The organism is Paraburkholderia sp. J12 (assembly GCF_905220215.1).
Classification (GTDB): domain Bacteria; phylum Pseudomonadota; class Gammaproteobacteria; order Burkholderiales; family Burkholderiaceae; genus Paraburkholderia.
In genome coordinates this window covers 1-57,289 of sequence record NZ_CAJMZC010000017.1, presented here as the reverse complement: position 1 = coordinate 57,289, position 57,289 = coordinate 1, and the positions used below count along the sequence as shown (strand labels likewise).

The 57,289-nt window shown below is 66.2% G+C and carries 47 protein-coding genes and 1 tRNA gene (1 of these 48 cut by a window edge); 11 read left to right on the top strand and 37 right to left on the bottom strand.

Annotation, left to right across the window (positions count from 1 at the left end):
- Nucleotides 1-71 carry the end of a coniferyl aldehyde dehydrogenase gene (locus U5760_RS27280; RefSeq protein ID WP_322015417.1) on the top strand. It extends 1,381 nt beyond the left edge of the window, so the window shows 71 of its 1,452 coding nt (coding positions 1,382-1,452); its start codon lies off the left edge, out of view; its stop codon occupies nucleotides 69-71.
- A 55-nt stretch (nucleotides 72-126) separates the two neighbouring features.
- Here the strand turns inward: U5760_RS27280 and U5760_RS27275 are convergent, their stop codons facing one another.
- The 5 genes from U5760_RS27275 to U5760_RS27255 all read right to left on the bottom strand — a co-directional run bounded on the left by U5760_RS27275 (nucleotide 127) and on the right by U5760_RS27255 (nucleotide 7,123).
- On the bottom strand, nucleotides 127-1,797 hold the full coding sequence (locus tag U5760_RS27275) for an AMP-binding protein (protein ID WP_322015416.1): 1,671 nt from the start codon (nucleotides 1,795-1,797) through the stop codon (nucleotides 127-129).
- 17 nt (nucleotides 1,798-1,814) lie between these two features.
- On the bottom strand, nucleotides 1,815-3,635 hold the full coding sequence (locus U5760_RS27270; protein WP_322015415.1) for an alkyl sulfatase dimerization domain-containing protein: 1,821 nt from the start codon (nucleotides 3,633-3,635) through the stop codon (nucleotides 1,815-1,817).
- Nucleotides 3,632-5,248, bottom strand: coding sequence for a GMC family oxidoreductase (locus tag U5760_RS27265; RefSeq protein ID WP_322015414.1), 1,617 nt, complete (start codon nucleotides 5,246-5,248; stop codon nucleotides 3,632-3,634). The genes U5760_RS27270 and U5760_RS27265 overlap by 4 nt, the downstream gene beginning before the upstream one ends.
- A 117-nt stretch (nucleotides 5,249-5,365) precedes the next feature.
- Nucleotides 5,366-6,097, bottom strand: a complete 732-nt coding sequence (locus U5760_RS27260) for a TetR/AcrR family transcriptional regulator (RefSeq protein WP_322015413.1) — start codon at nucleotides 6,095-6,097, stop codon at nucleotides 5,366-5,368.
- 108 nt (nucleotides 6,098-6,205) lie between these two features.
- Nucleotides 6,206-7,123 (bottom strand): LysR family transcriptional regulator, encoded by a 918-nt coding sequence (locus U5760_RS27255; RefSeq protein WP_322015412.1) that lies wholly within the window; start codon nucleotides 7,121-7,123, stop codon nucleotides 6,206-6,208.
- A 260-nt stretch (nucleotides 7,124-7,383) separates the two neighbouring features.
- Between U5760_RS27255 and U5760_RS27250 the strand changes: the two genes are divergently transcribed.
- Complete coding sequence (locus tag U5760_RS27250) at nucleotides 7,384-8,700, top strand: MFS transporter (RefSeq protein WP_322015411.1); 1,317 nt, start codon at nucleotides 7,384-7,386, stop codon at nucleotides 8,698-8,700.
- A 73-nt stretch (nucleotides 8,701-8,773) separates the two neighbouring features.
- Here the strand turns inward: U5760_RS27250 and U5760_RS27245 are convergent, their stop codons facing one another.
- The 5 genes from U5760_RS27245 to U5760_RS27225 all read right to left on the bottom strand — a co-directional run bounded on the left by U5760_RS27245 (nucleotide 8,774) and on the right by U5760_RS27225 (nucleotide 14,113).
- Nucleotides 8,774-9,889, bottom strand: a complete 1,116-nt coding sequence (locus tag U5760_RS27245) for a porin (RefSeq protein ID WP_322015410.1) — start codon at nucleotides 9,887-9,889, stop codon at nucleotides 8,774-8,776.
- Between the two features lie 238 nt (nucleotides 9,890-10,127).
- Nucleotides 10,128-11,171, bottom strand: coding sequence for an ABC transporter substrate-binding protein (locus U5760_RS27240; protein WP_322015409.1), 1,044 nt, complete (start codon nucleotides 11,169-11,171; stop codon nucleotides 10,128-10,130).
- Nucleotides 11,172-11,238: 67 nt separating this feature from the next.
- Entirely contained in the window at nucleotides 11,239-12,060 is an 822-nt protein-coding gene (locus U5760_RS27235; RefSeq protein ID WP_322015408.1) for an ABC transporter ATP-binding protein, read from the bottom strand.
- On the bottom strand, nucleotides 12,054-13,094 hold the full coding sequence (locus tag U5760_RS27230; protein ID WP_322015407.1) for an ABC transporter permease: 1,041 nt from the start codon (nucleotides 13,092-13,094) through the stop codon (nucleotides 12,054-12,056). Before U5760_RS27230 ends, U5760_RS27235 begins: the two co-directional genes overlap by 7 nt.
- Before the next feature lie 23 nt (nucleotides 13,095-13,117).
- A complete protein-coding gene (locus U5760_RS27225; RefSeq protein WP_322015406.1) occupies nucleotides 13,118-14,113 on the bottom strand; it encodes an ABC transporter substrate-binding protein in 996 nt (331 codons plus the stop codon).
- Nucleotides 14,114-14,329: 216 nt separating this feature from the next.
- Here U5760_RS27225 and U5760_RS27220 point away from each other — a divergent pair.
- Both U5760_RS27220 and U5760_RS27215 read left to right on the top strand, forming a co-directional pair.
- Nucleotides 14,330-14,414, top strand: a tRNA-Leu gene (locus U5760_RS27220).
- A 402-nt stretch (nucleotides 14,415-14,816) separates the two neighbouring features.
- The gene (locus tag U5760_RS27215; protein WP_322015405.1) at nucleotides 14,817-15,437 is read left to right on the top strand and encodes a YceI family protein; all 621 of its coding nucleotides are present in this window, start codon (nucleotides 14,817-14,819) and stop codon (nucleotides 15,435-15,437) included.
- 113 nt (nucleotides 15,438-15,550) lie between these two features.
- Here the strand turns inward: U5760_RS27215 and U5760_RS27210 are convergent, their stop codons facing one another.
- From U5760_RS27210 to U5760_RS27165, 10 genes are all read right to left on the bottom strand, one after another.
- Nucleotides 15,551-15,895 (bottom strand): RcnB family protein, encoded by a 345-nt coding sequence (locus tag U5760_RS27210; RefSeq protein WP_322015404.1) that lies wholly within the window; start codon nucleotides 15,893-15,895, stop codon nucleotides 15,551-15,553.
- A gap of 147 nt (nucleotides 15,896-16,042) precedes the next feature.
- Nucleotides 16,043-17,587, bottom strand: a complete 1,545-nt coding sequence (locus U5760_RS27205) for a methyl-accepting chemotaxis protein (RefSeq protein ID WP_322015403.1) — start codon at nucleotides 17,585-17,587, stop codon at nucleotides 16,043-16,045.
- A gap of 436 nt (nucleotides 17,588-18,023) precedes the next feature.
- Nucleotides 18,024-18,656 (bottom strand): nucleotidyltransferase family protein, encoded by a 633-nt coding sequence (locus tag U5760_RS27200; protein ID WP_322015402.1) that lies wholly within the window; start codon nucleotides 18,654-18,656, stop codon nucleotides 18,024-18,026.
- Nucleotides 18,653-19,738, bottom strand: coding sequence for an XdhC family protein (locus U5760_RS27195; RefSeq protein ID WP_322015401.1), 1,086 nt, complete (start codon nucleotides 19,736-19,738; stop codon nucleotides 18,653-18,655). Before U5760_RS27195 ends, U5760_RS27200 begins: the two co-directional genes overlap by 4 nt.
- The gene (locus U5760_RS27190) at nucleotides 19,735-20,937 is read right to left on the bottom strand and encodes a vWA domain-containing protein (RefSeq protein ID WP_322015400.1); all 1,203 of its coding nucleotides are present in this window, start codon (nucleotides 20,935-20,937) and stop codon (nucleotides 19,735-19,737) included. The genes U5760_RS27195 and U5760_RS27190 overlap by 4 nt, the downstream gene beginning before the upstream one ends.
- Complete coding sequence (locus tag U5760_RS27185; RefSeq protein ID WP_322015399.1) at nucleotides 20,931-21,827, bottom strand: MoxR family ATPase; 897 nt, start codon at nucleotides 21,825-21,827, stop codon at nucleotides 20,931-20,933. The genes U5760_RS27190 and U5760_RS27185 overlap by 7 nt, the downstream gene beginning before the upstream one ends.
- 8 nt (nucleotides 21,828-21,835) lie before the next feature.
- Complete coding sequence (locus U5760_RS27180) at nucleotides 21,836-22,537, bottom strand: SRPBCC family protein (protein WP_322015398.1); 702 nt, start codon at nucleotides 22,535-22,537, stop codon at nucleotides 21,836-21,838.
- A gap of 21 nt (nucleotides 22,538-22,558) precedes the next feature.
- On the bottom strand, nucleotides 22,559-24,970 hold the full coding sequence (locus tag U5760_RS27175; RefSeq protein ID WP_322015397.1) for an aerobic carbon-monoxide dehydrogenase large subunit: 2,412 nt from the start codon (nucleotides 24,968-24,970) through the stop codon (nucleotides 22,559-22,561).
- A 17-nt stretch (nucleotides 24,971-24,987) separates the two neighbouring features.
- Complete coding sequence (locus tag U5760_RS27170; RefSeq protein WP_322015396.1) at nucleotides 24,988-25,518, bottom strand: (2Fe-2S)-binding protein; 531 nt, start codon at nucleotides 25,516-25,518, stop codon at nucleotides 24,988-24,990.
- 18 nt (nucleotides 25,519-25,536) lie between these two features.
- The gene (locus U5760_RS27165; protein ID WP_322015395.1) at nucleotides 25,537-26,415 is read right to left on the bottom strand and encodes a xanthine dehydrogenase family protein subunit M; all 879 of its coding nucleotides are present in this window, start codon (nucleotides 26,413-26,415) and stop codon (nucleotides 25,537-25,539) included.
- A gap of 201 nt (nucleotides 26,416-26,616) precedes the next feature.
- Between U5760_RS27165 and U5760_RS27160 the strand changes: the two genes are divergently transcribed.
- Nucleotides 26,617-27,420, top strand: a complete 804-nt coding sequence (locus U5760_RS27160) for a LytTR family DNA-binding domain-containing protein (protein WP_322015394.1) — start codon at nucleotides 26,617-26,619, stop codon at nucleotides 27,418-27,420.
- A gap of 30 nt (nucleotides 27,421-27,450) precedes the next feature.
- Here the strand turns inward: U5760_RS27160 and hutC are convergent, their stop codons facing one another.
- The 6 genes from hutC to U5760_RS27130 form a co-directional block, all read right to left on the bottom strand.
- On the bottom strand, nucleotides 27,451-28,194 hold the full coding sequence (hutC, locus tag U5760_RS27155; RefSeq protein WP_322015393.1) for a histidine utilization repressor: 744 nt from the start codon (nucleotides 28,192-28,194) through the stop codon (nucleotides 27,451-27,453).
- A 52-nt stretch (nucleotides 28,195-28,246) separates the two neighbouring features.
- Nucleotides 28,247-29,857 (bottom strand): histidine ammonia-lyase, encoded by a 1,611-nt coding sequence (locus tag U5760_RS27150; protein WP_322015392.1) that lies wholly within the window; start codon nucleotides 29,855-29,857, stop codon nucleotides 28,247-28,249.
- A gap of 19 nt (nucleotides 29,858-29,876) precedes the next feature.
- Nucleotides 29,877-30,668, bottom strand: a complete 792-nt coding sequence (locus U5760_RS27145) for an ABC transporter ATP-binding protein (protein WP_322015391.1) — start codon at nucleotides 30,666-30,668, stop codon at nucleotides 29,877-29,879.
- 25 nt (nucleotides 30,669-30,693) lie between these two features.
- Nucleotides 30,694-31,440 (bottom strand): ABC transporter permease subunit, encoded by a 747-nt coding sequence (locus U5760_RS27140; RefSeq protein WP_322015390.1) that lies wholly within the window; start codon nucleotides 31,438-31,440, stop codon nucleotides 30,694-30,696.
- 18 nt (nucleotides 31,441-31,458) lie between these two features.
- Entirely contained in the window at nucleotides 31,459-32,181 is a 723-nt protein-coding gene (locus U5760_RS27135; RefSeq protein WP_322015389.1) for an ABC transporter permease subunit, read from the bottom strand.
- A gap of 84 nt (nucleotides 32,182-32,265) precedes the next feature.
- On the bottom strand, nucleotides 32,266-33,120 hold the full coding sequence (locus tag U5760_RS27130; protein WP_322015388.1) for a transporter substrate-binding domain-containing protein: 855 nt from the start codon (nucleotides 33,118-33,120) through the stop codon (nucleotides 32,266-32,268).
- 489 nt (nucleotides 33,121-33,609) lie between these two features.
- Between U5760_RS27130 and U5760_RS27125 the strand changes: the two genes are divergently transcribed.
- On the top strand, nucleotides 33,610-34,695 hold the full coding sequence (locus U5760_RS27125; protein ID WP_322015387.1) for a PHB depolymerase family esterase: 1,086 nt from the start codon (nucleotides 33,610-33,612) through the stop codon (nucleotides 34,693-34,695).
- 188 nt (nucleotides 34,696-34,883) lie between these two features.
- On the opposite strand, the gene trpS is transcribed toward U5760_RS27125, so the two are convergent.
- A complete protein-coding gene (gene trpS / locus U5760_RS27120) occupies nucleotides 34,884-35,900 on the bottom strand; it encodes a tryptophan--tRNA ligase (RefSeq protein WP_322015385.1) in 1,017 nt (338 codons plus the stop codon).
- A 208-nt stretch (nucleotides 35,901-36,108) separates the two neighbouring features.
- Nucleotides 36,109-37,701, bottom strand: a complete 1,593-nt coding sequence (locus tag U5760_RS27115; protein ID WP_322015384.1) for a sensor domain-containing diguanylate cyclase — start codon at nucleotides 37,699-37,701, stop codon at nucleotides 36,109-36,111.
- 300 nt (nucleotides 37,702-38,001) lie between these two features.
- On the opposite strand from U5760_RS27115, the gene U5760_RS27110 reads away from it, so the two are divergent.
- Together U5760_RS27110 and U5760_RS27105 are read left to right on the top strand one after the other, a co-directional pair.
- Nucleotides 38,002-39,159 (top strand): metallophosphoesterase, encoded by a 1,158-nt coding sequence (locus tag U5760_RS27110; protein WP_322015383.1) that lies wholly within the window; start codon nucleotides 38,002-38,004, stop codon nucleotides 39,157-39,159.
- Between the two features lie 160 nt (nucleotides 39,160-39,319).
- Entirely contained in the window at nucleotides 39,320-40,420 is a 1,101-nt protein-coding gene (locus U5760_RS27105; protein WP_322015381.1) for an AI-2E family transporter, read from the top strand.
- On the opposite strand, the gene U5760_RS27100 is transcribed toward U5760_RS27105, so the two are convergent.
- The 6 genes from U5760_RS27100 to U5760_RS27075 form a co-directional block, all read right to left on the bottom strand.
- Nucleotides 40,417-41,856, bottom strand: coding sequence for a heavy metal sensor histidine kinase (locus U5760_RS27100; RefSeq protein WP_322015380.1), 1,440 nt, complete (start codon nucleotides 41,854-41,856; stop codon nucleotides 40,417-40,419). The genes U5760_RS27105 and U5760_RS27100 overlap by 4 nt on opposite strands.
- Nucleotides 41,853-42,542: a heavy metal response regulator transcription factor gene (locus U5760_RS27095; protein WP_322015379.1), complete on the bottom strand. Its 690-nt coding sequence runs from the start codon at nucleotides 42,540-42,542 to the stop codon at nucleotides 41,853-41,855. Before U5760_RS27095 ends, U5760_RS27100 begins: the two co-directional genes overlap by 4 nt.
- A gap of 91 nt (nucleotides 42,543-42,633) precedes the next feature.
- Nucleotides 42,634-44,253: an efflux transporter outer membrane subunit gene (locus tag U5760_RS27090; RefSeq protein WP_322015378.1), complete on the bottom strand. Its 1,620-nt coding sequence runs from the start codon at nucleotides 44,251-44,253 to the stop codon at nucleotides 42,634-42,636.
- A 2-nt stretch (nucleotides 44,254-44,255) separates the two neighbouring features.
- The gene (locus tag U5760_RS27085; RefSeq protein WP_322015377.1) at nucleotides 44,256-45,560 is read right to left on the bottom strand and encodes an efflux RND transporter periplasmic adaptor subunit; all 1,305 of its coding nucleotides are present in this window, start codon (nucleotides 45,558-45,560) and stop codon (nucleotides 44,256-44,258) included.
- A gap of 47 nt (nucleotides 45,561-45,607) precedes the next feature.
- A complete protein-coding gene (locus tag U5760_RS27080) occupies nucleotides 45,608-48,808 on the bottom strand; it encodes an efflux RND transporter permease subunit (RefSeq protein ID WP_322015376.1) in 3,201 nt (1,066 codons plus the stop codon).
- A gap of 338 nt (nucleotides 48,809-49,146) precedes the next feature.
- Nucleotides 49,147-50,190: a LysR family transcriptional regulator gene (locus tag U5760_RS27075; protein WP_322015375.1), complete on the bottom strand. Its 1,044-nt coding sequence runs from the start codon at nucleotides 50,188-50,190 to the stop codon at nucleotides 49,147-49,149.
- A gap of 229 nt (nucleotides 50,191-50,419) precedes the next feature.
- Here U5760_RS27075 and U5760_RS27070 point away from each other — a divergent pair, with 229 nt between their 5' ends.
- Both U5760_RS27070 and U5760_RS27065 read left to right on the top strand, forming a co-directional pair.
- Nucleotides 50,420-51,127 carry an MgtC/SapB family protein gene (locus U5760_RS27070; protein ID WP_322015374.1) on the top strand — a complete coding sequence of 236 codons (708 nt, stop codon included), beginning with the start codon at nucleotides 50,420-50,422 and terminating at the stop codon, nucleotides 51,125-51,127.
- A 180-nt stretch (nucleotides 51,128-51,307) separates the two neighbouring features.
- Nucleotides 51,308-51,559, top strand: a complete 252-nt coding sequence (locus tag U5760_RS27065) for a GlsB/YeaQ/YmgE family stress response membrane protein (protein WP_322015373.1) — start codon at nucleotides 51,308-51,310, stop codon at nucleotides 51,557-51,559.
- A gap of 92 nt (nucleotides 51,560-51,651) precedes the next feature.
- On the opposite strand, the gene U5760_RS27060 is transcribed toward U5760_RS27065, so the two are convergent.
- The 3 genes from U5760_RS27060 to U5760_RS27050 form a co-directional block, all read right to left on the bottom strand.
- Nucleotides 51,652-53,187: an acetyl-CoA hydrolase/transferase family protein gene (locus U5760_RS27060; protein ID WP_322015372.1), complete on the bottom strand. Its 1,536-nt coding sequence runs from the start codon at nucleotides 53,185-53,187 to the stop codon at nucleotides 51,652-51,654.
- Between the two features lie 203 nt (nucleotides 53,188-53,390).
- Entirely contained in the window at nucleotides 53,391-53,618 is a 228-nt protein-coding gene (locus U5760_RS27055; RefSeq protein WP_322015371.1) for a hypothetical protein, read from the bottom strand.
- Nucleotides 53,619-53,780: 162 nt separating this feature from the next.
- The gene (locus tag U5760_RS27050) at nucleotides 53,781-55,997 is read right to left on the bottom strand and encodes an FUSC family protein (RefSeq protein WP_322015370.1); all 2,217 of its coding nucleotides are present in this window, start codon (nucleotides 55,995-55,997) and stop codon (nucleotides 53,781-53,783) included.
- A gap of 191 nt (nucleotides 55,998-56,188) precedes the next feature.
- Between U5760_RS27050 and U5760_RS27045 the strand changes: the two genes are divergently transcribed.
- On the top strand, nucleotides 56,189-57,202 hold the full coding sequence (locus U5760_RS27045) for a LysR family transcriptional regulator (RefSeq protein ID WP_322015369.1): 1,014 nt from the start codon (nucleotides 56,189-56,191) through the stop codon (nucleotides 57,200-57,202).
- Nucleotides 57,203-57,289: the final 87 nt, after the last annotated feature.

The window sequence follows — 57,289 nt, the reverse complement described above, 5'->3', positions numbered from 1 at the left end:
GCCAGCGGCTCTTTATCGGCAAGCCGCGCGAAGCGGTCCCGGAGCCGGTGCGCGCAAGCAGGACGTCGTAATGGGCAACGGCGGCCCGTCTGGCAGGCCGCCCTTGCCGCGGCTCGCAGAGGCCGCCTATACCTCCCCGCTCTCCACCATGCGCGCGATCTCCTCGTCGCGCAAAGCGCGCCGCAAAATCTCGCCTGCCGTCGTCTTGCGCAATTCTGCGCGGAATTCGATGACCCCGGGACGCTTGTAACCCATCAGCTGCGTCCTGCAGTATGCGTAGAGATCCGTATCGGTCAGTGCGGGATCCTTCTTCACGACAAAGAGCTTCACGGTCTCGCCCGAAAGCGCATCCGGCACGCCCACGGCTGCCGCCTCGTACACGCCGGGATGACGCGTCACCACCGCCTCGATCTCGTTCGGATACACGTTGAAACCCGATACGAAAATCACGTCCTTCTTGCGGTCCATAATGGAGAGAAAGCCGTCTTCGTCCATCACGCCGATGTCGCCGGTTCTCAGGAATCCGTCGCGCATCAGCACCTGCGCCGTTTCGCCAGGCCGCTTCCAGTAGCCGGCCATGACCTGCGGGCCGCGCACGCACACCTCTCCAACATGCCCCGGCGGCAAGGCGCGGCCCGCTTCGTCGCGGATGGAGACTTCCGTGGAAGGCAACGGCAACCCCACTGTGCCGGTGAAATCCGCCGCATCGGGCAGGTTGGCCGCCACGCACGGCGCCGCCTCCGGGAGGCCGTAGCCCTCGGCAATGGGCACGCCGGTCACCGCGCGCCAGCGTTCGGCCACCGTGCGCTGGACCACGGCCCCGCCTCCGCTCGCGTGCACGAGTTGCGAGAAGTCGAGTTCCTCGAAATCCGGTTCGGCAAGCAAGGCCTTGTACACCGTATTGACACCCGCAAACGAATGGATGCGGTAGCCGCGCAGTGCCCGGACCATGCCGGGCACGTCGCGCGGGTCCGGGATCAGGATCCCGAGACCGCCGCAGCGCATCGTCAGCAGGCCGCACACCGTCAAGCCGAAGATGTGATGAAGCGGCAACGCGATGACCGTGACGGGCTGCTCGATATCGGACCTCGCGCGATAGACGGGTTCGCTCCATGCCTGCGACTGCAGCACGTTCGCGATGAGGTTGCGGTGCAGGAGCACCGCGCCCTTCGAAACACCCGTGGTGCCGCCCGTGTATTGCAGTGCAGCGATATCGCCGGGTGCGAGCCTGACCGGCGTAAATCCCGCAGCGGCGCCCAGCGCCGTTGCCGCGACGAAACTCACGCAGGTCAAACCCGCATTCTCGCCGCCCATGGCAGGCCCCCGCGCGCCGAGCATTTCGCCGATCGACGTCACCACAGCATGACGGAGCCCGGTGCCCGCACGTGCAGCGCGCAAGGTGGACAGGTGCGCGTCGAGCACGACGATCGCCTCCGCCCCGCTATCTGCCAGCTGATGCTGGAGTTCGTGCGCCGTGTACAGCGGATTGACGTTGACCACGACGTAACCCGCCCGCAGGATCGCAGCAACCGCCACGGGGTACTGCAAAACATTGGGCAGCATCACCGCAATGCGCGCGCCCCGTTCGAGTCCTTGTGCCTGAAACCAGCCCGCGAGATGCCGCGAGCGTGCATCGAGTTCGGCATACGACAGTTCGCGGCCCATGCAAACGAATGCGCAGGCATCCGCGTGCGCGCGAAAGCTTTGCTCCAGCAGCTGAGCTATCGATTCGTAGTACGTGGTATCGATTTCCGCCGGCATACCGGGCGGGTACGATCTCAGCCAGACTTTTTCCATTTTTCTCCCCTGGCGCCTCAGCGCGCCGCGAGAGCCGGCATGCGTCCGGTCGGACGCTCGAAACAGTCGAAGAAGGTGCGCAACTGGGCCGGCGTGCCGCATTCGAGTGCGATCCGGCCGTCGGCCAGCGCAATCGTCAGCCGCGCTGCCACGTCGCCCAGCAGCGCATAGAGGGTTTCGGTGTCAAGAGCGAGTTGCAGGTCGACGGTCGCCGGCGCGCCCTCGTGGATTTGCAGCACGCCACGCCGCACCTCGAGCGCATAACGCTCGCTTTTGTCCACGATTCTGAACAGCAGCGTCATCGTCACGTCGGCACAGCGTGACGGGTCGATACGCACGCTGAATCCCTGAAAGAGGTTGCGCAATGGTTGCGCACGCAAGATGTCCATCGAGGCGAACGAGGCCGCGCCCCGAAAGGGCAGTTCCTCATAAGCGTGTTCGAGTTCGTTCGCCGCGCTCAAATACCAGTTGCGCCAGTTGGTGTTTTCCGTGCGATAACCGAGTTCGCGCAAGGCCGTGGCCTTGATGCCGCGCGCGGACTCGTCCGCCGGGTCGATGCGCACGAGCAGCGCCGCCAGCTCGGCAGCCCAGCGCCAGTCGCCCGCTTCGAGCGCGGCCTGCGCCGCCCGGCACACTGCCGCTGCACCGCCCATCAGCGCTAACGTGCGGCGCGCGCGCTCGAGGCGCGGCAGCGGATCGAGCGTGGTCGGATCGCCGTCGAACCAGCCCAGTTGCCCGGCATAAACCTGGCGCACCGAGTGCTTGACCGTGCCGTAGTATTCGCCGAGCCACGGATGCGCCGCCAGATGCGGCGGCAGCGCCGGAATCGCATCCGCGAGTTCGTCGGGGGTGAGCCCGTGGTTCATGTGCCGGATGCTCTGGTCGTGGATGAACTGGATCGCGTCGCGATAGACCTGCAGCACCTCCTCCACCGCGGCCGCGCCCGACACCGGCCGTCCATGCGCCGGCACCATGTGCGCCGCGCCGAACTCGCGCATCATGTCGATGGTCTGATACCAGCGCACCGGATCGCGATAGCGCGTGCCGCGCAAGGTGTGAACGTTCGCGAGGCATTCGCCCTGGATTACCTCCGCGGAAAGCAGCACACCCAGATCGGGCAGCCACATCACGATCTCGTCGTCGGCTTCGGAGGGTGCGTGGCGAAATTCGAAGCGCACGCCGGCCAGCACGATATCGAGGCGATCGTCGAACACGCGAGTGGGCGCAAGAAACGTTGCCGGCTCCGACACCAGCACGGGCCCGATGCCGGCATTGACCTTGCCCGTCGCACCGGGCGGCAGCAGCGCGCCGAAGCTGTACGCGGAGCGCGTGCCGAGAATCGGCGCGACGAGGTTTGCGTTGTTCACTACCACGTCCATCAGCGAACGGTGCGCGATGATCTCGATGCGGCCTTCGGCCAGCGCGGCTTCGTCGGCGAATGCCCGCACGCCGCCCGTATGGTCCGTATGATTGTGCGTATAGACGATGGCCTTGATGGGCAGCTCGCGATGACGCGGATCGATTTCGCAGAAGTCCTCATAAATCTTCTGCGCCGGGGACACGGCCTCGGTCACGTCGATCACCACGATGCCGTCGTCACCCACCACGAAGATGATGTTCGCGAGCGCGTAACCCACGGCACAGTACACGCGCTCCGCCACGCGATAGATGCGCTGCGCCATGCGGCGCGAGTGTTCGGTCAGCTTCGGCGCCACCGTTGGCGCAGCGACGGCGAATGCCAGATTCACGCCCGCGTCGAACGCGACGTCGAGCGGGTCCCCCACATGCGGTGCGTCGAAAGCGGGTTGGCGGGAAAAGTCCGGGCAACAGCAGTTCATGCAGTGTCTCCTTGGCGAATCAGATCGGCTACCTTTTCGGCAATCATGATGGTGGGGGCGTTGGTGTTGCCGCCGATCAGCGTGGGCATGATCGAAGCATCCACCACGCGCAGGGCGGCTACGCCATGCACGCGCAGTTCGTCGTCCACGACGGCAAGCGGATCGTGGCCCATGCGGCACGTGCCGACGGGGTGATAGATCGAATCCGCGCGGCTCCTGACGAGCCGTTCAAGTTCGGCCTCGCCCTGCGGCGCGGGGTGCATGTCGCGCAGCCGGTAACGCGCGAACGCGGGCTGCCGCATGATGCGTTGCGTGATCCGGTAGCCGTCCATGAGCGTTTCCACGTCTGCCTGCGCGGCGAGGAAGTTGGGATCGATGATGGGTGCCAACAGCGGGTCGGAGCCCGCAAGCGTCAGGCGCCCTGCCGATTTCGGGCGCAGCACGCACACGTGGCAGCTCACGCCATAGCGGCCCAGGTAGCGGTGCCGCCCATGGTCGTCGGAGAAGCCCACGAGAAAATGGAACTGGATATCCGGCCGATCGAGGTCGGCGCGCGTGCGCGCAAAGCCGCCCGCTTCGGCGAAGTTGGTGGTCAACGGGCCGCGCCCTTCGCGCCGCCACGTGCGCACCATGCGAGGCGCGCGCAGCGCCTGCTTCAGCGTGAGACCGAACACCGAGTCGTCGTGCGTCTGGTAGAGCGAGATGTAATCGACGTGGTCCTGCAGATTGCGCCCTACGCCCTCCAGCGCCACGCGCATTTCGATGCCGTGGCGCTGCAGTTCGTCCGCGGGGCCGATACCCGAAAGCATCAGCAACTGAGGAGTCTGGAAAGCGCCTGCGCAAAGAATCACTTCACGGCGCGCGCCGATCGTGAACTCCCCCGATTCGCCGCGGCACCGCACGCCGCATGCACGCCGGCCCTCCAGCACGAGATTCAGCACCTGCGTATTGGCCCACACCGTGAGGTTGCGGCGCGACATGGCCGGGCGCAGATACGCGCGCCCTGTGCTGTGCCGCACGCCGTTGCGCTGCGTGACGTGATAGAGGCCGAAGCCTTCCTGATGCTCGCCGTTGAAATCGTCGTTGCGGGCATAACCCGCCTCCTGTGCCGCTGCGGCAAAAGCCAGCGCAGCCGGATTCGGATCGCGCAGCGCTGCGACGTTCAGCGGGCCGTCCGTGCCGTGCCATGCATCGGCGCCGCCCTCGAAGTGCTCGGCGCGGCGGAAGTACGGCAGCACGTCGTCGTAACCCCAGCCTCGATTGCCGAGCGCGGCCCAGTCGTCGTAGTCAGTGCGGTGTCCGCGGGCGTAGATCATGCCGTTGATCAGGCTCGACCCGCCGAGCCCCCGCCCGCGCGGCTGATATCCGCGGCGCCCGAGCAGACCGGGCTGGGGCACCGTCTCGAACGCCCAGTTGTACTTGCCGCGCCGCGGCACCACGGCGGCCATCCCCGCCGGGCAGTTCACCAGGGCGCTCTCGCCGGGCGGCCCGCTCTCGATCAGGCACACCTGCACGTCGCCGCGCTCGGCGAGCCGCGCAGCGAGCACGCTGCCGGCCGAGCCGGCGCCGACGATCACATAGTCGAACTGGATTGCGTTGCCGATCGTATCCATCGCTCCTCTTTCGCTCCTGTTTTTGTTCATGTTCACTGCCTATGTGTCTACGGCCAGCGCTCCCAATATCGAAACAGGAATTTCTATTCCGATTTATGGGAAAAAAATTTTTGGGCTTCAGGTGGTCTCGGGCAACCGCAGGCAGCGACGCAACTGTGTCCGCAGATGCGGCCTCAGCCGGCGGCTCGAAAGCGACAGCGGCCCCGGATCGTGCAGCACGCAGTTAACGAGCAACCCGATGATCAGTTGCATGGCTGCGCGCACCTCGAACTCGATCGCGGTTTCGCGGGCCTTGCCGCGCTGCGCCTCGAACATCGCCGCAACAAGACGCGGCACGACCAGCCCCAGCACCTCGTTGCTCGTTTCCTTGACGGCGTCCCAGCTGTCCTTGTGCTGCGAAGAGCGCAGCAGCGAGGCATGATAGAGACCGCGGTTGCGGCGGAATGCCTGCACATAGAGATCGACCATGGCGTCGGCCAGCGCGCAGGCATCCTTCGATTGCCAGACCGCGCGATTGGCCACTTCGTCATGAACGTACTCGAGGCTCTCCGTCATGACCCGGTCCTGCACGACCTGAAAGAATACGTCCTTGTTCTCGAAACGGCGGTAGAACGCGCCGATGGACGTGTCCGCACGCTCCACGATGTCGCTGATCGACAGGTCGTCGAGATTGCCGCCGGCTTCGATGAGATCCCGGCCCGCTTCGAGCATGCGGGTCAGGCCCTCCTGGCTGCGGAGCTGGCGCGGCGCCGTCACGGTCCCGCGGCTGCGTTTGCGGCCCGGCTTGTTGGCGGCCTTGCTGGCGGACTTGTTACCGGGTTGGCTGCCGCGTGTTTCGCTGGTCGTCATCGGTCTTGAAGGGCGTACCTTGAAGCAGATTTCCGTGGAAACGGAATTTCGATTCCGGTATCCTGAGCGACTGGCTCGCGCTTGTCAAGTCTCGCTTGTCTACCTCCGTCACCCCGCCGCTGCATCCATCAGTGTGCCGGCAAGCTCCATGGCCACAGCCGCGGCAGGAGATGGCGTGCGCTCGGTCAGATGCACGAGTACGAAGTCGAGAGTGAGGCGCGGTGGGCTCGCAAGCGGAATCGTTGCGAGCCGCCGCTCGTCGAGATCGCTCTGCACCGAGGAGGCTGTGGCAAAGAAAACCGCATCGCTTTCGGCCACGACGGCCTTCAGCACGCCAACGTCGTTGCACACGGCCTGCAGCGGAATCTGCTCGTGTGCGCGAATCTTCAGCAGCCGGTGCAGCGCATCCTTCATGAACGCGGGCAGCGGCACGGAAACGAGGGGAAATTCGCGCAGCGCGGAAAGGGGAACCTCGCCGCGCGCAACGAGGGGGTGGCCTGGCCGCGCGAACCACGCTCCGGCGTGGCGCGCCAGCCGATGCAGCGTCACATCCGGGGCCACGGCCTGCAGGCGGCGGTCCGCCACCAGCAGGTCCACCTGTTCGGCGCGCAGCTTGCCGAGCATCGCATCGGCCTCGCCCACCTCCACCGAGATCTTCACCTTGGGAAAACGCCGTGAGAACCCGACGATCAGCTTCGGCAGCAAAATCGCCGCCACGTAAGGCCCCACGCCAATGCGCACCTCTCCGAACTCGTGCGCCTTGAGCAGCTCCAGGTCGCGAAAGAGGCAGCGCGTTTCGAACAGCACGCGGCGCGCGCGGCCGACCATGAGGTTGCCGGCCGCAGTCATGGCCACGCCGCGCGCCGCCCTGTCGAAGAGCTTGATGCCCAGGTCGTCTTCGAGCGCCTGGATGCTGCGGCTGAACGCCGACTGGGAGAGATGCGCACGCGCGGCAGCGCGCGCGAAGCTGCCCTCTTCGGCCAGCGCCACGAGGTGCATCAGCCGGCGAGAATTGATGTCATGCATGTTTTGCAAGCTTCCTTTGCATCGTTTGCACTTGAATGTGCGCGAGGTCACGCGTCAAATACCCCGTGCTTTTCAGTTCGTACGCAATTTGCACGCAGTGGGCACACAGCGGGCCCGCAGTGGGCATACTGGGCACGCGCTTCGGACCGCCAGCCTGGCACAACCGGTGTGCGGCGCCACGATCCGGCACGCTCAATCGCAATCGTACCCAGATCGTGACTGACTTGCCGTTTCGTTACAGATTCGCTTAGGAGTGTCCAATGGTCGAAACCGAAGGCTCCGCGCTCGCCGCGGCATCGCCGGCTACCCCGAGAACCGGCGCGGTCGGCCGCCGCTGGGGCGTGGTCGCCACGCTCTTTCTGTTCATGGCGATCAACTTTGCCGACAAGGCCGTGCTCGGTCTCGTGGCGGTGCCCGTGATGCACGACATGCAGCTCACGCCCGCCCAGTTCGGCCTCGTGGGCAGCGCGTTCTTTCTCCTGTTCTCCCTTTCCGGCGTCGTCACGGGTCTCGTGGCCGACCGCTGCAACCTCAAGTGGCTCATGGCGGTGCTCGCGCTCGTCTGGGCCGCCGCCCAGTTGCCGCTCGGCTGGCAGACCACGTTTGCGGTATTGCTCGTCTGCCGTATCCTGCTGGGCGCAGGCGAAGGTCCGGCTTCGCCGCTCGCGCTGCACGTGGTCTATACCTGGTTCGACGACCGCGAGCGCAACCTGCCCACGACCATCGTGCAGCAGGGCGCCACCGTGGGCGTGATCGTCTCGGGGCCGCTGCTCACGTTCCTCGCCCAGCGCTGGAACTGGCATGCGCCGTTCGTGGCGCTGGGGTTCGCCAGCCTCGTCTGGATGGCGCTCTGGCTCTGCGTGGGCGGCAGTGGACAGCACCGGCGGCCGACCAGCAAGGCCACCGCGCCGGCACTGCGCACGCGCGCGCGTTGGCGCGACTTCGGCCGCCTGCTCGCCGACCGTACCGTGATCGGCGTGATGCTGCAGTCGTTCGTGGGCTACGCCATCATTTCCATCGGCTTCACCTGGTCCCCCGCCTATCTGCGGCTCGCGCTTGGCTTTCCAGCCCTCCAGGTAGGCTGGATCTTCGCGTTTCTGGTGGGCGCCCAGATTCCCGTGGGCATCGCCCTCGCCGTGTTCTCGCACCGGCTGCTGGCCCGCGGCCTGCCGTCCCGCTTCGCGCGCGGCGCCATGGTCAGCAGCGCGTGCGTGGTAAGCGGGCTGGCGTATAGCCTGCTGTATCTCGGCGTCTCTCCGCTCGTGAAGGTCTCGTTGCTCGCGCTCGCCGGCTCGCTCGCCATCCAGACGTTCTCGTTCGGCCCCCTGCTCGTTGCGGAAGTGGTGCCCGCGGAGCGACGCGGCGCAATGCTCGCGATCACCAACTCGATCGTCACGCTCGCAGGTCTGCTCGGACCGTTCGCCATGGGCCGGGTGATTGGCTCCGGCCACGGCGCACAGGGCTATGAACTCGGTTTTGCCTTTGTGGGCACCCTGCTTTTCGCGACCGGCTGCGCCGGTTTCTTTCTCCTCAATCCGCAACGCCCGGCACGGCGCATCGGCCAGCCGGCCGGCTAAAAACCGGCGATCCAAAGCCAACGGCGGGGCCGCTCTCGCGATCCCCCCCGTCGTCTCGTCCTTCCTTGCCGCTTCAGAAAGCGTGCCGCAGACCCACCGACACGCCGAGCTGCGTTCCCTTCTGCGCCGTCCCGATGCTCTGGATTCCTTGCAACTGCGCGCCGATCAGGTCGCCTCGATATTGCCCGTAATCCGCTTCGGCATAGATGCTGGTCCGCACCGAAAGACCATAGTCGGCGACGAGCTGGTATTGCCACGCCGAACCGTCCTTCGCGGGCGTTCTGCCGTCCTGCAGCGTACGCCATACGTTGGCTGCGAAATGCCATGCGTAGCCCACTTCCTGCGTGATGCCTCCGAGGATCATGCGACGCTTCGCGAAGTCGGTGTACTTCGTGGCGACGAACCCCGCCGCCGTGAACGGTCCGTTGGCGAAGTTCGAAAACCCGGGCGCGTTGCTGTCTTCGATATAGCCGAGCGCAAAGCGCGTCTTGTCCCACGTGTACGAGCCGCCAAACGTCCAGGCCCTCGCGGGTGCGCCGTCGACCGAATCCCGCGACTCCTCGTACGCGCCGCCGAACTTCACGGGGCCGTTCTGCGGCGACCACGCGGCGGCAAAGCCGACCTGGCTGCCATAGCCAAAGTGGCCCGCATCGCCGCCGAACGCATAGCCGGCGGAGAACATGATGTCGTGCACATGTATCTGGTATTGCGCCTGGTTGCTCGTCCAGATGCCGCCGGTGAGCGTGACTTCGGGCTGGAACGTGAAGTCGTAGGGAATCCACGGATTGCTGCCGTAGCCACCGATGGTGATCCCTTCGATCATCACGTTGTACTGACGACCCAGAATGACCTGCCCATATGAAGTGGAGCGAATGCCCACTTGCGCCTCGTTGAAGAACGGCAGCGAGGCGTCGCTTTGCCCGCTGTTCAGATAGAACCGGTTCTCCAGCTTGAAGAACGTGGACCATCCATCGCCGAGCTGCTCGACGCCTTGCAGGCCCCAGCGGCTTTCCGTCATGCCGCCATTGGCCATCTGGAGTTTCGAATCGCCTGCCGCCGTGGTGTTCGTCATATAACGAATGCTCTCGTCGACGATACCGTAGAGCGTGACACTGGATTGCGCCTGTGCCTCGTGAGAACACAGCAACGCCAGCGGCACCACGAAACCCCATTTTTTCGGCTTCCACATACTGCTGTCTCCTCCATCTGGTTTTAAGTTTGAACGCGCCGGATGTGTGGGCCCGTTCAGGGCACGAGCCACGTCATGCAATATGCGGCAGCGATGGACGGGAGAGACAGTGCATTCTTTGCACACTGAAATTGCAAAGAACGAGGGAACGTCTGGGGATTTTCAGAGGGGAAAGAAGAATGCCCGACATGGCGCCGGGCTTCGATCGAGGATGAAGATACGTGCGGGTGAGCCGGGCTCAGACAAGCACGTCGGCAAACACGCGCGAGGCGAAGCGGTTCGAATCCGTGCCCGAGTTGACCACACCCACGGTCTTGAGGTCGTCGGCATAAAGCGCGATTTCCTTGCGGAACGCGTCGCCCACCGGATGATGATGGTCCGTGTGGCTCCTCAGCATGGCGGCAAGCTGGCCCACGTCGGCGTTCGGCGCGTAAGCCGAGAACACCTTCGCGGCCTCGTCCGGATGATTCGCAGTCCATTCGGTCGCTTCGAGCAGCGCCTGAGTCAGTGCCTGCGCCGTCGCGCGATCCTTGCGGATCAGCGAGCCGCGCACGCCCAGCACGCAGCACACGCGGTTCGCGTATTCGCCGCACAAATTGTTCGACACTTCATACAGGTGGTCCGATTCGCGCAGCGTCCAGATGGTCGGATCGCCGTCGGCAATCGCCTGCACCTCGCCTTTCTTCAGCGCCTCGCCCAGCAGGTTGGCCGGGTACTGGCGCCAGCGCACATCGCTATCCGGATCGATGCCCTGCTTCTTGAGCGTGATCGCGAAGAAGTTCTTCGCCGGACTCGCCATGTCGCTCACGCCCACCGTGCGCCCCTTCAGCCCGGCGATATCGACGATGCCCGAGTTCTTCGTCGCGAGCAGACGCATGCAGCCGCCATGGATGCCGGCGGTGAGCTTCACGTCGAACCCCTGCTCCAGCGGCTTGATCCAGCGCAGCGCCATGCCGACGCCCGCATCCGACTTGCCCGTGGCGATCGCCTCCAGCAACTGGTCCGTCGAGCCCGCGAAGTTGACGAGCTCGATGTCGAGCCCGCGCTTGCGGAAAAAGCCCTGCGTGAGCGCCACGGGCACCGGCGCCGTGCAGATGGCGCCCGCGTTCCAGGAGAGCTTGAGCGACTTCGCGCCTTCGTCGGCCAGCGCGCGCGTGGCCGGCAAACCGAAGGAAAAACCGCCGAGCGCGGCGGCCCCCGCCGTCAACGCCGTTTTGCGCAGCCAGGCGCGGCGGCCCGGATGGGCGGCACAGAGAGTGTCGGGAGCGTCGGTCGAATTCATCGGTGTATCGGTTCCGTGGTGGGATGGGAGAAAGAAGCCGGGAAAAAGCGTGGGAAAAACGCGTGGCTCAGGCTTCGAGGCCAAGTTGCGCGAGCACATCGCGACGCAATTCGACCAGCGCCGGATCGTCGCGATGGCGCGGATACGGCGCGTCGTTGCGGACCTCGGCGATAATGCGCGCCGGCCGCCCGCTGAAGACGATCACCCGGTTAGCCATGACAAGCGCCTCCTCCACGTCGTGCGTGACGAACAGCACCGAAAAGCGGGCGCGCTGCCAGAGCGCAACCAGTTCGCCCTGCATGCGGATGCGAGTGAGCGAATCGAGCTTGCCGAACGGTTCGTCGAGCGCGAGCAGCGCAGGATCGTTGACGAGACCGCGCGCCAGCGCCGCCCGCTGCGCCATGCCGCCCGAAAGCTGATGCGGCCAGGCCTTGGCAAATTGCGTGAGGCCGACGAGTTCGAGCGCCGCGTCGATGCGCGCCTGCACCTGCGCCGCCGTGGCCGCCCCGCGCCGCCTGCCCTGCGCCTGCGGCCCGATCGCCACGTTCTCGCGCACCGTGCGCCAGGGAAACAGCGTGGGATCCTGAAACACCAGCACGCGTGAAGGATCGGGACCGGCAATTGCCGCACCATCGGCCGCAACGGTTCCCGCGCGCGGCGTATCGAGCCCGGCAACGAGCCGCAGCAGCGTCGATTTTCCGCAGCCGCTCGGCCCCAGCAGCGCGACGAACTCGCCGGGCTGCACGGTGAGGCTCACGTCGTCGAGCACCGGCAGCGTGTTGCCGCGCAGCGCGAAACCGTGGCTCACATGGCGGATATCGATGCGCGCGCCCGTGCGGGCAGCCCCATCCGGCGATGCATTCGCGTATGCAACGTTGCCCGTTACCATTTGAGCAATCCTTTTTGCCAGCCCAGCAGGCGGTCGCGCACGCGAAACAGCAGCGTGATGAGGCCCGAGCACATCAGCGCCATCACGAGGAGTCCTGCGTACATATTCGAGTAGGCGGCCCATCCCTGGGCCCATTGGAGATACCAGCCGAGACCCGCCTTCACGCCCATCATTTCCGCCACGATGAGCACGGAGAACGAAGCGCCGAGCCCCATGAACAGACCGACGAACACCGAAGGCAGCGCAGCCGGAATGGCCACGCGCAGGATCAGGAAACCGGGGCGCGCGCCGAGCGTGCGGGCCACGTCGTAGAACGCCGGGTTCACGCCCGCCACGCCCGACCAGGTGAGCACCGCCACCGGAAACGCCGAAGCGAGCGCGATGAGAAAGACGCTCGCACTGAAACTCGACGGAAAGAAGAAAAACGCCAGCGGCAGCCACGCCACGGCGGGCAGCGGTCCGATGAGGCGCAGCACAGGATGCAGCCAGTAGCCGACCGCGCGCGACCAGCCTATGCTCACCCCTACGACGAAGCCGGCCACCGCGCCGATCGTGTAGCCAAATGAAAGCAGTCCGAACGAATGAGCGACGCTGGAGGCAAGCCTCGCGTAGTCGTCGAAGAAAACGGCGATCAAGGCCTCCGGCGGCGCAAAGAACGGCCGCGGCAGCCACTCTAGTTTGGCGGTGACGATCTCCCAGCCGCTCACGCCGACGGCGAGGGCAATGAGCCAGGGCGACGCCGCCAGCCAGCCGCCGCCACTGGCGCGCAATTCGGGGGCATCCGCGCTTCGCGTGGCGAAACGGCGCACGCGCCACGCGATGACGATGGACAGCAACGCAAGCAGCAGCTCAAGCTCGAACAACGTGTCGGCATGCGGCCAGTCGTCGAGGCTCGGCCACGCGCGCGTGACCGTGGCGGCGCCCAGCCAGGCGAGCGCGGCCAGTGCGCCCGTCAAGCCGCTGCGACCGGCACTGCGCCGTTCGGGCACGGCCTGCGCCTCGGGAAGCTCCAGCGTTGGGACTTGGGTAGACATTGCTACGTTCTCCCTACTTGATTTCAGGCGTTGCCGATTGTGGTATCGGTCAGCGCGCGCACGTCGAGACGATGCGGCAGGATGCCGTCGCGCAAGGCCACGTCGGCGACGTTCTGCAAGACGTCGATATCCGCGCCGGACACGAAGCGCAGTTTCAGCGACGAACGCTGCGTGATCGTGAGCGCCGTGTCGGGCGGCGTGCGCGTGAGCTTTGCATACACCTCGGCATATTCCTGCGGGTGCGCCTGCGCCCATTCGCCCGCGCGCTGCAGCCGCCGCAGATAGTCGGCAATGGCGGCGCGCTTGAGCGGATTCGCATGCGCCTCGCCCGAGGCCGTGATGAAACCGAGCCCGCTGTTGATGCCGGTGCCGTCGCGCAGCACGCGTGCGCCGCGCGATGCCGCGATCCCGTAGTAAGGATCGAATGTCGCCCAGGCTTCGAGGGAACCGGACGTGAAAGCGGCAAACGCATCGACCGGCAGGATGTAGCGGATCTGGACATCGGTGCGCGAGAGTCCGGCTTCGGCCAGTGCGCCGTCGAGCTGGTACTCGGAGATGCTGCCCCGCGCCGAGGAGACGAACACCGTCCGTCCCTTGAGCTGCGCCACGCTGCGTATCGCGGAACGCTCCGGCACGAGGATGCCGAGCTGCGTGGGCGCGCCCGCGCGCGTGGCGACGATCCGCAGCGAAGGGTCGCCCGTTGCGGCCGCCAGCACCGGCAGGTCGCCGGCGGGCGCGGTATCGACGGCACCCGCACGCTGCGCCTCGAAGAGCGGCGCGGCGCCCTGGAAGTTCGCCCAGCGCAAGGCGTAGGGCGCGCCGTCCAGGGCATGCGCGGCCTCGACGAGCGCGCGCGTGCCGCCGGCCTGATCGCCCAGCACGAGCGTCACGGAAGCGAGATCGGCGGCACGCGCCTGGCTGGCCGGCCACGCACCGGCCAGCGCGGCCGTGGGCGCCGCCGCGAACGCGCGCAACAGGCGCCTGCGCAGCAGAAACGATGTGGAAACGGAGGCTGACATGAGGTCCTCGCTAGCGATATTCGCGAAGCGTAGCGACGAACCTGGAGGCTGAGAATTATTCTATTTATATATGTTTATATCGGCACATCATTTATACATTGCATCTTGTCGGACACACGAACGGCGGCTCATTCATGGGGTGCGCGCGGTCCGTCCGCTGCAATGCAAGGAAGCATTCACAAAACGGAAATTAGTCGATACAATTGCGCCCCTCTTGCCCAGGTGGCGAAATTGGTAGACGCACTATCTTGAGGGGGTAGCGCCGCGAGGCGTGTGGGTTCGAGTCCCGCCCTGGGCACCAACGGATATTCCGGCGAGAGCCGCTACAGTCCAAAAACTCTGCAAGCCGCTGGTTCTGCGGGGTTTTCTTTCCTATACGATCCTGCCTGGCCTGTGGACAGACGGAGCGGCTCACAGGCTCATAGTCGCCCGAGCCCGCACTCGTTGCTGCCCAGGATCTCTACAGCAGTTCATCCGCTAACAAGTCGGTCAAGAACGTTAGCCATTCTCTCTTCCGTTTTTTTCAGTCCCACCTGCGGAATAAACGCGGTACGCGGAACGTTTTGCTCCATGTCCTCTGTGCGTCGAGGGCCAGAATCAAGGGCCAGAGTCGGCTTCGAAGCGACAGCCCAGTTGGCCGTCGATCGGTGGGCAATGAACTCCATCACCCATTAGCACGCCCGTTTATCGACAAGGTGCAGCCATGGGTCGTATCAGTACATGTGCAACGGCAATCGTCGCATTCCTCTGCGCGGCCTGCCCGGCCGTCGGCAGGAGTGCCGATCCGGTCGACCCGTCGGCACCGCAAGGGTTGTATCGGCTCGATCCGCATCGTTCTGCCGTGGTATTCGATATCGCGAACGTCTGGCGTCCCGCTCTCACCATGCGCTTTAGCCGCGTGCGCGCCCAACTCGACGGATTTGACGATCGCGCCGCCGGCCACGTCATGGTGACCATCGATGCCACGAGCCTTGAATCAAGCACGCCGTTCGTGGCCGGCGTAGTCGAAGGCAACAATATGCTGGACGTCGTGCATTATCCCGTCATCCGCTTCGTCGGCACGCACTTCGTGCGCACCGGGGCCCTGACTGGCCTTTTGACCGGAGATCTGACGATCCGCGAGACAACGCATGCTGTCGCACTGGCGGTAACGGTCGAAGAAGACCCGCGCGATCCGCCGGACGCTCCGCGTACGCGGGTCTTCTCCGCAGACGGCCATTTCAGCCGCGCCGCATTTGGGCTGTCGAAATGGCCCTCCGTTGTGGGGGACGACGTGCACATGAAGATCCGTGCGGAGTTTGTCGGGGAGAGGCCGGATCCGTGAAGCATTCCGGCGCGTTAGCACTCTCCCCTGACCGGCTCCGGCAATCCCGGCATCGCGATCACAAACGCACTGTCGACAAGGTTGTACCAGGCACGTCGACGTAACAACAAAGCCTAATGCGAAGCGAGCACACTGGCGATCACCCCGGTCGCCACGGCGGCCAGCACGTAATCGCCATTCACGCCGACCCAGTGATAGCCGCGCGGCGGAGCCGACAGGCCATGCTCGCGCCAGTCGTCCACCTCGTAGTTGCGGTCACGGTACTCGGCCGGAATGCGCTCGCCCTTGTGCCAGTCCTGATGCGGAATCGGACCGCCCGGGCGACCGAGCGAAGCATCGTGCATCGGCTGGCGCGGACCGTGCGCCCCGGCACCGTCGTGCCGCTGCTGTGCAAACGCCGCTCCAGAAGCCGTCAACACCGAGACCATCAGCAGCGAAGCCATTACCTTTGAACGCATTGTTTTCTCCCTTGAAAGAAGCGAATTGCGGCGGTGAAGCACCGCCTGCCCGACATACTGACTGCCAAATATAACAGGTATGCTACAAGCGTCTGCGCCATGCCGCCTCCGGTACCGGCCAGCGCCCTTTTCCGGCAATCGGCGCGGTCAGCGGAATACGCTCACGGCTTCGACCAGCTTCGTGGCCTGCTGCCGGAGGCTGTCCGATGCAGCCGTGCTTTGCTCCACCAAAGCGGCATTCTGCTGGGTGATGTTGTCGAGATCGCTCACGGCCTGATCGATCTGGGTCACGCCGCTGCTTTGCTCCTCCGTGGCCGAGCGTATTTCCGCAATCAGGTCGGTGACGCGCCGCACCTGGGCCACGATATCGTCCATGGTTTTGCCGGCCTCATCAACGAGGCTCGACCCGGTCTCGACTTTCTCGACGCTGGTCGAAATGAGGTGCTTGATCTCCTTGGCTGCGTTGGCGCTGCGCTGGGCCAGTGCGCGAACCTCCCCGGCCACCACCGCGAAGCCCCGGCCCTGATCGCCGGCGCGGGCGGCTTCGACTGCGGCATTCAAGGCAAGAATGTTGGTCTGAAACGCGATGCCGTCGATCACGCCGATGATGTCCGCAATCTTGTGCGAACTCGCGGTGATTTCGTTCATTGTACTAACCACTTCGGATACCGCCTGGCCGCCCTTCGCAGCCGCGTGGCTCGCGGAGCCGGCCAGCGTGTTCGCCTGCAGCGCGATTTCGGCGTTGCTCTTCACGGTCGCCGTCATCTGCGTCATCGACGACGCGGTCTGCTGGACGTTCGAAGCGGCCTGCTCCGTTCGTTGGCTCAGGTCGTTGTTGCCTTGTGCGATTTCGTTGATGGCGCGCTGAACCGTGATGACCTGTTCGCTCACGTCGTCGATGAGCCACCGGAACATCAGGCCAAGCTGGCTGATCGTGCGCAGGGTCATGCCGATCTCGTCGACCCGGTCGATGTGCACCGCTTTCTGGCTCTCGCCTGTCGCGACGCGCAAGGCCTGACCCAGCATCTGTTCGAGCGGCCGGGATATCTGCCGTTCGAGCCAGAATGAAACGAGAAGCAAACCGCACGAGGCGCCCGCCGCGAATGCCGCCAACGGCACGCCCTTCACCCCGGCAAGCCACGCCCCGGCAACGACGAGCGGCGCAGCCACGAGCAACGCGGACCGGATACGCCAGCGCACCGGCATGGTCTTGAGCTTCGAAGCCCACCCCATCAGGCCGGTGCGCACGATCAGCCCCTTGTGGAAGCGGCGCTTGCCCGCCTTGTGTTCGCGGAACTGGCGATAAAGCTTTTCCGCGGCTTCGACTTCATCGCGCGAAGGCTTGGTCCGCACCGACATGTAGCCGGACGTCCGACCGTTTCGCACCACGGGAATGGCGTTGGCCCGCACCCAGTAGTGGTCGCCGTTCTTGCGGCGGTTCTTGACAAGCGCGGTCCACGGCTCGCCGCCCTTGAGCGTGGCCCACATGTCGGCAAACGCTTCCTGCGGCATGTCCGGGTGCCGGACGATGTTATGGGGCTGGCCCTGGATTTCGTCCTGAGAGAAGCCGCTTGCATGAATGAACGCGGCGTTGGCGTAGTTGATGTGGCTCTGGGTATCCGTTGTCGACATCAATGTCGCATTGTCCGGAATCTCGAACTCGTGCTGCGTGACTGGCTGATTATTGCGCATGACCTTCCCCCCAAAAGATAGATGCGTGCCGCATTGGCGATCTTTGCTGAAAGTCCTGAGAGACGTGAACGACGTCCCATTGCGATCCAGTTGCGTGTTATATCGTCCTTGATTCAGCGTTCTTTAGCGCGATGTGGGTTTACCCCTTCCTGTATGGTTCGATTTAATTAAGGAAACCTTATTATATTGATCGCGTCATGATTCGCGGGAGGGATGACTGCCTGAGTCAACGATCCGGCCACACGACACCGGCCCGCGCCCCACGGCCAGTGAATACGATTACCAGACCATGATAATGCAATGATGTGGCAGTGTGAATGGCATTTGCGCGGGAACCACGATGCGAACGGACGATGCAACGAGCATATCGAGAGGGTCCCGACCACCGGGCAGCGAGGCCGGGCGAGCGCTTTTGCGTCGAGCTTGCGGAATCGGCTTACGCGTCTTTAACGTGGATGCCCACCCGCTCAATTCGGGCCACGATGCTCGAATAATCGGCGGGCGTGTCCATGTCGGCGCAAAACCGGTCGTGCGCCGCGTCATGGAGAAAGACTTCGTCGCCATGCTCGGCGATCAGCTTGCGGCATCCCGGGTTCACGTGGCCGCTCACGACCTCTGGCGCGTAACTCGCCGCGAACAAGACCGGATTGCCGCGCGCGCCGTTGAACGTCGGCACCAGAATCGATCCGCGCGGCATCGACGCATAGGCGTCGATCAGCTCGCGATAATCGGCGGCCTCCAGCAGCACCTGGTCGGCCAGGCAAATCATCACGGCGTCGCACGGGGCATGCAGCGCGGCAACGCCGGCCGCGACCGAGGTCATCTGGCCTTCCCGGTAGCGTGGGTTGCTCTGGAAGCGCACGTCGAGCCCGTCGAGCGCTTCGAAGACGGCGCGTCCGTTGAATCCGGTCACCACGACCACCTCCTCCGGCCGCGCGGCGACGATGGCGCGCACCACGCGCCGCACGGCGGGCTCGCCGCCCACCGGCAGCAGCAGCTTGTGGCGCCCTTCCATGCGCGTCGAGAGGCCTGCCGCGAGCACGACAGCCGAAAACCTCACCGTGTTCATCGCTCCTCCGCCCGGTTCTCTCCGGCGCGGGTCTCGTGGTCCGGCTCAGCCGCCAGATAGCGCGCCGGTGCGCGCTCGAACTCGGCCTTGCAGCAGTCGCAGCAGAAGTACACCTTGCGGCCGCCATAGACGACGACATGTTTCGCCGTTGCGATCTCGACGCTCATGCCGCACACCGGATTCACATAGCGTCCCGCCTCGGCCGCCGGCGCTTCGGGCATCTCGCACGGTGCCAGCGGCGGCACGGCCTCCGTGGCGACGGTGGCCTGCGGCACGGCCGCCTGCGCGGCCGCCGCCGCTTCTTCCCGCTCGTGCCGCAAGGCAACGAGTCCCGCGACCGCACCCAGCGCGATTTCCTGCGGCGTATGCGCGTGGATCGCCGGTCCCGCCGGTGCATGCAGCGCCGCGAGCCGGCTATCGGCGATGCCGCGCGCGCGCATCGTTTCGCGCAGCCGCTCGGCCTTGCGGCGGCTCGCGATCAGAAGCACGGCTCCGACGCGGCTGCGCAGCGCCGCTTCGAGTGCGTCCTCGTCGCCGTCGCCTTGCGTCGCGATCAGCGCGAACGATGCGCCAGCATCGTCCAGCACGGCAGCGTCGAAGCGCGGGCCTCCGGCGCGCGCGGTGTCGGCCGCCGGCGACGCGCGCAGACCCATGCGCCGCGCCAGCACGCAGGCTTCGTGAGCCGTCGGCGTCGCGCCGAACACGACCACGAGCGGCGGCGGCACGGTCGGCTGGATGAAGAGCTCCATCGCGCCATTGCTCGCGCACGGCATGGCGTGGGCCTCGACTTCGGGATCGGGCGGCGCGGGTTCGTTGCTGATGCGCACGCGCCGCGGCTGGCCCAGCCGGATCGCCTGGCGCGCGGCCTCGATCACGATGGCCTGCGAGCACCCTCCGCCGATCCAGCCATGCAGCGTGCCGTCGCTCTCCACGAGCGCCTGCGCGCCCACATGGGTCGAGGCCGGCGGCGCAACGCGGATCACGGTCGCAACGGCAAACGGCACACCCGCGTCGATCAATTGCTGTTCGAGTTGCAGCAGGCCGATCGTGGCCGGTACGGTATCGACGGTTTCGGCATTCATTGCAGCGCACCGAGAATTTGTGGAAACAGGCGCTCGAGGCTCGCGAGATCGCGTGCCCCGGCGAACAGGTCGAGGTGCGGCAGCGCGGCCTGCATGCCCGCGCTGACCGGCGCGAATCCCGGCCGCCCGACGAGCGGATTGAGCCAGACGAGCGAATGGCAGCGCCGCCGGATCGCAGCCAGCGCCTCGCCCAGTTGCGCCGGATCGCCGGCGTCGTAGCCGTCGCTGACGATCACCACCGCGGTACGCGAGTGCAGGAGGCTCGATGCGTAGTACTGATTGAATCCGGCCAGACTTTCGCCGATGCGCGTGCCGCCCGCCCAGCCTTCCGAGATCAGATGCAGGCGCTCCTGGGCACGGCGCGGATCGGGATCGCGCAGCGCCTCGTCGACGCAAACGAGGCGCGTATGGAAGACGAAGCTGTGCACGTCGTGCAGTCGCGCGCCGAGCACGCGCGCGAGACGCAGCAAAAAGAAACTGTAGAGGTTCATCGAACGGCTCACGTCGAGCATCAGCACGATGCGCGGCCGCTGCCGCCGCTTGCGCAGCCAGCCGAGCTCGACCGGCAGGCCGCCGCGCGACACGCTGCGGCGCAGGGTCCAGCGCAGATCGATGGCCCGTCCCTGACTCGCGCGCTGCTCGCGGCGCGTTTCGATGCCGCGCAGGCGCTGGGCGAAGCGGCGGATCGCGGCGTCGATGGCGAAGAGTTCGGTGCGATCGTTGAGATGGCGGAAGTCCGCGAAAGCCAGCGAGGCGGCTTCGGTCGCACCCTCGTCGGCCGTCGCGCCCTCGCCGGGCGCCCCGGCGCCGCGGCCCGCGAGCGACACGGGCATGCCTTCGCTCGCATCGGGCAGCCCCTCGCCTGCCTCGTCGCGCGTAAGCGGGCCGGCGCCGCCTGCCCGGGTCTCCACCAGCTCGCGCCGGTTCGGCGCCATGAAATAAGCGTCGAACAGATCGTCGAAACGCCGCCAGTCTTCCGCGCGCGAGCACAGCAGCGCACGCAGGCTCCAGCGCAGCAGATCGCTGTCGAACTGGCCCATGCGCCTTGCGACCTCCATCGACGTCGCAACGTCCGCGCTCGTCACGCAGAACGCGTTGGCACGCAGCCAGCCCGCAAAACCGGCGTAGCGCGCGACGAGTCGTTCGGCGAGGTCGGGCGCGTCAGCCTGCGCGGCAACGCTTGCGGTTCCGGTCAGCATGACGCCACCAGCTTTTCGACCACCGGCTGCGTGAGCGCGGCCTGATCCTCGCGCGTCTTCACGAGCGCCGCGAGCGAATCCATGACACGCTCGATGCCGCCTTCGTCAAGTGCGCTCACGCCAAGGCGCAGCAGCGCGGCGGCCCAGTCGAGCGTTTCCGCGAGACCGGGCTTGCGGCGCAGCGCCATCTGCCGCACCGCGTGCGTGAATTCGACCACCTGGCGCGCGAGCGCTTCGGGCACGTCCGGCACCTGGGTCCGCACGATCAGCAGTTCGCGCTGGAACGACGGATAGTCGACGTACTGATAGAGGCAGCGCCGGCGCAAGGCGTCCGAGATCTCGCGCGTGCCGTTCGAAGTGAGGATGACGTAAGGCCGTTCGGTGGCGCGAATCACGCCCAGTTCGGGAATCGAGATCTGGAAGTCCGAAAGGACTTCGAGCAGATAGGCTTCGAACGCTTCGTCGGTGCGGTCCACCTCGTCGATCAGCAGCACGGGCGCGGGCGTCGTCGTGATGGCTTCGAGCAGCGGGCGCTTGAGCAGGTAGCGTTCGGAGAAGATATCCTGCTCCTTGTCGCGCAGCGGCCGCGCATCCTGCTCGAACAGCTTGATCGCCAGCAGTTGATGCGCGTAATTCCACTCGTAGAGCGCCGTGTGCGCATCGAGCCCCTCGTAGCATTGCAGCCGGATCAGCGGCACATCGAGCAGGCGCGCCAGCGCCTTCGCCACCTCGGTCTTGCCAACTCCGGCCTCGCCCTCCAGCAGCAGCGGACGGCGCATTTCCAGCGTCAACAACAGTGCCGCCGCGAAGCTGCGCTCGGCAATGTAGCCGTGGCTCGCCAGTTTCGCCTGCAACGCGACGACGTCGGGCATGCGGTCGGTGGGCGTCATGACAGGCCTCAGCGGCCATGGGCCTTGTGGGAGAAGAGTCCGCGCAGCCAGTCGCGGAAAATCGCCCAGGCAAACGAGAGGCCGTTCAGCTCGGCGGGCGGCGCTACGGGGGCTACGAGGGCTACAGGCACTACGGGCGCTGCCGTCGCCGTGTTCGTCGACCCGGGCGACGATGCACTCGTGCTATCCGCAGCCGAAGGCGCGTCGCCGCTGGCTTCGGTCGGCGTGGACGCTACCTGCTGCACCGCCTGCGCGTTCATCGCGTCGAGCCGCGCCGCGAAGTTCGCGACGAACTGCTTGAGCATCTGCTCCGAGACCGGCCCCATCAAACGGCCGCCAATCGCGGCGGCCTTGCCGCTCATCGTCACCTCGCTGCGGCCCGTCAGCTCGCTGGCCTCGCCGCTGGCCCGCACGGCGGCCACCAGATCCATCGCCGCCGCCGAGCCGCCTGTCGAGTCCGTGCCCTTGCCGGCGAGATGCAGGCTGCGTGCCGCCGCGTCGAGCGCGAGCACCTCGATGTCGCCCTTGAACGCCATCGTGGCGGGCCCGAGCTTCACCGTGATCGTTCCTTTGTAGTGCGTAGCATCGATGCGCTCCGTAATCTTCGCGCCCGGCATGCAACCCGCCACCGCTTCGATATCCTGCATGAGCTGCCACGCGCGCCCAGCGCTCGCGGCGAGTGGAAACACCTTGTCGAGTACGACTTTCATCGCGCGCTCCTCCCGCAATGCCTAAGCCCGCGTCAAGCCAAGCGCGCGGCATTGCTGCCACACGCGATACGCGTTGTGCGGCATGTTCATGTGCGTGACGCCGAGATGCGAGAACGCATCGACGACGGCCGACGTGAAGCACGGAATCGAACCCACGTGCGGCGATTCGGCCACCCCCTTCGCCCCGATGGGATGATGCGGCGACGGCGTCACGGTGAAGTCGGTGTCCCAGTGCGGCGTTTCCACGGCGGTCGGCACGAAGTAATCGAGCAGCGTCGCGCCAAGCAGGTTGCCCGACTCGTCATAGGGCATCTCCTGGCCGAGCGCCACCGCAAAGCCTTCGGTCAATCCGCCGTGAATCTGCCCCTCGATGATCATCGGGTTGATCCGCGTGCCGCAGTCGTCGAGCGCATAGAAGCGCCGCACGCGGATCTCGCCGGTGTAGCGGTTCACGTCGAGCACGCACACGTAGGCGCCGAACGGAAACGTGAAGTTCGGCGGATCGTAGTAGTCGACGGCTTCGAGGCCCATTTCCAGCCCCTCCGGCACGTTGTTGTAGGCCGCCCAGGCCACTTCCTTCACCGTCTTGAACTGGTCCGGCGAGCCCTTCAGCACGAAGCGGTCGAGATCGAACTCCACGTCGTCGGGGCTCGCTTCGAGCAGGTGCGCCGCGATCCTGCGCGCTTTTTCGCGGATCTTGCGCGAGGCGCGGGCAACCGCCGCCCCCGCCACCGGCGTAGAGCGCGAGCCGTAGGTGCCGAGCCCGTATGGCGCGGTCGACGTATCGCCCTCCTCAACGGCAATCTGCGACGCGGGGATACCGGCTTCGGACGCGATGATCTGCGCGTAGGTGGTCTGGTGCCCCTGGCCCTGCGTGATGGTGCCCATGCGCGCAATCGCCGAGCCGTCCGGATGCACGCGGATCTCGCACGAGTCGAACATGCCCACGCCCAGGATATCGCACATCTTCGACGGGCCGGCCCCGACGATTTCCGTGAAGTTCACCACGCCGATGCCCATGAGCCACTCGGCTTGCGGATCGGCGCGGCGCTGCGCCTGCTCCGCGCGCAGCGCGTCGTAATCGACCGCCGCGAGTACCTTGCGCAGCGCCGTGTCGTAGTCGCCCGAATCGTATTCGAGGCCAAGCGGCGTCGTGTACGGAAACTGGTCGCGGCGGATGAAGTTGCGCAGACGAATCTCGGCTTTGTCGATGCCCAGCTTCTGCGCCAGCACGTCCACCATCCGCTCGATCAGATACACCGCCTCGGTCACGCGGAACGAGCAGCGATACGCGACGCCGCCCGGGAACTTGTTCGTATAGACGCCGTCGACCGAAACGAACGCATTGGGAATCGCGTAGGAGCCCGTACAGACATGGAACATGCCGGCAGGCCACTTCGTCGGGTCGGCGCACGCGTCGAACGCGCCGTGGTCGGCAACCACGTTCACCCGCAGCGCCTTGATGCGGCCGTCCTTGTCGGCCGCCAGCTCGCCGGTCATGTGATAGTCGCGCGCGAACGCGGTGCTGGAAAGGTTCTCGCTGCGCGACTCGATCCACTTCACGGGGCGACCCAGCACGATCGACGCGACGATCGAGGTCACGTAGCCCGGATACACCCCGACCTTGTTGCCGAACCCGCCGCCGATATCGGGCGAAACGATGCGGATCTTCGATTCCGGAATCGAGGACAGCAGCCCAACCACGGTACGCACGACGTGCGGCGCCTGCGACGTGATGTAGACGGTGAGATCGCCGCGCACCTTGTCGAACGACGCGACGCAGCCACAGGTTTCGAGCGGGCACGGATGCACGCGCGGATACAGGATGTCCTGCTTCACGGTGACTTCGGCCGTCTCGAACATGCGGTCGGTCTTGTCCCGGTCGCCCATCGTCCACGTGAAAATATGGTTAGGATGCCTGCGCGCACCGTGCGCGCCGGTGTCCTTGCTGGCGATGTCCTCGCGGATCACCGGCGCATCCGGTTCCAGCGCCTTCAGCGGGTCGACGAGCGCGGGCAGCTCCTCGTACTCCACCTCCACGAGTTCGGCGGCATCGGCGGCGACATAGCGGTCATCGGCCACGACGAAGGCCACCTCCTGATTCTGGAAGCAGACCTTTTCGTCGGCAAGCACCGCCTGGACGTCGCCCGCCAGCGTCGGCATCCAGTGCAGCTTGAGCGGCTTGAGATCGTCCGCGGTGAGCACGGCGTGCACGCCGGGATGCGCCAGCGCGCGCGACTTGTCGATGCGTTTTACGCGCGCATGCGCATAGGGACTGCGCACCATCACGCCGAACAGCATGCCCGGCATCTTGATGTCGTCCACATAGGTGCCCTTGCCCTGGATGAAGCGCGGATCCTCGCGGCGCTTGCGCGAGCAGCCCATGCCTTCGAGCGCGGCAACGCGTTCGAGATTGGCGTCGAGATGGCCCATGACTTGTCTCCCGGCGCTCAGTGCGCGTGCGCCGCGTCCGCCTCGATGAGCGGATGCGACGTTTCGACCGCTTCGCCGCGCAGCTTGCGCGCAGCGTATTGCACGGCCTTCACGATGTTCTGATAGCCCGTGCAGCGGCACAGGTTCCCCGCCATCCAGTAGCGGATCTCCGCTTCGGTGGGATCAGGGTTCTCCTGCAGCAGGCGGTACGCGCGCATCAGCATGCCCGGCGTGCAAAAGCCGCACTGCAAGCCATGCTCCTGCATGAAACCTTCCTGCAGCGCGTGCAACGTGCCGCCCTCGGCGAGCCCTTCGACGGTGCGGACTTCCGCGCCTTGCGCCTGCACCGTCAACAGCGTGCACGACTTGACCGACATGCCGTCGAAGTCGACCGTGCAGGCGCCGCAATGCGACGTCTCGCAGCCGATATGCGGCCCGGTGTGCTGGCATTTTTCGCGCAGCGTGTGAATCAGCAGTTCGCGCGGCTCGACGACGACATCCACTTCGCCGCCGTTGAGCCGGAACGACACCATCGTTTTGCTGGCCATGTTGGGTTCTCCCCGCCTTTATGGGTGGGCCGGATTGACCGCCCGTTCGTATGCCGTATCAAGCGCCCTGCGCGTCATCTCGCCCGCCATCGCACGTTTGTAATCGGCGTCGCCGCGCAGATCCGGCACCGGACTGCACGCCGCCATCGCAAGCCGCGCCGCCTCGTCCAGCGCGCGTGCATCGAAGGGCTGGCCGGCCAGCGCCTGCTCGGCGTCGACGGCGCGGATCACGGTGTCGCCGACATTCGTCAGAGCAATGCGGACGTGCTCGACATGGCCGCCGGCAAGCCGCATCGTGACGGCGGCCGCCGCCGTCGCGAAGTCGCCCGTCTTGCGCTTGAGCTTCGCATAGCAATATCCGGTGCCCGGGGCCGGCACCGGAATGCGGATCGCGGTCAGGATCTCGCCGGGCGCGAGCAACGTCTCGTAGGTGCCGACGAAAAAACCGTCGGCCGCCACCGTGCGCTCGCCGGCTGCGCCTTGCAGCACGAATGCCGCATCGAGTGCGATCATCAGCGCCGGGTGATCGTTGCCGGGATCGCCATGCGAAAGGTCGCCGCCCAGCGTGCCGCGATAGCGCACCTGCGGATCGGCGATCTGCCGCGCGCCCTCGACGAGGAGCGGGCAGCGCGTTTGCAGCAGCGTCGACCAGATCAGTTCGTTTTCGGTCGTCATCGCGCCGATCCACAGCGTGTCGTTATCCTCGCGGATCCCCTTGAGTTCGGTTAGCCTGCCCAGATCGATCAGGTGGTCGGGCTGCGCGAAGCGCAGCTTCATCATCGGCAGCAGGCTGTGGCCGCCCGCGAGGACTTTCGCCGTCTCGCCGTACTCGCCGAGCAGCGCGACGGCCTCGGGCAGCGTCTGCGGCGCGTGGTATTCGAAGGGTCGGGGAATCACGCCGGTCTCCTTGTTGTCATCCTCCACTTAATTAGCATTTCACAATGCAATGCAGCAATTCAACGCGATTTCGCCAATGGCGGCGTGGCTGCACCGGCAGCAGGAAAACTTGCGCGAACGTGGGAATGGACTTAAAACAGAGGCACCGCGCCGGCATTGAACATGCCGTACACACCACGGGCGCCTCGGGGAGAACCCTGGATGAAACCGTTCGAGCACGTCACGCCGGCCACCGACGCACGCCGCGCCGAAACCTTCCAGCACCGGCTGGAGCAGTTCAATCCGGGCGTGGTCTGGCTAGATGCGCAGGGACACGTCAGCGCGTTCAACGACGTCGCTCTGCAGATTCTCGGGCCGGCCGGCGAGCAGTCGCTCGGGGTTCCGCAGGACAGGCTTTTCGGCATCGACGTCGTCCAGCTGCACCCCGCGAAAAGCCGCGACAAACTGCGCTTCCTGCTGCAGTCGCGCGACGCGGGAGGCTGCCCGGTGAAGTCGCCGCCGCCCGTCGCGATGATGATCAACATTCCTGACCGGATTCTCATGATCAAGGTGTCGAGCATGTCGGACATGAACGGCGCGTGCGGCACCTGCATGATCTTCTACGACCTGACCGACATCACGACCGAGCCGTCCTCCGAAACGCTCGCCGGCACCCCCGCGCCGCCACGCCGGCTCTTCAAGATTCCGGTGTACCGCAAGAACCGCGTGATCCTGATCGACCTGAAGGACATCGTGCGCTTCCAGGGCGACGGCCACTACACGACGATCGTCACGAAGGACGACCGCTATCTCTCGAACCTGTCGCTCGCGGATCTGGAGCAGCGCCTCGAGAGCGGCACATTCCTGCGCGTGCATCGCAGCCACATCGTGAGCCTGCAGTACGCGATCGAGCTCGTCAAAGCCGAGGACAGCGTGAACCTCGTGATGGACGACAGCGAGCGCAGCGTCGTGCCGGTAAGCCGGTCGCGCGCCGCGCAGCTGAAGGAGTTGCTTGGCGTGATGTGAAGACAGCCGGCGTTGCCGGGATCGTCGCCCTTACACGGTCCCGGCGAGGTGAAAGCGCGAGGCGGGGTGCCAGACGTGCACCGCGGTCGCGACCGCTTCGCCCACCCAGGTGCGCCTCCACACAACGAGGCAGGGCTCGCCGATCTCCATCGCCAGATGATGGCGGATCTGCGCATCGGGCTTGCGCGCATAGATGCGAAACTCCGCGCGCTGGATGGGTGCGAGTCGCACCATATAGCGATTCGGCGTCTCGCGCGTGAAGTCCTGCTCGAGATAGTGCGGAAAGACCTGCGGATTCACGTAGCGGTCCTCGTACTGAATCGGCTCCCCCTCCTCCATGTGCACCACGGCGGAGTAAAAAACCGGGCCGCCCGCAAGGCCCAGTTCGTCGATCGCAGTCGGCGCATCGCGACTCTCGAGCCGGATCACGCGCGCATCGTGACGATGTCCACGCGCTGCGATCTCATCGGCGATGTTGCGGATCTCGAGCACCGTCGATTCGTATTCGCGCGGCGCGACGTAGGTGCCCGAGCCTTGAATGCGCGTGAGCACGCGTTCGGCCATCAGTTCGCGCAAGGCGCGCGAGACGGTCATGCGCGCCACGCCGAACTCCTTGACGAACACGGTCTCGGAAGGAATCGCGTCGCCGGGTTTCCAGGTGCCGTCGGCAATGCGCTCGACGACATAACGTTTGATCTGCTCGTAGGGGGGCGCGGCTCTTCGCTGCACCCGATCCCGTTCCTGGGTTTCCTGCGCCTGCCCGGTGGCTCTCATTGTTATCACGCTCCCGCTCGATCGCTGGCGTTCGGCCGAAGACCCGGCATGCTCAGACATGGGCTGCGCGGGGCGACGTCTCATTGGCGGGCGAGCCGAACTCACCCGAAACGGGCCCGATGAATACGGCAGGCCGATGTTCCGCTCCGGGCTGCCCTGCCGATGGACCCGGCAACGGCGGCGGCGGTTCGTCGGCGATCATGTGCCAGGCCGCCGACATGTCGTCCGCGAGCGGCCGGTCGTCGCGGTAGATCGGCAATACGCGGCGCACCTGGGCGTGCAGCGCCTCCGTGTACGGCGCGCGCAAGGCACTGCCCGGCTGCAGATCGTACGCCTGCACCGCGGCCAGCAGTTCGATGCCCAGAATGCGGCAGCTGTTTTCGATGACGGCGAGCGCCTTGAGGGCAGCCGGGGTCGCGTGACAGAGATGGTCTTCCTGCAGCCCGGAGGTCACGCCGCCGTCCAGGCTCGCCGGCGCGGCCTCGCGCCGGTTCTGCGCCACCAGCGACGCCGCCGTGTACTGCGCGATCATGAAGCCGGAGCGCGTGCCGCCAGCATCGGCGAGAAACGCGGGCAAACCGCTCACGAGCGGATTCACGAGACGGTCGAGACGCCGTTCGGCCATCGCACCGACTTGCGCAACCGCGGCAGCGAGGCTGTCCATGGCGAGCGCAATCGAGGCGCCTACTGCGTGGGCCTGCGAGAACACCCGGGGCTCGTCGGGCGTGCCCGCGACAATCGGATTGTCGGTCGTCGACGCCAGTTCGCGGTTCACCACTTCCGCCGTCGCGGCCAGCACGTCGCGCGCCGCGCCATGAACGTGGGGAATGGTGCGCATGCTGAGCGGGTCCTGCGTGCGGCGCCCGAACGACGCCGACAGCAGGCCGCTGCCCGCCAGCGCCGCCCGCATGCGCGCTCCGACCTGCGCGAGCCCGGGCGAAACCCGAAAGGCCAGCGATTCGGCGTCGAAGGCAGCCATCTGGCCGCCGAGATTCTCGAAGCTCATGGCCGACACCACATCGGCCCAGTCGAGCAGCCGCTCCGCGCGCTGCAATGCGAGCGCCGCGAGCCCGGTCACGCAGGGCGTGCCGTTCACGAGGCTCAATCCCTCCTTCGCCTGAAGTTCGAGCGGATCGAGCCCCAGCCGCCGCAACGCCTCGCCGCCGCTCATGCGCTGGCCGCGCCAGCTCACGCGGCCAGCGCCTACGCACACGAGCGCAATATGCGCCATGTGGCTCAGATAGCCCACCGAGCCGAACGCGGGCACCTCGGGCAAGCAATCCTCCCTGAGCAGCGTGGCCAGTCGTTCGACCAGTTCGACCCGCACGCCCGAATGCCCGTGCGCGTAGTTGTTGATCGCCGCGGCCATGATCGCGCGCGTTTCTTCGGCGCCGAGCGGCTCGCCCACGCCCACCGCATGGCTCATCAGGATGTTGTGCGAAAGCGCGTGCTGCTGCGCGGGCGATACCACGACGTCGCACAGCGCGCCGACCCCGGTATTCACCCCATAAGCGCGGATGCCGCGGGCAATGATCTGCTCGACGAGGGTACGTGCGGCGCCGATGCGCTCGCGCGCTTCAGCGGAGATTTCGAGCGGTGCGCCCGCTGCGACGGCGCAGACTTCGCGCCAGTTCAAGGCGCGGGTGGAGCGGATGACTGACATGCTGAACTCTGCGGAAAGATCAATGCGAATTGCGGTCCTGATGGCTCGAAACGAATTGACGGAAACGCTCCGACTTCGAATCGCCGAACACCTCCTGCGGCGTGCCGTCCGAATCGACCTGGCCCTGGTGCAAGAACAGCACCCGATTGGAGACGTGCTTCGCAAAACCCATCTCGTGCGTGACGACGAGCATCGTGCGGCCTTCATCGGCGAGCGAGCGCATCACGCGCAGCACTTCGCCCACGAGCTCGGGGTCGAGTGCCGAAGTCGGTTCGTCGAACAGCATGACCTTCGGGTGCATCGCCAGCGCGCGGGCGATCGCCACGCGCTGCTGCTGGCCCCCCGAGAGATGCGCGGGATAATGCGTGCGCTTGTCGGCCAGCCCGACTTTCGCGAGCAGCGCCTCCGCTTCTTCGACGGCTTGCGCGCGGCTGCGCTTGAGCACGCGCATCGGCCCTTCGATCAGGTTCTCGATGACCGTCATGTGCGACCACAAGTTGAAGTTCTGAAACACCATGCCGAGCTGCGAGCGCACCCGGTCCACCTGGCGGCGGTCGTCGGGTTGCAGCTTGCCGTCGCGGCGGCGCTTCATCTTCAGCTCTTCGCCCGCGAGCGCCACCGAGCCGTCGTCGGGGATCTCGAGCAGGTTCAGGCAGCGCAGGAACGTGCTCTTGCCCGAGCCGCTCGCGCCGAGAATCGAAATCACGTCGCCCTCGTGCGCATCGAGCGAAATGCCCTTGAGGACATGGTGGTCGCCGAACGACTTGTGAATGTTCTTCACGGACAGGGCAACCGGTGCAATGGCATTCATACGTTTCTCCGGATAGGGTGCCGCGTCACGAAGCTGCGCGACGGGTATCGAGGTTGGCGGCCGGACGACGGGCGACAGCCGGCACACCGCGCAGGTGACGCGACAGACGATGCTCGACGAAGCCGATGATCCGCACGACGACAAAGTTCAGGAACAGATAGATGAGCGCAGCGCAGGCGAAGACCTCGGTAGTACGGTAGGTCTGCTGAATGATCTGCTGCGCGACGCCGGTCACTTCCCACACGGTCACGAGGCTCGCGAGCGCCGTCGATTTGACGAGCAGCACCGCCTCCGTGGAATACGCCGGCAGGCACTGGCGCAGGGCGATGGGACCGATCACGCGACGCAGCAGCGCGAAACCCGAAAGCCCGATCGAGTAGCCTGCTTCGATCTGCCCCACGGGAACGGCCATCAGCCCCCCGCGAATGATCTCGGCGGTATAACCCGCCGTGCACAGCGCGAGCGAAAGGATCGCGCAGATATACGGCTCGCGCAGCACGGGCCACAGAAAACTCTCGCGTATCACGCCGAACTGCCCCATCCCGTAGTACACGAGAAACATCTGGATCAGGAGCGGCGAGCCGCGAAACACGAGGATATACGCGCGCGCAAAGCGGTTGGGCAACCAGTGCGGCGACACGCGCATCGTGACGATCACGAGCGAGAGCAGGCCGCCCAGCACCAGCGAGGCGAAGAACAGGCCAAGCGTGGTGGGCACGGCTGCGATCAACTGGCGCATCGTGTCGAGAAGAAAGTCGAAATCGATATGCATGATGGGGCCGCCCAGAGGTCAGTTGCGTGCGAAGTTGCGCTTGAAGGACCGGCCGACGATCGCTTCCGCACGGCCGAACACGCGGTTCGACACGCCCGTCATGACGAGGTACAGCGCGCCGCCTGCGACGAAGAAAAGAAAATACTGATGCGTCGATCCCGCCGCCACCTGGCTTGCGCGCAGCAGTTCGACGAGCCCCGTGACCGAGATCAGCGCCGAATCCTTGAGACTCAGTTGCCAAACGTTGCCGATGCCCGGCAACGCGAAGCGCAGGACCTGCGGGATGAGGATGCGGCGCGCCATGGTGAGCGTGGGCATGCCGATCGCCCGCGCCGCCTCCAGTTCGCCGCGCGAGACCGCCAGCACGGCGGCACGATAGACCTCCGCCTGATAGGCGCCGGAGATCATGCCGACCGCAAACGCGCCGATGACGAACGGCGGCACGCCAATGAAGCCATCGGCGCCGAACCACTGGCCGATCGAAGACACGAGCGTCGAACCGCCGAAGTAAAACAGATAGATGACGAGCAGTTCGGGCACGCCCCGAAAAACCGTCGTATAGCAGTCGCCCAGCACGCGCGCGGAGCGAAAACGCGACAGCTTCGCCGCGGCCACGATGGCGCCGAACACCGCGCCGATCGCGAGCGACGCGAGCGTCAGCACCACGGTCATCAGCGCGCCGAGCAGCAGGACGCTACCCCACCCTTCCGATCCAAAGCCGAGCACTTCGAAGAGATGCATGACACTACCCCACTCAAGCCTGCAAGAAAGACCGCGTGCCACCCCGTAAGCGAGGGCGGCGCGCGGCCATGTGCCACGTCACGCTCAGGGCGTCACGTCGGTCTTGAACCACTTCTCCGAAAGCTTCTTCACGGTGCCGTCGGCGAGCGCCGCCGTGATGGCCGCGTCGAACTTCGCCTTGAGGTCGGCGTCCTGCTTGCGGAAGGCCAGACCTTCGCCCGGCCCCCAGATCGGACCGCCGATCTGCGGACCCGCCGTCACGGTGGGCACCGCTTCTTTCTTGTCGGCGTTGGCCGCGTAATAGGTCACGTCGTCGAACGATGCGTCGATCCGGCCGTTGGAGAGGTCGAGATCACGCTCCTGCGAGGTCTTGTAGACGCGAATCGACGCCACGTCCTTGAAGTTCTCGTTGATGAAGCGCGTATAGACCGTGCCGGACTGAATGCCGATGGTCTTGCCCTTGAGCGCCGTCCGCAGCGCCTGCACCGCGGGCGCGCTCGAACGCGCGTCGTTGTCGAGCTTCAGCGGGGGCGAGGTTTTCGCAATGATCTTCGTATCGGTGACGGCGAACGTGGCCGGCGTCGCGGCATAGGGCTTCGAGAACGCGATGACCTTTTCCCGGTCGGGCGTGATGGAGATGGCATCCATCAGGACATCGAACTTTCCGGCCTGCAACCCGGGAATCATGCCATCCCAATCCTGCGCAACCAGGTTGCACTTGAGCTGCGCCCGCGCACACAGGTTAGTCACCAGTTCCGGTTCGAATCCCCCCATCTTGCCGCCCGGCAGGGTCATGTTCCAGGGAGCGTAATCGCCCTCCAGAGCAATGGTCACCGTGGTCCAGTCCTTCGCTTGCGCGAGGCCGGCTGCGGAAATTGCGGCACCGATCACAACGGCGCCCATCACCTTCTTCGTCACCCAGTTGCACTTCGACTGCATCTCGACACTCCTTCGATTGTGGAATCCCGGGCCGCCTGCGCGACCATTCGCCTAACCATGTTGTCTAGACAAGATCAGGGAACAATAAAAGAGATGCAAGAGAAATTTGGATAATCGGCGAATACCCAGGGAAAGACCTCAGTCGCTCGCAGGCTTGCTGAAAGAAAATGCCCTGGAAAGGGGCGTGCGCCCCCTTATGCAGCAAGGCGTTGCGGTCAAATTGGGCATGGCTTGCCGTACCGGGAAGTAAATTGCGTCCACCGTCGAATCCTCTCCGTAACACTGCGGGCGGATTGCTGCGGCCCCAAAGTTACCTAGACGAGTCGGCGGCAGATGCTGGGGGACCGGGACGTGGCAACAATCGATGAGGGGCGCCTGGGCCAAGCGCTAAGATGCACATAGACGCACATAGCGGTCTGCATCAAACGCACCCTGGTTATCTCGTGTCGTCAAATCGGCAACGCTCCCCCATTCCGCTCTGGCTCGCCCATGCCCGGTAAAAAGACCAGTCTCTGGCTTAAAGGCTTCGACCTGCTCTCTAGCTTGACGAGCCCACGGCCGAAGCGGAAAAAGGCCGGCCCGCGCAAGGCTGCGGCGGTCAAGACCGCTCGCAAGGTCGCTCCGAAGCGCACGGGCGTTTCAAGCGTGGCCCGGCCGCCTGCCACGCGAACCCCGGGCCGATGGACACGCTCGTTTCACTCGGCGCCGGCGCGGGCAGGTCATCTCGTCAATCACCTCGCGTATGCGTTGTATCTGCCCGCCGGCGCGGCGTCGCAAGCGGGCCTGCCGCTCGTCGTCATGCTGCACGGCTGCAAGCAGACCGCCGAATCGTTCGCCGCCGGCACGCGCATGTGCCGGCTCGCGGAACGCGCGGGATTTGCAGTGCTGTTTCCCGAGCAGGCAAAAACCGCCCACCCTCATCGGTGCTGGCACTGGCACGACAGTCCCGCGCACTCGGAAGCGCCCGCTGTCGCATCGCTCGTCGAGGCGATGGTCCGCGAGCACGGCTTCGACCCTGCGCGCGTCTATCTCGCGGGCATCTCGGCGGGGGCCGGTCTCGCCGCCGTTCTGGCCATTCACTACCCGGCACTCTTTGCCGCGGTTGGCCTGCACTCAGGGCCGGTGTTCGGCGCCGCGCATTCCACCTTGAGCGCCATGCGCGTCATGCGCAGCGGCAGCCGCGAAGATCCGCTGCACCTCATCGAAACGTCCGTCGATATCGCGGGATATCCGGGCATGCCGGCCATCATCGTTCACGGCGAACTCGACACCGTCGTCGCGAAGCACAATGCAGAGCAACTGGGCATCCAGTTCGCGCGGCTCAACCGGCTGATCGACGCGCAAGGCGCCTTGCGCGTCGGCGAGCAGCGGGTCAGCCGCCGCGACGGGATCGACTACGTCGACTACCTGAAGGCCGGGCGGCTGGTGGTGCGGGTCGGCATCGTCCGCGGATTGGGGCATGCGTGGAGCGGCGGCGACCCTCGCGAAGCGTTCCACTCCGGTAGCGGGCCCGAAGCAACGGCCATGCTGTGGGGGTTTTTCCGCCGCCAGCGGCGCGAGCGCGCAGCGGCCTGACGCTCGATTGCGAGCGAGGCCTCAACTCCAGCGGCCCGTGCCGCCGCCCGTTGCGCCTACCGTGCTCGCACCGCCCGACATGAAGTTGCCGAAGAACTTGCTGCCATTGCCGAAGCAGTTCGCGTTCAGCGCGACCGGGCTGGCGCGTCGTTGTCACGCGCTCATGCAACGAGAATTTCGCGCCCCGCTCAATGCTCGAAATACGTGAGCCCCATCGCCCGCTTCACCTCGGACAACGTCTGCCCCGCCACCTCCCGCGCGCGCCCGGTGCCGCGGCGCAAGACCTCCAGCACCTCGCCGCGGTCGGCTTCCAGTTCGCGGCGGCGCGTGCGTATCGGTTCGAGCAGCGCCTGCAGCCGCTCGTTCAGCACCTGCTTGACTACGCTGTCGCCAAGTCCGCCCCGGCGATAGTGCGCCTTCAACGCTTCCACCTTCTCGACATCCGGCTCGAATGCATCGAGAAACGCGAAGACGACATTGCCTTCCACCTTGCCCGGGTCGCTCACGCGCAAATGCCCGGGATCGGTGTACATGTCCTTGACGGCCTGCGCGATTTCGTCGGGTGTCGCGCCGAGCGCGATGGCGTTGCCAAGCGACTTGCTCATCTTGGCCTTGCCGTCGAGGCCCGGCAGACGCGGCACCGAAGAAAGCACGGGCACGCACTCCACGAGCACGTCGCGCTCCACGGTGTGGTTGAAGCGGCGCACGAGTTCGTTGGTCTGCTCGATCATCGGCAACTGATCCTCGCCCACGGGTACATGCGTCGCCTTGAATGCGGTGATGTCGGCCGCCTGGCTCACCGGATAGGTGAGAAAACCCGCGGGAATATCGCGCTCGAAACCGCGCAGACGAATCTCTTCCTTGATGGTGGGATTGCGCTCGAGGCGCGCGACCGTGACGAGGTTGAGCAGGTATTGCGACAGCTCGGCCAGCTCCGGCACCTGCGACTGGATGCAGAGGGTGGACTTCGCGGGATCGATGCCCACGGCGAGGTAATCGAGCGCGACTTCGATCACGTTTGCGGTGACGCGCTGGTGCCGGCCCACGTTGTCGGTCAGCGCCTGGGTGTCCGCCAGCAGCAGGAATTGCCGGGCCTCGTGCTGGAGCGCCACGCGTGCGCGCAGCGAGCCAATGTAGTGGCCAAGGTGCAGCGGGCCGGTCGTCCGGTCGCCGGTGAGGATGGTTGGCAGGTTGGTCGATGTCATGGCGAGGCTCCACGGGTTCGACACCGCCAGCCGCCAGCGCGCAGAAACGACAATGCCGCCAGAACTGGCGGCATCACGTTTAAGAGGTACAAAAAGTGCGTGAGAAAACGGGCCGCCCGGGTCAGGCGCGCCACCAACGATGCAGGTTCAGCGAGATCGATTGCGTTTCCATCGGATCAGTATAGCCTGGCAACGCGGCGAGCGCAGACTACGGCTGCGCAATGGAGGCAGAAGCGGGCGCCGAAGCGACCGAAGCAGCCGCAGCCGCCGGCACCGCCGCCCGCGCGTCGTGCCGCTTGCCGCGCTGCCCGCTCACGATGCAGTTTCTTCCCAGCGCCTTGGCCTCGTAGACGGCTTCGTCGGCCATGCGGATCAGCTGGTCCACGTGCTCGATCTCCCCGCCTTCCGAACTCGCGATGCCCACGCTCACGGTAATACGGCCGAAGGCGCTGGGCGCATGTTCGATGGCGAGGTCCCAGACCGCCGCGCGAATCCGTTCGGCCAGCAAAACTGCGTCGGATTCCGAAGTTTCTGGCAATACCGTCAGGAACTCTTCGCCACCGTATCGCGCGGCCGTGTCCGCGGGCCGGCGCAGGCACATCGCTATGCTGTGGGCGACGGTCGCGAGCGCATCGTCGCCGGCCTGGTGCCCATAGCAGTCGTTGAAGGCCTTGAAACGGTCCACGTCGATGAAAAGGATCGCGAGCGAACGGCGCGTTCGCAGCGAGCGCCGCCATTCCAGCTCGAGCGTCTCGTCGAGCAGGCGCCGGTTCGCGAGCCCCGTGAGGCCGTCGGTTCTCGCCAGCAGCCGCAGTTCCGATTCCGCGCGCATGCGCCGGCGCAGTTGCGCGCTCAACTGCACCGCGAGGACGATGAGCCCGAGCGCGAAAAGTCCCATGACCGAGCCGAGCTTGATGGCCCGCTGCCGCCAGGCGCCGAAGATATCGGGCTCCGCTTCGGCCACCATGATGATGAACGGCAGCTTCGGAAAGTTGCGGAAGAAGTAGTGCCGCCGGATGCCGTCGATGCTCGAGGTATCGGAGAAGTGGCCTTCGGGGGCCTCGGCGAAATGGCGGAAGGTGCTGGCGCTGGAGATGTTGCGCCCCAGTATGGCCGGGTCGAACGGCTGGCGCATGAACATCACGCCGTCCTTGCCGATGAGCGAGATGGCGCCGTGCGAGCCGACCGCGAGGCCTTCGAACAGCCGCTGGAAGTACTCGGGCCGGATCGCCATGACCACAACGCCGGCAAAACTGCCGTCGGGATGTGAAAGCCGCAGGCTGAGCGCGATGCGCGTCCCGCCGCCGAGGCGCGAGTCGTAGGGGTCGCTCACGTACAGCCCGGCGTCGGGCCGGTCGCGGTGTATCCAGAAGTACTTGCGGTCCGCGAAGTTGCCCTGGCGCGGCACGTCGCTACCGGAGTCGATGCGGATATTGCCCTGCTCGTCGAGCACGTACATGCCGCCGAGGAATTCGGCCGTGGCCGCGCGGTCGAACAGGACGAGGCGCTGCAGGCGGGGCGGCAGCGCCATGATCTCGGGCTGCTTCACGCCTTCGGCCACGGCCCGCAGCGAAAGGCCATAGATCTCGAAGTTGCGCTCGATGTCGCGCTCGGCCACGAGCGCGATGCTGCGCGAGCTTTCCTGGGCGTGTTCGAGCGCATCCAGGCGGCTCTGATAGAGGGCCACCGCGCACAGAATCGCCAGCGTGAGCGCCGCGACCACCCCACCCACCACAATGGCGTTCGGGCCGGCATGGAGCGCGCCGCGCAAAGGCCTCGCGAACCGGCCCAGTCCGGCCATCCGGATGCGGTGTCGAACGCGTGCTGTGATCCGCCCGGAATCCGGCGTGGTGTTCGGCATATCCCGATGTCGCGAGGAAAAGATGCGTGGACAGGACGCAATGACGTTGTGTTTTACGGCTTCTCGCCGGAAAACTTGAGGGAATGGCCGCCGCGGCTGGGCAAACCGCCCAAAAAGGGGCGCATGAAACCCCGGCCGGCACGCCCCGTGCGCCGCGGGTAAAATGCTTCGCAGCCTGTGCGCCCCGCGCCCGGGCACGCCCGCCCGGTCCGCCCTTTTTGCTCTCCCGCCGCCTCCGCCATGCCCCGACTGTCCTTCTTCGTGCGCTTCATCACCATCGGCGTGCTGCTGCACGTCTATGTCGGCTTCCGGCTGATCCCCGACCTGCCGGTGCCCGCGGCCGGCAAATGGCTCGCGGCGCTGTGGCTCGTGTTCTCGTGCCTCGTGATTCCGCCCGGCATGCTCGCGCGCACGATCAAGCGCCAGCCGCTCGCCGACCGCCTTGCCTGGGCGGGCATGCTCGCCATGGGATTCTTTTCGTCGCTGCTGATGCTCACGATCCTGCGCGACCTCGTGCTGGCCTCGCTGATGACGGTCGAGGCGATCTGGCCGCGCGCCGTGAATCTCGTGGACTGGCGCACCGTCAGCGCCGCCGTGGTGATCGGGCTCGCGCTGCTTTCGAGCGCCATCGGCTTCTTCAATGCGCGGCGCCGCGCGCCGGTGCGCACGGTGGAGGTGCCGATCCGCGGCCTGCCCGCCGACCTCGACGGCTTCACGATCGTCCAGTTGAGCGACATCCACGTCGGGCCGACGATCAAGCACGATTACGTCGAGGCGATCGTGCGGGCCGTGAACCAGCTCGACCCGGATATCGTCGCGATCACGGGCGACGTGGTGGACGGCAGCGTCGCGCAGCTTTCGCGCCATACGGCGCCGCTCGGCACGCTGGCCGCGCGCCACGGCGTATATCTCGTCACGGGCAACCACGAGTACTACTCGGGCGCCGACGCCTGGGTGGCCGAATTCCGCCGCATCGGCCTCACGGTGCTGATGAACCAGCACGTCGTGATCGAGCATCGCGACGCACGGCTCGTGCTGGCCGGCGTCACCGACTACACGGCCGGCCATTTCGACCCCGCGCAGCGCAGCGACCCGGCGGCGGCGCTGGCCGGCGCGCCGGCGGACGTCGATACGCGCGTGCTGCTCGCGCACCAGCCGCGCACGGCCCACGCGGCGGCCGATGCGGGCTTCACGCTGCAGCTCTCGGGCCACACGCACGGCGGCCAGATCTTTCCGTGGAATTTCCTCGTGCGGCTGCAACAGCCGTTCACGGCCGGGCTCGCGAAGCTCGGCAGCCTGTGGGTCTACACGAGCCGCGGCACGGGCTACTGGGGGCCGCCCAAGCGCCTCGGCGCGCCTTCGGAAATCACGCGCGTGCGCCTCGTGGGCACGAACTGACCCGCGCGGGCGCCCCGCTCCCGCGTCCTTCTTCGTTCCCCGCCGCGCCACGGCGGCCGCTCGCCTGAGCCTGCCTGCGCCGCCCCGGGCGGGCGAGCCGGTATCATGAGTCCGACGCGCCCCATTTTTCTTCGCCCGGACCCACAGGAACCCCTTGCCCATGGACGGCAACAAGCCTCTTCACCAGACAGCGTTCTACCTGCTGCTGCTCGCAGTTTCCGTCGCGCTCTGCTTCATCCTCGCGCCGTTCTTCAGCACCGTGCTGTGGGGCGCCATTCTCGCGCTCATCTTCCAGCCCGTGCAGCGCTGGCTCGTCGCGCGCCTCGGCCGCCGGCGCAATCTCGCCGCGCTCATCACGCTCACGCTCTGTCTGCTGATCGTGATCCTGCCGCTCACGCTGGTGGCGGGCACGCTGATCCAGCAGGTGGCCTACGCCTATGGCCAGGTCCGCTCGGGCAGCCTCGATATCGGCGCGTACTTCAGCCAGATCGTCCACGCGCTGCCGCAATCGCTCCAGAATCTGCTCGCCCGCTACAACCTCATGGACCTGCCCGGCCTGCAGCAGCGCCTCTCGGCCGGCGCCGCGCAGATCAGCCAGTTCATCGCCACGCGCGCGCTGAGCCTCGGCCAGATCACCGTGCAGGTGGCCGTGAGCTTCTGCGTGATGCTCTACCTGTTCTATTTCCTCGTGCGCGACGGCCGCGAGATCTCGAAGCTCGTGCGCAGCGCCATTCCGCTCGACGAGGAGCACAAACAGCATCTGATCCGCAAGTTCACGACCGTGATCCGCGCGACGGTAAAGGGCAACCTGGCGGTGGCGTTCGTGCAGGGAGCGCTCGGCGGCATCGCCCTCGCCGTGCTCGGCATTCAGGGCGCGCTCCTGTGGGGCTTCGTGATGATGCTGCTCTCGCTCTTGCCCGCCGTGGGCGCGGCGCTCGTCTGGGGGCCCGTGGCGATCTACTTCTTTTCGACGGGCGCCGTGGCCAAGGGGCTCGGCCTCGTGATCTTCGGCTCGCTCGTGATCGGCACCGTCGACAACGTGCTGCGCCCCGTGCTGGTGGGCAAGGACACGCGGCTGCCCGACTGGGTCGTGCTGATCTCGACGCTCGGCGGCATCTCGCTCATCGGCATCAACGGCTTCGTGATCGGGCCGCTCATCGCCGCGCTCTTCATCAGTTGCTGGGACCTGCTGCGGCGCGACCAGATCAGCCAGGAAGCCGGAGGCAAAGCCGACGACGGGGACGCCGGCACGGCGAATTAAGGCGAGACGTGCAGCGGCAGGCCCGCGCGGCCGCGGTGCTCGGCGTCGGTCACGACCGGCGCACTCGTCTGCACGCCGTCGACCGCCACCGAGAAACCGAAGGTATTGACGCCGTCCGCGCTGCGCACGAACACCGTGCCGCCGTGCATCTCCGCCACCGCCTTGACGATGGAGAGCCCGAGACCGTGATTCTCGTGGCTGTTCGAACGCGCCTCCTGAATGCGGTAGAAACGGTCGAAGATATGCTCGCGCACCACCGGGTCGAGCGGCTCGCCGGGGTTCGACACGGCGATCTCCACGTGGCCGTCCTGCGGCGCGATGGTCGCCTCGAGCGCGGTGCCGGGCTGCGAATGCTGGATCGCGTTGACGAACAGGTTGCTCACTGCGCGGCCGATCAGCGAGGTGTTCACCCACGCGCGCGCATCGCCCTGCACCTGCACGCGTAGCTGCGCGTCTTCGAGCGGCATTTCGAGGAACTCCAGCATGCGCTCCAGTTCGGCGCGCAGCGACACTTCGGTCAACTCCGTCGCGCGCTCGCCGCGGTCGCTGCGCGAGAGGAACAGCATGTCGTTCACGATCACGCGCAACCGTTCGAACTCCTCCAGATTCGACTGCAGCGTTTGCCGCAGTTGCAGCACCGAGCGGTCGCGCGTGAGCGCCACCTGGGTCTGGCCGATCAGGATGCTGACCGGCGTGCGCAGTTCGTGCGCGACATCGGCGTTGAACGATTCGAGCCGCTCGTAGGCCTTGTCGAGCCGCTCCAGCGCGCCGTTGAACGAGGTCGCCAGTTCGTGCAGCTCTTCGGGCAGCGCATCGTCATGCAGGCGCTGCCGGCGGTTCGAAGGACTCAGTTGCGCGGCTTCGCGCGAGAGCCGCGTGAGCGGCGCGAGGCCGAAGCGCGTCACGGCCCGGCTCAGCAGCGCCACCGCGATGGTCGAAGCCGCGATCAGCATGCCGAGCACGAGACCGAAGCGCCGCAGCATCTGCTCGGTGCGCTCGCAGTCGCTCCCGACGACCAGCGTCACGGCCGGGCGCTCGCCGCTCGCGGGCACCATGTAACTCGTCACCACGATGTCGTAATCAGCGCCGGGCGGGCGGATCAGTTGATGATTCGGCCCGAGCGTGTCGGTCACCGCGCCGGAAATCGGCGTGCCGAAGCGAAAGCGCGGATCGGGGCCTTCCACGTAGTAGTGCATGCGGCTGTCCGCCGGCGAGAGGTCATGCAGCTTCTCCTGCACGAAGGCCCACTTCTGCACGTCCGGTGCGTGCAAAACGATCAGGCTCGCAATGCGCGCCCGCGTGTCGAGCGTCTCGCGCAGCTCGTCCATGAGCTGGTTGCGCATCAGCAGGAAAAGCCCCGTTCCGGTCAGCGTAAACACGACGAGCGATACCGCCGCGAACATGGCCGAAAGCCGCAGCGAGATCGAGTGCTTCATGACGGCTGCCCTCCCTCCTCGCGCACTTCCAGCACGTAGCCCATGCCGCGGATGGTATGCAGGAGCTTGCCCGCATGCGGACCGTCGAGCTTCGCGCGCAGCCGTTTGATCGCCGTTTCGACCACGTTCGCGTTGCTCTCGAAGTTCACGTCCCAGACGAGTTCGGTGATGAGCGTCTTCGAGAGGATTTCGCCGCGCCGCCGCGCGAGCACGGAGAGCAGCTGGAACTCCTTCGCGGTGAGGTCGAGCCGCACGCCGTCACGCGTGGCGCGGCGGCTGATGAGATCGACCTGGAGGTCGCCCACCGAGATCAGCGTGGACTCCTGCGAACGCGCGCGGCGCGTGAGCGCGCGTAGCCGTTCGACCAGCTCCAGGAACGAGAAGGGTTTCGTCATGTAGTCGTCGGCGCCGTCGCGCAGGCCGTGCACGCGGTCGTCCACGCGGTCGCGCGCGGTCAGCATGATGACGGGCGTGTCCTTTTTCGAGCGCAGCGCGCGCAGCACGCCGAAGCCGTCGAGCTTCGGCAGCATCACGTCGAGCACGATCACGTCGAAGTCGTACTCCGTGGCCATCCACGCGCCTTCCTCGCCGTCCATCGCCACGTCGACGATCCAGCCCTGCTCGCTCAGCCCGCTGCGCAGGTAGTCCACCACCTTGCGCTCATCTTCGATTACCAATACCTTCATGCCCGTTTCTCCCTCTTCGTGCGGTGCCGTGCAGCGCTGTGCGGCTTGCCGCCCGCTGCCTTCGCCGCGCCGGACGAGGCGCTACGCGAGGTCAGCTTTTTCCGCCCACAGCCGCCAGCGCGGCTGCGTTCCCCGTTGCAGGCACGACGCGCGTGCCCTGCGTATCCTGCATCTCCTGCGCACCCTGGGTGCTCACGGTGCCCTGTGCGCCCATCGGCACCGCGCGGCACGTGCCCGCGCTGCAGGCCATTTCGCGTTCGTCGGCGCTCCAGCCGCCGCCCAGCGCCTTCGCGAGGTAGACCACCGTCGCGACCTGCTGACCGTGAATCTGCACCTCCGTGCGCTCGCTGGCAAGTAGTTGCTGCTCGGCGGTCAGCACGTCGAGGAAGGCGACGAGGCCGCCCTGATAGCGGTCGTTCGCGAGATCGTACGATTGGCGTGCATCATCCACGGCCGCCTGGCCTTCGGTCGAGGCGCGCTCCAGCACGGACAGGCCCGTTACCGCATTTTGCACCTCCTGGAACGCGGTGAGCACGGTTTGCCGGTAACTGGCCTCGGCCGAGACATAACCCGCCTGCGCGTAATCGACGCCCGCCGCGCGCTTGCCGCCGTCGAACAGCACCTCGCTTGCGCTGGCGCCGAGCGACCACATGAGGCTCGGCACCGAGAAGAGCGAGCCGAAGCGGGTGGACTCCCAGCCGATGCTGGGCGAAAGCGTGATGTCCGGATAGTAGGCCGAGCGGGCCACGCCGATCTGCGCATTGGCCGCGGCCATGGCGCGTTCGGCCGAAGCGACGTCGGGGCGGCGCTCCATCAGTTCGCTCGGCAGGCCCGTGGGCAGAGCGGGCACCGGCAGCGGCGTGACTCTCGGCTCGATCGCGAATTCGGGCGCGGGCTTGCCGATCAGCACGGCAATCGCGTGCTCGTCCTGCTGGCGCGTGTTCACAAGCAGCTCGGCCTGGGTCTTCGTGGCGTCGAGCTGGGCCTTCTGCTGCAGCAGGTTGAGGCCCGAAACGGCGCCCAGGTCGTGCTGCGCGGTGACGAAGTCGAGCGCCTTTTGTTGCAGCGTCACCGACTGGTTCACGACGTCGATCTCGTCGTCGAGCTCGCGCAGCGCATAGTAGTCGGTGGCGAGTTCGGCGGTCAGCACGAGGCGTACGTTCGCGAGGTCGTCGCCGGCCTGCTGCGTGGAAGCCTGCGCCGATTCCACCATGCGGCGGATGCGGCCGAACAGATCCAGCTCGTAGCTGATCGTCGGGCCGACGGTGATGTCGTTGCGCACCGTGGACATATTCGGCGTGGTGTAGGTCAGATCCGGCCGGTTGGCCGGAACGCGCGCGCGCGCGAGGCCGCCGTCGAGCGTGACCTGCGGCGCCTGCTGCGAGGACACCGAAGCGAGCGTCGCCCGCGCCTGGTCGTAGTGCGCGACGGCCACGCGCAGCGTCTGGTTCTCCGCCAGCGCCTGAGTTTCGAGGTCGTTGAGTTCGGCGTTGTCGAACGCCTTCCACCACTGCGGATCGAGCGGCGCATGCGAGGGCTGTGCCGCGCGCCAGTACGAATCGGCGGGATCGACACGCCAGGCGGCCGGGCTGGCCGTTTGCGGCGCGTGGTAGTCCGGCCCCACCGTGCAGGCGGCAAGGGACGTTGCAGCGAGCGCCGCCAGCCCCGCGCGGACGCGCGTGGAGAGCCGGGTCTTTGCGTGATGCTTCATGCTCACGTCGTGCCTCGCCCGGCTGCGGCGTTCGCCTCGGCGGCACCGCTTGCACCACCGCTTGCACCACCGCTTGCGCCACCGTTAGCCCCGCCATTCGCGTGCGGCGCCACCACCGTCACGCTGTCGCCATCGGCGATCGAATCGCTCGGGTTCAGCACCACGTGGTCGGCCGGGGCGAGCCCGTGGCCGATCACGAGCGTCTGGCCCAGGTCCTGCGCAATCTCGACCGGCTTGAGCCGGATCTTGTTGTCGGCGTCCACCACAGCCACGCGCGGCCCTTCCGCGCGGAACAGCAATGTGTTTCCGGGTACCGTGAGGAGTCCCGCGGAATCGGTCTTGAGCGAGGCCTGCACATAGGCGCCGGGCAGCAGCTTGCCATCGTGGTTGGGCAGCGTGATTTCCACCTGCAGCGTGCGCGTGGCCGTATTGATCGCTTCCGAGGTGCGCGTGACCTTGCCCTCGAACGTCACGCCCGGCATTTCCTGCTGCGTCACGCTCACCGGCTGGCCGACGGCCACCTGTTGCGCATAGGTCTGCGGCACGTCGATATAGAGGCGCAGCGGATCGGCCTGCGCGATCGCGAAGAGCGCGTGGCCCGCGCCGCCGTTGCCCGCATTCACGAGGTCGCCGATATCGACGTTGCGCTGCGTGATGATCCCGGTGATGGGCGCGACGACGCGCTGGAAGCCCTTCGTCTCCGTGAGCCGGCGCACGTTGGCGTCGGCCGCCGCGAGGTTGGCCACGTCCTGGTTGTACGCGCCCTGGCGGTCGTCGAGCTCTTGCTGCGAGACCGCATCGCGCGTGCGCAGCTGTTGCGCGCGGTCGAACGAGGTCTTGGCGAGCGCAAGCGTCGAAGCGGCCTGCTCGCGCTGGGCCTGCGCCTGCGAAAGCTCCTGGTCGATCTCGGGCGTGTCGATATCGGCCAGCACCTGGCCTTGCTGCACGTGCGCGCCGATATCGGCATACCAGTGCAGCACGTAGCCGTTCGCGCGCGAGTAGATCGGCGCCTCGACGTAGCCGCGCAGCGTGCCGGGCAGCACGATGCTGGCATTCGCGCCGGCCGCCACGGGCTGCACCACGTTCACGAACTGCTTCGCGTTTTGCTTCGTGACGTCCACGAGGCGGTGCGAGCTCGTGAAGTTCGAGACGATCGTGCGCACCGCGCCGGCAGCGAGCAGCAGCGCGACGACGATCACGGCCACGCGCGCCCGCTTGCCGGCCTGATGGCGGGCGGGCAGATCCATGCCGTGCTGCGTGCCGCCGACGGCGATATCGAGAGAGGAGTGATGATGGGGTTCGTTCATGTCATCAACCAGGTAGGCGAAGTAACCGTATAACGTGCCGCCGCGAATCAACGCAGCCCGCGCCGCGCTTCGCGTTCGCGCTTTTGTTCGGCGCGCCGCGCGAGCCGGCCGTGCACCGTGGCAAACATCAGCGGCACGAACAGCAATGTAGAAACCGTAGCAAAGAGCAGGCCGCCTATCACGGCGCGGCCGAGCGGGGCGTTCTGCTCCGCGCCTTCGCCGAGACCCAGCGCCATCGGCACCATGCCGATCATCATCGCGAAGGCCGTCATGAGCACGGGGCGGATACGCGTTGCGCCGGCCTCGAGCGCGGCCGCGAGCGGCGTCGAGCCCGCCGCGAGCCGCTGGCGCGCGAACGCCACGACGAGAATACTGTTGGCCGTCGCCACGCCCACGGTCATGATGGCCCCGGTGAGCGCGGGCACGCTCAGGTGCGTGCCGGTGATGAACAGCATCCACGCGATGCCGGCGAGCGCCGCGGGCAGCGCGCTGATGATGATGAGCGGATCGGCCCACGACTGGAAGTTCACGACGATGAGCAGATAGACGAGCACCACGGCCATCGCAATGCCCACGCCCAGGCCGATGAACGACGATCGCATCGTGCCGATCTGCCCGCGCATGGTGATGGTCGTGCCGCGCGGCGCATGCGCCTGCACGTTCTTGATGAGATCGTCGATACGCGAGCCCACGCTGCCGAGGTCGCTGCCCTCCACGCTCACGAGCAGGTCGATCACGGGGCGGATATTGTAGTGCGTGACGATGGCAGGCCCCACATGCGGGCGCAGTTGCACCAGGTTGCTCACGAGCTGGATGGGCGCATTCGGCCCGGCCGTCACCGGCGTGCCCATCACCTCGTTGATCGAGGCCTCGCGATACTGCGGTGTCTGCACGGCGAGCGGATATTCCACGCCGTTCTGCGGGCTCACCCAGAATGCGGGCGCCGTCTGCGAGCTGCCGGCGAGCGCGATCAGCACGTCCTGCGCGACGTTCTGCGGGCTCAGGTTCACCTGCTGCATGCGCGTGCGGTCCATTGCCAGCGTGAGCTCCGGCTCGTCGTTGCGCTGTTCGATGTGCGCATCGACGGCGCCGGGCATCTGGCGCACTTCCTTGAGCAACTGGCTCGCGAGCGCCATGTTCTGGCCCAGGTTCGTGCCCACCACCTGCACGTCGATCGCGGCAGGCTGACCGAAGTTGAGGATCTGCGTGATGATGTCCGCGGGCTGGAAGAAGAACTCCACGCCCGGGAAACGTTGCGGCAGCAACTGACGCAGCTTGTCGATATAGACGTGGGAGGGATCGTGATCGGGCTTGAGCGCGATCTGGATCTCGCCGTCGAGCGTGCCGATCGTGCCCGCGTTGCTGTACGAGAGGTTGATGCCGCTGTACGGCAGGCCGAGGTTGTCGACGATCGTTTCGAGCTGATCGGGCGGCACCACCTGGCGAATGGTGCGCTCCACCTCGTCCGCGAGCCGCGCCGTTTCTTCGATGCGGTAGCCCGTGGGCGCGCGCATGTGCAAACGGATGTTGCCCGAATCGACGCTCGGGAAGAAGTCACGGCCGAGGAAAAACACGAGGCCGAGCGAGAGCAGGCAGAACGCGAGGAAGCTGGTGCCGAACACGCGGCGGCGCGCGAGCAGCAGGCTCAGCAGTGCGATGTAATTGGCGCGCACGCGCTCGAAGCCGTGGTTGAAGCGCTCGTGCATGCGCGCGAACACCGAGCGCGAGGCGCCTTGATGCGCGTGGCCCGCTGCGGCGACGTCAGGGCCGCCGTGCGTGAAGAGCAGCATCGCGAGCGTCGGCACCAGCGTGCGCGAGAGGATATACGACGCGATCATGGCGAACACCACCGCCTCGGCAAGCGGCACGAACAGGAAGCGCGCGACGCCGGTGAGGAAGAACATCGGCACGAACACGATGCAGATACACATCGTCGAAACGAGGGCCGGCACCGCGATCTCGCCCGCGCCTTCCAGGATGCCGTCGTGCAGGTTCGCGCCGAGATGCAGGTGGCGTTCGATATTCTCGATCGTCACGGTCGCGTCGTCCACCAGAATCCCCACGGCGAGCGCGAGGCCGCCGAGCGTCATGATGTTGATGGTTTCGCCGAGCGCGAAGAGCGCGAGAATCGAAGCGAGAATCGACAGGGGAATCGAAACCGCGATGATGAGCGTGCTGCGCCAGTTGCCGAGGAAGATAAGAATCATCAGCGCGGTGAGGACTGCTGCGATCAGCGCCTCGCGCACCACGCCCGCCACCGCCGCCGAAACGAAGATCGACTGGTCGAAGAGCGGCTTCACGACGAGGTCCGCGGGCAGCGTGTCGCGCACCTTCGGCAGCAGGCCCTTGAGGTCGCTCACCACCTGCAGCGTGGAGGCGTCGCCGTTCTTGAGCACCGAGATCAGCACGCCGCGCACGCCGTCCTGGCGCACCACGTTGGTCTGCGGCGAGTAGCCGTCGCGCACGTGCGCCACGTCGCCGAGGTAAGTCGTCGCTCCACTAATCGTCTGCACGGGAATGCGGTTCAGGCCCGCGATCGTGTCCGGCGAGGCGTTGGTATCGACGCGATATTCGGTCTGCCCCATCTTCGCGGTGCCGGTGGGCAGGATCAGGTTCTGGGCGTTGACCGCGTTGACGATGTCGCTGGGCGTGAGGCCCTTGGCGATGATCGCGCGCGTGTCGATATCCACCGAGATCACGCGCGTCTTGCCGCCGTAAGGAAACGGCACCTGCGCACCGGGAATCGTGATGAGCTGCGGGCGCAGGAAGTTCATCGCAATGTCGGCAATCGCCTGCTCGCTGATCGTGCTGCTGGACAGGCCGAGCTGGATCACCGGAATGCTGGAGGCCGAATAGCTGATGACGAGCGGCGGCGTCGCGCCCGGCGGCATCTGCTTGAGCGTGGCCTGTTCGAAGGCGACGGCCTGGGCAATGGCCGTCTGCACGCTCGCGCCCGGCTGCAGGAACAGCTTGATGACGGCGATGCCCGGCAGCGACGTCGATTCGATGTGCTCGATATTGCTGACGGTGGTGGTCAGGCCGCGTTCGTTGACCGAGGTGATGCGGTCGGCCACGTCCTTGGCGGACAGCCCCGTGTACGACCAGATGATGCTGATCACCGGAATGTTGATGTTCGGCAGCACGTCGGTCGGCATCCGCATGAGGGCGAACGGCGTGGCCAGCACGATCATGATGGCCATCACGATGAACGTGTACGGCCGTTTCAGTGCGAGATTGACAATCCACATGTGACTGTTTCAGGCAAGCTTTGAGCTAACGGACATGGAGCATTGACCCGGGATGCATTAACCAGGCGGTGCCGCATGATAGGCAACGGGAGTGGCGCTTTGCTGGCGCCAATATGGCGAAATTGACAGCCAGCAGGCGCCCCGGAAAGGCCGGTTGCAGAACGCGGAAGAATCGCTGCCGCCGCACCGTACAGATGCGTTACAACAGGCAAACGAAAGCTTCGGCGCCGCGCAGGGGCACCGCGGCTACCGCTTCAATCGGACCGGAATGGACGGCTTTCAGGCGCGGCTTCGAGTGCGACTGCGGCCCGGTCTTGCCGGGCCCTCTTGCCGGGCTCTCAGTTGACGAGGCGCAGCCGCTCCGCGTCGCCGCGCAGGTCACGGGCATCGCGGGCGTCGCGTGCATCGCGCGCGCGCAGCGGCACGGCTGCGCCCCGGCGCGGGGGCGGCACGTCGCACGTGGCGAGCGCCGCTTCCTGTTCCGCGAGCACGAGCGGCACCTTTTCGCGCAGGAACTCCACGAAGGTGCGGATCTTGGCGTCGAGATACCGGCGCGAGGCGTAGAGCGCGTAAATATTGAGCTTCTGCAGCCGGTGCGTGGGCAGCACGCGCGCAAGCGTCCCGTCCGCGAGGCCCGGCAGCGCCACCGGCACCGGCAGCGGGCCGATGCCCATGCCCTCGCGGATCGCGAGGGCCAGCGCCTCGGGATTGTTCACCTGGAAGGGCGTGACGCCGGTGTGGCGGAAGGTGTCGCCGTGCGGCCCTTCGGAAACCCACTGGCCCGCCGGCAGGCTCGCATCGGTGAGATGCAGGCAGGTATGGGCGCCGAGGTCGTCGAACGACTGCGGCACGCCGCGCGCGCGCAGATACTCGGGCGAGGCGCACAGGATGGCGGCCGTGCTGCCCAGGTGCTGCGAGATCAGCGCGGAATCCTCGAGTTCGGCGGCCACCACCACCGCCACGTCGAAGCCTTCCTCGATGATGTCGGGCATCTCCTGCGCGATGGTCAGGTCGACGGCGACCTCGGGCAGGTGCTGCTGGTAGCGCGCGATCAGCGGCATCACATAGTGCTGCCCGAAGCTCGTGCCGCCGTACACCCGCAGCTTGCCCGCCGGGTTCGCATGCGCGGCGGCGGCTTCGGCCTCGGCCTGCTCGATGTCGGCCAGAATGCGCTTGCAGCTTTGCAGGTAGCGCTCGCCCGCTTCGGTGAGCGACATGCGCCGCGTGGTCCGGTTCAGGAGCCGCGTGCGCAGACGCGATTCGAGGTCGGTCACGGCGCGCGAAACCTGCGCGGTGGTCATGGTTTCGCTCGCGGCGGCGCGCGTGAAGCTGCCCGATTCCACGACTCTCACGAAGATCCGCATATTGCGCAGCGTATCCATCAGTAGCTCCCGTTCATTCTGCCCACCCTGCCTGTCGTAACACGAATGGCGCCAGTGTGAAGGAGAGGTCGTGGCCACATGCTGACCTCTAAATGACAGCGCCGACAGCTTGGCGAGCCGGGCCGTGCCGCGTATGATCCTCGGCGCAACCGCCGTGCCGCAATGCGGCGCCGTCCCAATGCCCGTATCCCGCGTCACGTATGGGCGACGACGCTTACATGACAAAACGATGACTCTCGAATTCGTCCTGCGCCTGCTCATGGCGTTCGCCTGCGGCGTCGCCATCGGACTGGAGCGCCAGATTCGCCAGCGCACGGCGGGCCTGCGCACGATCGTGCTCGTGGCGACGGGAGCGTGCCTGTTCGTCACGCTCGGCGTGCTGACCGGCAACGGTTCGTCCGGCATCACGCAGATCGCGGCTTACGTGGTCTCGGGGGTGGGCTTCCTCGGCGGCGGCGTGATCATGCGCGACAAGGGTTCTATCCAGGGCATCAACACGGCGGCGACGCTCTGGTGCTCGGCGGCGGTGGGGGTCCTCGCGGGAGCCGGCCACTACGGGCCGGCAGCGGCCGGCACGGTGGCCGTGCTGCTCATCAATACCGCGCTGCGCGAACTGAGCCGCGTGATCAACGCGACTCCGGTGTCGTCTGCCGATCTCGTGCGCGAATACGTGCTCACGGTGGTCTGCCGCGAAGAGGACGAGATCCATATCCGAACCGTGCTCTCCAACTCAATGTACTCGACGCCGCTCTCTTTCCAAAGCCTGACGAGCGAGGATGTGCCCGACCAGCCGCAACGGCTGCGGGTGACAGCAACGGTGCGCATGCATCCGAAATTCCAGTCCAAGCTCGAACTGATGGCGAGCCGCCTGAGCATGGAAAAGGGCGTGTCGAGCGTGAGCTGGACGGCCGCGGATACCGAGGTCGCCCCCGAGTGAGGGGCCGGACGAGCCGGCGCGGCGCCAAAGCTTTCAATTTCATTTCGCCACTGTTGCACATCTTTGAACGATGCGCGGCACTCTTTAATAAGTGTCAATTCTGGGCACGTAACGTGGACGCCCTCCCCACCTTGGTCTAAGCTGCACATCACCTCACATTAATAAAGGGGAGTGCTCAATATGGAACATGGCCTCATCGCCTGGCTCATCATCGGTGCAATTGCGGGCTGGCTCGCCGGCGTGGTCGTCAAGGGCGGCGGCTTCGGATTGATCGTCGATATCATCGTCGGGATCGTGGGTGCGTTCATCGGCGGGTGGCTCGCCGGCGTCCTCGGGATACACATCGGCGGCGGCTGGATCAGCTCGATCATCACCGCGGTCATCGGCGCGGTCATTCTGCTGTTCATCATCCGGCTATTCAAACGCGCGTAGCGGCGCGGCAGGTTTTCTCATTCAGTCCGCGCAAGCAAAAAGGGAGTGCCGTTACCGGCACTCCCTTTTTTTATGGCCGGCTTGCTGCCTGGTTAGCCGTTGACGACGAGGCCGCCTGCGGCCGCGGTGTCTTCGGGCCGCATCGAGCCCGTCTCGTTGAAGCGCAGGTGCATCTCGAACGCCTTCGCGAGATCGTGCGGCGTCTGGCCGCCGTGCTTGAGCGCCGCCTTGTAGTAGTCGCGCAGCAGGTCGCGATAGAGCGGATGCGCACAGCGCTCGATGATGAGCGCAGCCCGCTCGCGAGGTGCCAGGCCGCGCAGATCGGCCAGCCCCTGCTCCGTCACGATCACGTCCACGTCGTGCTCGTTGTGGTCCACGTGCGGCACCATCGGCACGATGCTCGAAATGCGGCCGTCCTTCGCAATGGCCTTGGTCGCGAAGATCGCGCACGCGGCGTTGCGCGCGAAATCGCCCGAGCCGCCAATGCCGTTCATCATGTGCGTGCCGCCCACGTGGGTCGAATTCACGTTGCCGTAGATGTCGCATTCGAGCGCCGTGTTCAGCGCAATGAGACCCAGCCGGCGGATCACCTCGGGATGATTGCTCACTTCCTGCGGCCGCAGCACGAGCTTGTCGCGATAGCGGTCGAGCTCCGCGAGCACCTGGGCCTGGCGCGGCGCGGAAAGCGTCATGGAGGCGCCCGAGGCGAACACCATCTTGCCTGCGTCGATGAGATCGAAGGTGGAGTCCTGCAGCACTTCCGAATACATCGTGAGCGCTTCGAACGGCGAGTTCACGAAACCCGATAACACCGCATTCGCAATCGTGCCGATGCCGGCCTGCAACGGCGGCAGTTGCGCGCTCATGCGTCCGTGTTTGACTTCGTGCTGCAGAAAATCGATGAGGTGGCCGGCGATGCGCGCGGTTTCTTCGTCGGCGGGCAGCACGGTGGAGGGGCTGTCCGCTTCGTTGGTGATGACGATGGCCGCGATCTTCTCGGGCGGGATATCGATGATCGGCGTGCCGACACGATCCTGCACGCGCACGATCGGCAGCGGATCGCGATGCGGGCGGCGGCCCGGAATCCAGACGTCGTGCAGGCCTTCGAGCGCGAGCGGTTGAGCCAGATTGATCTCGACGATCACCTTCTCCGCGAGGATCGCGAAGCTCGCCGAATTGCCCACCGACGTGGTGGGCACGATGCCGCCCGTTTCCGTGATCGCAGCCGCCTCGATGATCGCGAGGTCCAGCTTGCCGAACAGATTGGCGCGCAGCATCTCGACCGTTTCGGAAAGGTGCTGATCCACGAACATCACTTCGCCGCGATTGATCGCACGGCGCAACGTGGTATCGACCTGGAACGGCAGACGGCGTTCGAGCACGCCCGCTTCGGTCAGCATGCGATCGACGTCGTGACCGAGCGAGGCACCCGTCATGAGCGTGATGCGCAGCGGCTCCTTCTCCTCGCGCGCGCGGCGCGCGAGTTCGATCGGCACGGCCTTGGTGTCGCCCGCGCGCGTGAAGCCGCTCGCGCCGACACGCATGCCGTTGCGCACGAGCTGCGCCGCCTCGGCGGCTGTGGTGATCTTCCCGCGCAGGGCGGCACAACGAATACGGTCTTCGTACATCAGAGTCTCCAGAAACATACTGTTCGCCAGCAAGCGCGATTGTCGCGTTCAGTACCGGCTGCCGTACACTGCGGCGTCAACAACACACCTTTGCGGCCACAATGCGCAATGCCGCGCCGCCCTGTTCGAAGGCGCCGCGGCATGGTGGATCAGGCTTGCGCCTGGCTCATCGCGAGCGAATGTCGCGTCTGGGCTACCGGACTTCAGCTACCGAAGTAAAGGTTGCAGAAGCTGGCAGGACCGACGCATTCGTCCTTCTTTGCCGGCGTCACGGCGCGGTGTTGAACCGGTGCCTGCGCAACAGGGGCAGCTTGCAGGGCGGCCTGGGCAACCTGCTGGGAGGCGCTCGCGACCGGTGCTTCGTTCTGTGCGTGGGCAACGGCGGCGGCAAACAGCGAACAGGCAACAACAGCGATCTTCAGGGACTTCATCTTGCTCTCCAGTGCTAACGGGTACTGCTTGAATAGTGCCTCGCAGTGATGTGACTATATGACCCGGTCCCGATTTGATTAAGCAGGCGAGATAGAAGGGATATTTCCAGCGTGTGACAAGATCGCGCGCCGGGGCCGTTGAAAACCCCTGCAATGGGACTTTCAGCGGCTCGCGCGAACGCGCGCCGGACCCCGTGTGGAGCGGCGGCGGGCCAGGGCGCCCGTGGGCGCGTCCCGATCCAGCAGCGCACTGCGGATGAAGTGGAGATGCGAGAGCAAGCGCTGTACGTCATGACGGCGCTCGCGTTCCTCGTGGACCGCATCGAGCGCTTCCTGGGCTACCCCCGTCGCCGCACGCACGGAGATGAGTGCGCGCTCAACCTTCTGGGCGTCGGGCTGCTCGAAGAGCCGTGCGATGTCTTCCTGCACCTGCGCGAGCGCCGGATCCCAACGTGCGTCCCGCGAAGAGAGCCACCCTGCCTCTTGCGCCTCGCAACGCAGATCCAGCACCGCATGCCCCACCTCGAGCGTGACGAGCATCCAGCGCAGCGCGCGCCGATGGGCACGCCGGTCTCCGTTGAGCAGCAGACGCAACTGGTGCATCAGATCGTGCGTGCCCGACTGGAAGCGCTGGCCGAGTCCCGCGAGGTCGCCGCGGCAGGCGATCACCACCTGGCGGCGCAGTTCGGCGCACATGTGGCCGACGAGCCATTTCATGCGCGGCGGAAACACCACCGCGAAGGCGAGCGCCGCGAGCAGCATGGCGGTCACGATCGCAATGCCGTTATTGATGAGGAGATCGGGCGTGTAGGCAATGACGTTGTCGGGGCCGGCCAGCAGGCAGAAGAACACCGAGAAGCCCACGCCGTAGCCCGAGATGCGCGGCCGTGTGGCGAGGAATGCGCCGAGCGCCAGCACCGGCGCCAGCGTGGCGCAGAGAAGCGGAAAGCCATCGATGTCCGGATAGACGTAACAGGTGTACAGATAGCCCGTCACGGCTGCGCAGGCCGCGCCCGCGGCCATCTGGGCCGCCATGCGCGTGGCGTGGGGCGCCGACGAGGTGAGCGCGCAGGCGAGTGCCGCCGCGATCACCGCCATGCCGCCGCTCGGCCAGTCCGTCTCGATCCAGAACCCGCCGAGCGTGGCCACCACGACAACCGTGCGCAAGAACGTGAACGCGACGACATACAAGCTCGTGCGCGGCACGTAGCGCGTCGTGCGCGGCTCCTGCGCGAGGCGCGGTTGCGTCACCGACGCATAGGTGCGGCTGTAGCGAACGATCTCCGACGTGAAGCGCCAGACCAGTTCCGCCGAGGTATCGAAGTCCTGCAACGCGCCGGGCGCCTCCGCTTCCAGTGGACGCCGCGTTTCGCGCACATGGCGCGGCAGCGTGCGCTGCCAGGCTTCAAGCGCGTCTGCAAGACGCAGCGCGTAGTCGCGATCGGTCTCGCCGCGCCGCGGACGCTCGCCCAGCCAGGCAGCCAGTTCGCGAAAATACGAGGCCATCGGTGCAATCGCATCGTTGTCCCGGCCGAGGCGCTTGAGCAGTTGCCGCAGCGCATGCAAACGCGCACACACGTCCATGAATTCGCCGTTCAGGCGGCCGAGCAAGGGACTGCGCGAACGCATGACCGGGTCTTCGAAGAAGGCGAACGCACGCGTCGCCTCGAAGCCCACCACGTCGTCGACGAGACGCGCGAAACGGCCTTCGAATGCGCCCCGCTCCAGCCGGCCCAACAGCACACCGGAGGCGAACGCAGTAAAATCGAGGTAGCGTGTACGCAGGGTTCGTTCGAGCAGCGAGCCGGTCTGCCGGGGGACGATCACCGCGCTCACCATGCCGGAACAGAGGATGCCCACGGCGACCTCCGCCCCGCGGCCAAGTGCGGCGAGAAAGAGTCCGTTGGGTTCCTGCACGAGGGGAACGCCGATCAGCGCGGCGGTATAGCCGGCGAGCACGAAGGCGTACCAGCGGAAATGCCGGTTGCGCATGGCGGCCGCCGTACAGGCGGCGATCCAGCACGTCAGCCCGGCGATATACAGTTCGGGCTGCTGGACGAACACGCCGCCCAGCACGACAGCGGCAATCATGCCGACCGTGGTCCCGATTATCCGGTACACGCTCTTCGCGAACACCATGCCCGAGAGCGGCTGCATCAGCACGAACACGGTGGTCATCGCAATGCGCGGCTGCGGCAGGTCCAGCAGCATTGCAATGCCCATCGCGAGCAAGCCGGCCGTGACCGTCTTGAAGAGATGCAGCCAGATCACCCCGTCGGCGGCGAGCCACTCTCGCAACGCCCGCCGCGTGGCGCGCCGCAGTGCCTGGGTACGCCGGCGCGAGCCGAACGCTCGATGAATCGCATGCTGGCGGGTCATGGGAATGGCACTACGCTCGGGGCTGTTGTGAAGAAGGCCGCCTGTGCGAGACAGGAACCCTGGCGCCGATTGTAGGAGCGTCACCGCGGCGAATTAACGGGACGAACGGGGAACGTCCGTTCCAGATCGCTCAACAATGCCGCAGCTCGCGAGGCGGACAATATCGTTTCTGTGCCGAACAAGAAGGTTTGATGGATACGCTACAAAATATGCGGGTGTTTGTCCGCGTCGTCGAAGCGGGCAGCTTTACCGCGGCAGCCCAGTCGCTCGATTCGACGACCGGTGCGATGTCGCGCGCGGTGTCGGAACTAGAAGCGCATCTGCGCACCCGCCTGCTCAACCGTTCGACGCGCCGTCTCGCGCTGACGCCCGCCGGCGAACGGTATTTGAAACGCTGCACGCAGATCCTTGCCGACGTCGGCAGCGCCGAGGAAGAAGCGAGCGGCGCACACGAGCGCCCCGCCGGCGCGCTGCGCATGCACAGCTTCGCGAGCCTCGGCCAGCAGTACGTGCTGCCCGCCATTTCGCGCTATCGCGCGCTGCACCCGGAAGTCACGGTCGAACTGACGCTCTCGCAACGCATGCCCGATCTCTTCGAGGGCAGCAGCGACGTCTCGGTGGTCACGGCGTCGTCTCTGCCGAATTCGGACCTCGTTTCGCATCAGTTGGGGACGACCTACAGCATCCTGTGCGCGTCGCCCGGTTATGTGCGCACGCATGGCGTGCCGCGCGTGCCCGCCGACCTCGCCCATCATGATTGCCTGATTCTGAAGACGCCGGCGCTGCCCGCGCACGAATGGACGCTCGAGGGCCCGGAGGGGAACGTCGAGATGCACGTGGACGGGCCGGTACAGGTGAATATCGCGGAATCGCTTGCGGTGGCGATCCGCGAGGGCATGGGAATCGGCGTTCTGCCGGTTTATACGGCGATCGAAGGATTGCGCAACGGGACGCTCGTGCGCGTGTTGCCGCAGCACAAGCTGCAGAAGACGAACGTGTATGCGCTCTATCCGTCGCGCAAGTTCGTCGATGCCAAGACGAAGACGTGGGTCGAGTTCCTGCGGGCGCATCTGCCCGAGGTGATTGCTCGCGATATGGCGCTGCTCGAGGAACTGACGCAAGAGCAGCTTGCGGAGGAAGAAGCCTTGGCGGGTTCGGCGATGCCGGAGGAGGCGGTTGCCGCTGCGCCGAAGACAACGCATTAGTAGCGCTGTGTCTCGACTTGTGTAAATGACAAAGCCGTCCCTGTGGACGGCTCTCTGCGGTGGTAGAGCCGCTGGCTTTCCGGGCCG

Coding starts and splice junctions, on each gene's coding strand:
- U5760_RS27275 (WP_322015416.1), bottom strand. CDS start 1,797: ATGGAAAAAGTCTGGCTGAGATCGTACCCGCCCGGTATGCCGGCGGAA.
- U5760_RS27270 (WP_322015415.1), bottom strand. CDS start 3,635: ATGAACTGCTGTTGCCCGGACTTTTCCCGCCAACCCGCTTTCGACGCA.
- U5760_RS27265 (WP_322015414.1), bottom strand. CDS start 5,248: ATGGATACGATCGGCAACGCAATCCAGTTCGACTATGTGATCGTCGGC.
- U5760_RS27260 (WP_322015413.1), bottom strand. CDS start 6,097: ATGACGACCAGCGAAACACGCGGCAGCCAACCCGGTAACAAGTCCGCC.
- U5760_RS27255 (WP_322015412.1), bottom strand. CDS start 7,123: ATGCATGACATCAATTCTCGCCGGCTGATGCACCTCGTGGCGCTGGCC.
- U5760_RS27250 (WP_322015411.1), top strand. CDS start 7,384: ATGGTCGAAACCGAAGGCTCCGCGCTCGCCGCGGCATCGCCGGCTACC.
- U5760_RS27245 (WP_322015410.1), bottom strand. CDS start 9,889: ATGTGGAAGCCGAAAAAATGGGGTTTCGTGGTGCCGCTGGCGTTGCTG.
- U5760_RS27240 (WP_322015409.1), bottom strand. CDS start 11,171: ATGAATTCGACCGACGCTCCCGACACTCTCTGTGCCGCCCATCCGGGC.
- U5760_RS27235 (WP_322015408.1), bottom strand. CDS start 12,060: ATGGTAACGGGCAACGTTGCATACGCGAATGCATCGCCGGATGGGGCT.
- U5760_RS27230 (WP_322015407.1), bottom strand. CDS start 13,094: ATGTCTACCCAAGTCCCAACGCTGGAGCTTCCCGAGGCGCAGGCCGTG.
- U5760_RS27225 (WP_322015406.1), bottom strand. CDS start 14,113: ATGTCAGCCTCCGTTTCCACATCGTTTCTGCTGCGCAGGCGCCTGTTG.
- U5760_RS27215 (WP_322015405.1), top strand. CDS start 14,817: ATGGGTCGTATCAGTACATGTGCAACGGCAATCGTCGCATTCCTCTGC.
- U5760_RS27210 (WP_322015404.1), bottom strand. CDS start 15,895: ATGCGTTCAAAGGTAATGGCTTCGCTGCTGATGGTCTCGGTGTTGACG.
- U5760_RS27205 (WP_322015403.1), bottom strand. CDS start 17,587: ATGCGCAATAATCAGCCAGTCACGCAGCACGAGTTCGAGATTCCGGAC.
- U5760_RS27200 (WP_322015402.1), bottom strand. CDS start 18,656: ATGAACACGGTGAGGTTTTCGGCTGTCGTGCTCGCGGCAGGCCTCTCG.
- U5760_RS27195 (WP_322015401.1), bottom strand. CDS start 19,738: ATGAATGCCGAAACCGTCGATACCGTACCGGCCACGATCGGCCTGCTG.
- U5760_RS27190 (WP_322015400.1), bottom strand. CDS start 20,937: ATGCTGACCGGAACCGCAAGCGTTGCCGCGCAGGCTGACGCGCCCGAC.
- U5760_RS27185 (WP_322015399.1), bottom strand. CDS start 21,827: ATGACGCCCACCGACCGCATGCCCGACGTCGTCGCGTTGCAGGCGAAA.
- U5760_RS27180 (WP_322015398.1), bottom strand. CDS start 22,537: ATGAAAGTCGTACTCGACAAGGTGTTTCCACTCGCCGCGAGCGCTGGG.
- U5760_RS27175 (WP_322015397.1), bottom strand. CDS start 24,970: ATGGGCCATCTCGACGCCAATCTCGAACGCGTTGCCGCGCTCGAAGGC.
- U5760_RS27170 (WP_322015396.1), bottom strand. CDS start 25,518: ATGGCCAGCAAAACGATGGTGTCGTTCCGGCTCAACGGCGGCGAAGTG.
- U5760_RS27160 (WP_322015394.1), top strand. CDS start 26,617: ATGAAACCGTTCGAGCACGTCACGCCGGCCACCGACGCACGCCGCGCC.
- hutC (WP_322015393.1), bottom strand. CDS start 28,194: ATGAGAGCCACCGGGCAGGCGCAGGAAACCCAGGAACGGGATCGGGTG.
- U5760_RS27150 (WP_322015392.1), bottom strand. CDS start 29,857: ATGTCAGTCATCCGCTCCACCCGCGCCTTGAACTGGCGCGAAGTCTGC.
- U5760_RS27145 (WP_322015391.1), bottom strand. CDS start 30,668: ATGAATGCCATTGCACCGGTTGCCCTGTCCGTGAAGAACATTCACAAG.
- U5760_RS27140 (WP_322015390.1), bottom strand. CDS start 31,440: ATGCATATCGATTTCGACTTTCTTCTCGACACGATGCGCCAGTTGATC.
- U5760_RS27135 (WP_322015389.1), bottom strand. CDS start 32,181: ATGCATCTCTTCGAAGTGCTCGGCTTTGGATCGGAAGGGTGGGGTAGC.
- U5760_RS27130 (WP_322015388.1), bottom strand. CDS start 33,120: ATGCAGTCGAAGTGCAACTGGGTGACGAAGAAGGTGATGGGCGCCGTT.
- U5760_RS27125 (WP_322015387.1), top strand. CDS start 33,610: ATGCCCGGTAAAAAGACCAGTCTCTGGCTTAAAGGCTTCGACCTGCTC.
- trpS (WP_322015385.1), bottom strand. CDS start 35,900: ATGACATCGACCAACCTGCCAACCATCCTCACCGGCGACCGGACGACC.
- U5760_RS27115 (WP_322015384.1), bottom strand. CDS start 37,701: ATGGCCGGACTGGGCCGGTTCGCGAGGCCTTTGCGCGGCGCGCTCCAT.
- U5760_RS27110 (WP_322015383.1), top strand. CDS start 38,002: ATGCCCCGACTGTCCTTCTTCGTGCGCTTCATCACCATCGGCGTGCTG.
- U5760_RS27105 (WP_322015381.1), top strand. CDS start 39,320: ATGGACGGCAACAAGCCTCTTCACCAGACAGCGTTCTACCTGCTGCTG.
- U5760_RS27100 (WP_322015380.1), bottom strand. CDS start 41,856: ATGAAGCACTCGATCTCGCTGCGGCTTTCGGCCATGTTCGCGGCGGTA.
- U5760_RS27095 (WP_322015379.1), bottom strand. CDS start 42,542: ATGAAGGTATTGGTAATCGAAGATGAGCGCAAGGTGGTGGACTACCTG.
- U5760_RS27090 (WP_322015378.1), bottom strand. CDS start 44,253: ATGAAGCATCACGCAAAGACCCGGCTCTCCACGCGCGTCCGCGCGGGG.
- U5760_RS27085 (WP_322015377.1), bottom strand. CDS start 45,560: ATGAACGAACCCCATCATCACTCCTCTCTCGATATCGCCGTCGGCGGC.
- U5760_RS27080 (WP_322015376.1), bottom strand. CDS start 48,808: ATGTGGATTGTCAATCTCGCACTGAAACGGCCGTACACGTTCATCGTG.
- U5760_RS27075 (WP_322015375.1), bottom strand. CDS start 50,190: ATGGATACGCTGCGCAATATGCGGATCTTCGTGAGAGTCGTGGAATCG.
- U5760_RS27070 (WP_322015374.1), top strand. CDS start 50,420: ATGACTCTCGAATTCGTCCTGCGCCTGCTCATGGCGTTCGCCTGCGGC.
- U5760_RS27065 (WP_322015373.1), top strand. CDS start 51,308: ATGGAACATGGCCTCATCGCCTGGCTCATCATCGGTGCAATTGCGGGC.
- U5760_RS27060 (WP_322015372.1), bottom strand. CDS start 53,187: ATGTACGAAGACCGTATTCGTTGTGCCGCCCTGCGCGGGAAGATCACC.
- U5760_RS27055 (WP_322015371.1), bottom strand. CDS start 53,618: ATGAAGTCCCTGAAGATCGCTGTTGTTGCCTGTTCGCTGTTTGCCGCC.
- U5760_RS27050 (WP_322015370.1), bottom strand. CDS start 55,997: ATGACCCGCCAGCATGCGATTCATCGAGCGTTCGGCTCGCGCCGGCGT.
- U5760_RS27045 (WP_322015369.1), top strand. CDS start 56,189: ATGGATACGCTACAAAATATGCGGGTGTTTGTCCGCGTCGTCGAAGCG.